Below are 57,671 nucleotides of genomic sequence, written 5' to 3'. Positions count from 1 at the left end.
TGATGATCCCTGCTAGAGGCAAGGCTGCCATCACTAAGCTAACTTTTCTCACTAAGGGTTTCATAATTGCTCTCTCTTCCAGATATTAAGAAATATTGAACAACCAATCGCAGTTCTGCTTTGCCGAAGTCACTACGTTTTTGTTTACACGGGTTGTTCCTTTAACCAATCGCTAACTGTGATGTACTTTCTGGACAGTTATTATACTGCTGTTATAACTTATCTCAACCAGGATTGTCTTCAGGAAATAAAAACAACCAAGTCTAAGAAAAAAGTTTTTTTAGAAGAATTTGATGAGACTTATGGATGAATTTAATTTTATCGGAAAATACTGCTATAAAAGCGTCTATCCCCACCTTGGTATTTTGAAAAGTATTTTTTGCAAAAATAAAATCATAATCGTCAAAAATGATCGTGCCGCCTACTTTGACAAGCGCCCAACTTAAAACTGCATCTTCCAGAACATCGCTGGCTAGGTGGGAGCCATCAATGTAAACTAAATCATAAAAATCCAAGGGTAACGAACGCAATATTCGTTGAGATTTACCTACTATTTTTCGCACCTTTTCCGCTGCACCTGTACGATTTATATTAAAGTTAAAACGCTCTTCTATAGAGCTTAGATAGTCACGCTCATATCTTTGATGTTCCAAGCTACCTCCGAAGGTATCTATACAGGTAATTTGGCTAGAACTCTCTATCAAAATATTTTCTAAAAACCAGCAAGTAGATCGTCCCTCCCAACTGCCTATTTCTAAAATATTTAATCCAGGTATTTTAGATAAGGGTTTAACATGCTCATTCAAAATATCAAGGTTGCGGCTAAACCAGTCTGTAGAAAATTGATAACCTTTCAATATTGTCTCAATTTGATAACGAGCTTTTGAAAATTCAGGCTTGATTGTTAAGAGTTTACGGTAATAGCTCATTGCCTCGGCAACTCTACCCTTTTGCTGGAAAATCATGCCTAAATCGTAGTAGGCTTCAGGAAAGTCAGGTTTAACTTCCAGCGCTTTCTGATAACAAGCGATCGCTTGTTCAATCTGTTCTTGCATCCACAATCTTGCTCCCATTTTAAAATAGGCTTCAGCTAAGAGGTTTTGCGATCCCTGGTAGTTACTTATATCCCCTTGAACAGAGAAAAGTTGAGCAGATGTCTGCAAATCGGCGATCGCTTCTGGATAGTTACCCAATTTAGAATGGGCATTTCCCCGGTTATTGTAGGCGGCGGCAAAGTTAGGATTAAGCTGCAATGCCAGAGTATAATCGTCAATCGCTCCTTGACTATCTCCTAAATCGAAGCGTGCGACACCTCGATTAGTGTAAGCTTCAGGAAAATTAGGATTGATATTCAGCGCCTGAGTGTAATCCTCAATTGCTTCTTGACCATCGCCAAGTCTGGAGCAAGTATTACCCCGATTGTAATAAGCAACAGCATCATGGGGATTGAGATGCAAGATTTTGCTATATTCCTCGAAAGCTTTTTGATGGTAGATTTGCCAAATTCTCTGTACTGTTAAATGCCTTTTCTGGTGGTGATGTCTGTAAGTTTGGGCTTCGTGCTGTCTCCAGATAATCACTTGTTCAGCAACAGAAATCCCGGTTTGACCAGAGAGGAATAAGCTTAAAAATAAAGTGCCAGTTGAGAGATATTCGGTTTGCACTAGGTTGAAGATGCGGGGCAAGTCTTGTACCCAGTCTCCAATCTTGAGGCTGAAGCAGGGAGGGCAGAATTTTAAATTAGCGATCGCTTCTCGAAATAATTCATTTCCCTGCTCTTGATAAATTGGGGAAGGCACATCCTTGAACTGCCCGATAACTGCTGTATAAGGTAATGCTAATGATGCATTGAGAAAGCTTGGTAAACTCTCTAGCGCCTCATCATCCCCATCTAGAATAAATACTTGTTTTACATTTTCTCTTTTTGCATCAGCCAGAGCCTGTATCAGCGTAGAAGCTGGCCCTTTATGCTCTAGTCGTCTAATTTGGCATCTATTTTTAACAGCAGCCAAATCAGGAAAAATATTGCTTCCATCATCGTATACAACAATATCAAAATCTCCCTGAATCGAACGGATAGCCCGTTCTAGATAGGGATAGCTAGGATCGTAATATCGAATAATGATCCGTGTCATCGCCGTCAACTTAAGAATACAGAACAGTGTTCATACCACACCAGTCGCTCAAAATTCCCCTAGTCTGAGTCACGATGCTTTCGTTGCCACACTCCAAGTAATTTTCGTGTATCTGTCATAAGGAGTAGGGAAGCCCTGCCCTTACTGGCATCGGAAGACTCTAGAGATTGTGAAATTTAATTGTCTCCAATGATACTTTGCAACTTTTGGCAGTAATCTGGGATCTTCAGCCCAGAGTCTTTGCAGCACCTAGTGATGTTGTAGGCGATCGCGCATCAAGAGGGCGATCTGCTCACATCTGCGACTCTAATTGTTGTAACTAATTGGAAAATTCAGAAAATTCTATCAATCGCGCCATTTTCCGGCTGATAACCTTAAGCAGTAGGCTCTCTGGGGTTCTCTCTGTCTTAGGTCTTCTTGCTTATTTGTTAATATTTTGTTACAAACAAGAGAGTAAGCACTCTTATGGACGCGAAACATTATGTTAGGCGGCCTTACTGGTTTCACAAACAATACTGGCACTGATTGGGGAGAACGCCTCCTCAATACAGTCGCTAGCAAGACTATTCGCCACATGTTTACCCAGAGTGAGTCTGTGGAAGTTGCTGTTCGCTGCTATCCCTCCAGCAAGCTTTTGCAGGGCAGTATTGACAGCTTCAAAATGAGCGGTAGTGGTCTTGTGATTCGCCGCGAGTTTCGCACCGAGGAGATGTCGTTTGAGACAGACGCCGTCTCGATTGACTTCAGTTGTGTAATGCAAGGTCAGATTCGCCTTAAGCAACCCACCCAGGCAGTTGTACAGGTGACGCTAACCCAGGCAGATATTAACCAATCCTTTCAGGCAGAACTGGTGCAGAAGCGCCTGCAAGATATTTCCACACCAGCTTTGACAGATTTATCTGGCGGTCAGTCCGTTTCCTTTACCGAAGTCCAAGTACAGCTGCTGCCCGAAAACCAAGTGCAAATTTTTGCAAAGGCAGATTTGGGCGAAAAAGGATTGGTGCCACTCAGCATGAAATCAACCTTAAGCGTGGAACGGCGGCGTCGCATTCGGTTTAAAGATCCCCAATTTCAACCAGAGGCGGTTCCAGAAGAATCACGGGAAATTTCTCAGACCTTGACATCGGCGTTTGCGGAAATTTTAGATAACATGGTCGATTTGGATCGCTTTAATCTCGACGGCGTAACCATGCGAATTAACCGCTTGGAAACCCAAGGAGATAAGCTAATTTTCAGTGGCTATGCCCAAATCGAGCGCGTTCCCAATAACCCTTGATTTTAGTCAATCGTCATCGGTTAGTAGGCAATCGCAGGGTCAGAACCGCGTTAAAAGGAACAGGGATAAGGAGCGGTGGTTGAACACCCCTTTTCTATCCTTAATTCGTAAAGGTCAGCGATCGCACAACTGTGCCTTAACCTCTCAGCCTTAGGATAACAGTAGTGTTATCTGGGAGATGTCTTGTGACTGCTGGAACCTCACCCCCGCAGCTTCAGAGAGAGTTAGGGGTTTTGGGTGCCACGATGATGGGTCTGGGTTCGATCGTAGGCACGGGCGTGTTTGTCAGCATCGGCATTGCCGCCGGAATCGCAGGACCGGCGGTAATTTTGGCGAGCGCGATTGGAGCCGTCGTGGCAACCTGCAACGGTCTCAATAGTGCCCAGTTAGCAGCGAATCACGCCGTCAGCGGTGGCAGCTACGAATATGGCTACAAGTATCTCAATCCGAGTCTGGGTTTTACCGCAGGCTGGATGTTTCTTTTGGCAAAAACTGCTTCAGCAGCAACGGCAGCTTTAGGTTTTGCTGGCTACTTGCTGAATGCGACGGGTTTGTATGGGCGGGGATTTCTGATTCCCACGGCGCTAGCTGCGGCGATTTTAATGACTTTAATTGTTTTGAGCGGGATTCGCCGCTCTAATCGCGTCAATATTGCCATCGTGTCGGTGTCGCTGCTCTCTTTAATTTTCTTTGTCCTTATCTGTCTACCCCGCGCCACAGAGGTTGGTACAGAAAATCTCACGCCATTTTTCAAAGGTTCTCCGGCGACGGTACTTCAAGCCAGTGCGCTGATGTTTGTGGCTTACACGGGTTATGGAAGGATTGCCACGTTGGGCGAGGAAGCACGGGAACCCCGGAAGACAATTCCAATCGCGATGATTGTCAGCCTGGGGGTGACAATGCTACTTTACATGGCAGTGGCAACGGTTGGCATTGGGGCGGTCGGGACAGAAATTTTGGGCAAAGCAACCCAGGCACAGGCAGCACCCCTGGAGGTGGCAGTTCGCAGCGTTGCCGGTTCAAGAGGTGCGGCGATTTTATCAATTGGTGCGATCGCGGCGATGCTGGGGGTACTATTAAACTTGATTTTGGGTTTGTCCCGCGTGCTGCTGGCGATGGGAAGACGCGGGGATATGCCCAGAATTTTGGCACGGCTAAATCGGCAAGGAACGACACCCGATTTAGCGGTGGTCGTGGTAGGAATTGCGATCGCTCTTTTAGTTCTGCTTGGCAATGTCAAAACGACTTGGTCGTTCAGTGCCTTTAACGTCTTGATTTACTATGCAATTACCAATCTGGCAGCATTAAAAATGCCAGATTCAGAACGGCTCTATCCCAAATGGATAGCCTGGGCAGGTCTAGGATCTTGCCTGTTCCTGGCTTTCTGGGTAGAGCCGCAAATCTGGCAAATGGGTCTGGGATTAATTGTCGCTGGTCTAATCTGGCACCAAGTCAGGCAAAGAGTTAGGGAGTTATGAGTTAATAACTCATAACTCCCTAACTCAAAACTTTTCCTAGCGACCAACACCGATGTATTGGAAACCGGCGCTTTCTATTTCCTTCCGGTTGAGGAAGTTACGACCATCAATCATCACCGCGTTGTTCATCAGCTTAGACATTTTGCTGTAGTCTAGGGTCTGGAACTGCTGCCAGTCTGTCACCAACACAAGGGCGTCACAGCCATCAGCCAGCCGTTCGGGATCGGTTTCCACCATCACGCCGGTTAACCCATGACGCATCCCAGTTGAAGAAACAATTGGATCGTAGGCTTTCACTTTCGCTCCCAGCCGGTTTAGTTGCTCGATGAGATTGAGCGCTGGAGCATCGCGCATATCATCGGTATCGGGTTTGAAAGTCAGACCTAGCAATCCCACCGTTTTGCCTTTGAGGATTTTTAGCGCCTGTTGCAGTTTTTCGATCGCAATCACGCGCTGGCGCTGGTTGACACTCACAGCAGATTTGAGCAGTTGAGCTTCATAGCCGTAGTCGTCCGCGGTATGAATCAAAGCCGAGACATCTTTCGGGAAGCAGGAACCACCCCAGCCAATCCCAGCTTGCAAGAACTTGTTACCAATCCGAGAATCCAAACCGATGCCCTTAGCGACTTGGGTAACATCAGCACCAACGCGATCGCAAATATTAGCAACTTCGTTGATAAAGCTGATTTTGGTTGCGAGGAAGGCATTGGCGGCGTACTTAATCATCTCAGCAGAGTTGATGTCTGTCACCACGACGGGCACTTGCGGTAAGGATTTGTCTTCTGCCACCTGGCGCTCGACAATGGGAGCATAGAGTTCCTGCATCATGGCGATCGCTTTCGGATTGGTGCTACCCAGCACAATCCGATCCGGGTTAAAGGTGTCGTAAACCGCCGAACCTTCGCGCAAAAATTCTGGATTGCTAACAACATCAAACTGAGGAGTTGTTTCTAGTGTCAACTCCTCGGTAACAACGCCACCAGCTCCCACTAGGGACTTTTGGCGTTCCAGAACGCCATCAAGTACAATCATCCGCACCCAGTCCCCAGAACCAATTGGCACTGTGGATTTATTCACAATGACTTTGTAACCACCGTCAAGATGAGCGCCAATTCCACGGGCAACGGCTTCAACATATCTGGTATCGCTTTCACCATTTGCCAAAGCGGGCGTCCCTACTGCGATGAACAAAATTTCTCCATGAGCCACTCCAGCACCCAAATCGGTAGTGAACTCAAGATGCCCCGACTGGGAAGCCGATTGCATAATTTCTGACAGTCCTGGCTCATAAATCGGGGACTGTCCCGCCTTCATCAACTTGACTTTTTCTTCGTTATTGTCAACGCAGATGACATGATGTCCAATATGAGCAAGACTGGCACCCGTGACCAAGCCAACATATCCAGTGCCAATTACGCAAACACGCATAGGAGTAAACCTCAAAAAAATTGGAATGACAGTTCTGGGGGTACGATTCTGTTGGGTAGTCCTTTGTTAAAAGTCATTGATAATTAACTTTTGACAAAGGACTCTAATTCACGAATCGCTGTGGATGCGATTCTCCGGCAGAGAAGCTAAGCGATCGCGAAAATCTTCTATAGTCAGTTGTAACCCTTCTTGCAAGGGTATTGTTGGCTCCCAATCCAGCCAAGTCTTTGCCCGCGTGATATCCGGACGCCGTCGGCGAGGATCGTCTTCTGGCAGTGGCTCAAGCTTAATCTTCGAGTCTGGGTTCACCATCTTTTGGACAGCCTCAGCCAGCTCTAAAATCGTATATTCATCGGGATTCCCTAAATTAATCGGTCCCGTATGCTCGCCATTCATCAGCCGCATCAGCCCTTCCACTAGGTCTGAAACGTAGCAGAAACTTCGGGTTTGCGAACCATCACCATAAACCGTTAGGGCGGTACCCCGCAGAGCTTGCACTACAAAGTTGCTAACCACTCGACCGTCATTTTCTAACATTCGAGGGCCGTAGGTGTTGAAGATTCGCGCGACTCGAATTTCTACATGATTCTGGCGATAATAGTCAAACGCCAGTGTTTCTGCAATTCGCTTGCCTTCGTCATAGCAGGAGCGAATTCCTATCGTATTGACATTACCGCGATATTCTTCAGTCTGGGGGTGGATTTCAGGATCGCCGTACACTTCTGACGTGGAAGCCAAGAGTAATCTCGCCTTCACCCGCTTTGCCAGTCCTAACATATTCAGTGTACCCAGGACATTCGTTTTCACGGTCTTTACTGGGTTGAACTGGTAGTGTACTGGAGAGGCGGGGCAAGCTAGGTGATAAATTTGCTCCACTTCCAAGCGTATCGGTTCGGTGATGTCGTGACGGATTAGTTCAAAATATGGATTATCCAGCCACTTCAGGATGTTGCGTTTGTGTCCGGTATAGAAGTTATCGAGGCAAATGACTTCATGCCCTTGCGTCATTAGCCGGTCGATCAGATGGGAACCGATAAAACCAGCACCACCTGTGACTAAAATTCTCATCTGGCAATTGAGTCTTTTAAGAGTTGGAATCCATCTTAGACTAACCTTGCCATGCGATGGTGTCCAGATGTACCTGCATTTTCAATAAATCTTTGAAGATATCGATGAAGATAATGTAAAGATTAGCGATCGCTTCTCGGCATTCATTTCTTCGCCTCAAGTTCCTTCCTTTCCTACTCTCAGCCTGAAATAGTACCCTATGTAAGAAGCCAAGCTACGAAAATACGCTGGATTCCTAAGCTTAGCTTAAAAATCCAGCGTAAGTCTCAATTCAGTAGTTTCAATCCAAGCGCTACTCTTGATCCAGGCGCAACACTGCCATGAAAGCTGATTGCGGTACATCAACCGTCCCAATCGACTTCATGCGCTTCTTCCCTTTAGCCTGCTTCTGCAACAACTTTTTCTTTCGAGAAATATCACCGCCGTAGCACTTGGCAAGCACATCTTTTCTCAAAGCGGGGATATGTTCGCTGGCGACAATCTTACTGCCAATCGCGGCTTGAATCGGAATCTTGAACTGATGCCTGGGAATCAGTTCCTTCAACTTTTCTGTCAAACCACGTCCTACGTTGTAAGCCTTATCCCGATGCACAATCATCGCCAAGGCATCAACGGGGTCGTTGTTGATTAAAATATCTAGCTTAACCAGGGGATTTTCCTGATAGCCAATCAAATGATATTCCATACTGGCATAGCCGCGAGTTCTGGACTTCATTTGGTCAAAAAAGTCCGTCACCACTTCCGCCAGGGGTAACTCATAAGTCAGCGTGGTTCGCCCCTGCGTTAAATACTTCATATCTTTGAAGACACCACGCCGGTTTTGACATAACTCCATCAAAGTCCCCACATAGACTTCTGGGGTAATCATGTCTACCTTGACATAAGGCTCCTCAATTTTTTCCCGCTCGTTCGGCGGCGGTAGGTGGCTGGGATTATCAATGTAAACTTCCTCTCCCTTATTGGTAATCACACGATAGACCACCGAAGGAGCGGTGATAATCAAATCTAAATCGTATTCCCGCTCTAGACGCTCTTGGACGATCTCCATGTGCAGCAAGCCCAAGAAGCCGCAGCGGAAGCCAAACCCCATCGCGCTGGACGTTTCCGGTTCGTAGTTCAACGCTGCATCATTTAATTTCAGTTTTTCCAGGGCTTCCCTTAAGTCTGGGTATTGGTCAGCATCGGTGGGGAACAAGCCGCAAAAAACCATCGGCTTCGCTTCGGTGTAACCGGGCAATGCCTCGCTAGCAGGGGTATTCGCTAGGGTAATGGTGTCGCCCACGCGAGCATCTTCCACCGCTTTAATTGCCGCTCCTAGGTAGCCCACTTCTCCGGCGTGCAGTTCGTTCACCGGCTTCTGAGTCGGGGAAAGGATACCCAATTCGTCAATTTCATATTCTTTGCCGGTCGCCATCAAACGAACGCGATCGCCTTTTTTGACCGTACCATCCATCACCCGGAAGTATACAATTACACCCCGATAGCTGTCATAGTAACTATCAAAAATTAAAGCTCTCAGCGGTTGGGACACCGTATCTATCGGCGGCGGGACTAAGTGAACGATCGACTCCAGGATCTCGTCAATCCCAAGCCCTTCTTTTGCAGAAGCGAGAATTGCACCGCTACAATCCAGTCCGATAATTTCTTCAATTTCTCCCTTTACCCGATCTGGCTCAGCTCCAGGGAGATCGATTTTATTTAATACTGGAATAATTTCCAGATTATTCTCAAGGGCAAGATAAACATTGGCAAGCGTTTGCGCTTCCACCCCTTGAGAGGCATCCACTACCAAGAGTGCGCCTTCGCAAGCGGCGAGGGAACGCGACACCTCGTAGGAAAAGTCTACGTGACCAGGTGTATCAATTAGATTTAGAACGTACTGTTGACCATCCTTGGCGGTATAGTTCATTCGGGCAGCTTGCAGCTTAATCGTAATGCCGCGCTCCCGTTCTAAATCCATATTGTCCAGGAACTGTTCCTTCATCTGCCGATCTTGCACCGTGCCCGTAAACTGCAAGAGGCGATCCGCCAGAGTGGATTTTCCGTGGTCAATGTGGGCAATGATCGAGAAATTACGAATGCGAGAAACAGGTACGTCAGTCATAGCCAAACAAAAAGGCACGAACGGCAATTGAAAAGTTCAGCGGACTTCAAATATTGTAATGTTTCCGATGCCCAGGCAGTTAGGACAGCCGCAGATATGTCCTAACTGTCAACGTGAAACAATTCTTTAACTTTGAGTAGGACAGTTACCGCCTTCGATGACTATACAGTAGAAAATCTGCGCGGTTTACCTAAATCAGAGACAGCGATAAAAATAGATGCAGGACTGAGGACTGAGGGTTGAGTAGGGAGGACAGAGGACTGAGAGTTGAGGAAGGAGGACTGAGTAACTGTCAAACAGTCAGTCAAGCGAAGCGATAACCATTTAATTTGGCATGGGAGGGTGATGAGAACACAGCAAAAGGTATTGTGAATCTAAAGACTTAAAAAGAAATCTTGTGTATTCAAGTAGATTAGGGCACATTGGAATTAAATCCATGCAAAAACTGCTCTGATGAAAAACCTTTAAAAAAAGGGTAATTTTCTGATGAGAGAACGACTTCTCTACCGAAAAGTGGCAATGCTTCAGGAGCAGCCGTCCTCACCAGAAAATAGAGCGCTATTGCCAACTAGCAGTTAGCGCCCAGAGAATGTCAGAATGCATACTAGGGATCGGAATTGCAAAATTTTGTTGCCCATTAGGATAGGAGCTGCATTCTACTGACTGCGTTGCTTGCATCAGCAGTTAGCATGGAAAGACGGCGCATCCTCTTCCGCGTTGGTTTTGCTTGGAAATGTCATCACTGCACTGATATGAACGATCGGGCCAGATATTCTCAGGGTTCAGCCGAAAAGGTGGAAATTTCTATCCACCTTGATTCTGAACTGTTAGCACAAATTAAGCACCTGACCAACGATCCGAGTAAGGTCATTGAGACGGCAATTCGGCAGTGGCTTAGAGGTGAACGAGATCGAGATGATGAACTGACTCGGAACCTAGAGAGGAATCCGCCCGTGCCTCCAAGAGGGGAATGGAACGATTAATGCAAAATAAAGAACACTCTAGATGTAGACTTTAGCCGCAGGGCAAGTCTTTTGAGGTTGTATCTATCACAGAAAACGGCTGGTAATCATTAGCTTCTTCTCCTTTTGCAGTTTACAGGTATACTCTGATGGCGGCTCCTGTTAATGTCTCACTGCCAACTTTCGAGTCAACTGTGTCAAGTCCAGATCAGTACCAAAAACTGCTGAGTCAGATTGCTAGGAATATCCGTCGCACGCTCGATCTAGATACCATTTGGCAGCAAACGGTTAGAGGGCTAGGAGAAGCGCTTAACGTTAGTCGCTGCATCATCTGCAACTACGAAAGTTCTAAGCCCAAAGTGCAGGTGGTGGCGGAGTATTGCCAGGAGACGTTTCGGTCGATGCTGGGACAACAGTTACAGCTTGCCGAGCAACCCTACCTAAGGCAAGCACTGGAGACACAAGGCGAGCCAGTTGTGGTAGAACAGGCTGGGGTGAATGCGTTTGGGCAACAATCGGTATTAGTCGTTTCTACCTGCTATCAAAACCAGCCAAATGGCGTCATCGCTTTGCAACAGTGCGATCGCACTCGGCGATGGAACGATGCCGAAGTTGAGTTAGTTAGAGAACTGGCAGATCAGGTGGGAACCGCGATCGCTCACGCCACCCTGTATAAAGAATTAGAAGAAGCCCGCGAACAAGCAGAAGAAGCTTCTCGCCTTAAATCAGAGTTTCTGGCAAATACTTCCCACGAACTTCGGACACCGCTAAACGGCATGATTGGCTCCCTGAAGCTGATCCTAGATGGGACGGTAGACGAGCCAGAAGAGCAACTGGATTTTATCCAAGATGCTTACCGTTCAGCTTTACATCTCCTCAACCTGATCAATGACATTCTCGATGTCGCCAAAATTGAAGCAGGCAAAATGGAGCTGGAACTGGGACAGGTGAAGCTGGAAGAACTATTCGGGGATGTTGAGGAATTTACCCAGAATCAGGCGCAGCAGAAAAACCTGAGCTTATGCATTCAAATGCCATCTACCTACGATGAAATTATCCTGTATGGCAACTACCAGCGGCTGCTCCAGGTGATGTTAAACCTGATAGGGAATGCAATCAAATTTACCCATGAAGGCGGCGTCACGGTCAGTGCCGAGGTCAGTAAAAAGAAACTTAAGTTTGGAGGACAGGAATGTCCAGGCGTCGTGAAAGTCCAAGTCGCCGATACGGGGATTGGCGTCTCCCTTGACAAGCAAGACAAACTATTTCAATCATTTAGCCAGGTGGATGGCTCTCGCACTAGACAGTACGGTGGTACCGGATTGGGATTGGCAATATCTCAAAGGCTGGTAGAAGCAATGGGTGGGGTCGTAAACTTCTACAGTATGGGCGAAGGTCTGGGTTCAACAGTTACGTTCACCGTGCCTCTGTATCAAGAGCCGGTAATGATTTCAACGCAACAGACAGGTTCGATGGATTGTTAATGTAGGTGCTACTTTCGGGGATTGATGAAATTGGATTGAGTTGGCTCTACCAGTTGAAAGCACAAACAAGCTGCTTGCTGGTAGTTTCAGGCTCTACGATGAAATTTCGAGAAAGCAAGCACGCCAACATAGCCTGCGAGGTCAACAGGATTCTATGACTGAGCCAATTTCCGAACCGTACCAAAACTTTGAACCAAATTGCTAACAGGAGCGATCGCACACTCGATCTAAAAGCGATTTTCCAGCAAACGGTTGAAAGTTTGGGAAAAGCATTGGACATAAGCCGGTGCCTTAGTTTCAATTGTTCGGTAAAATGAATGGCTCTCACACAACTCCCGGTGCGGGTACGGGACTCGGACTCACAATCTCTCAAAAGCTGCTCGAAGCAATGGCTGGCAATATTCATGTTCATCGTACGGGGAAGGACTCAGCTCAACAGTCATGGTCACTGTACCCCTGTATCAAGCTCCAGTAATGATTACTACGCCACAGACGGGTTTAATAGAGCTATTAATCTAGGTGGGTACAGCGACGCTATCGGGTTTTTCTGCTAACCCCAGTTTTCAGAGAATTGTGTCGCCAAAGCGTGTCACTACTCTGCAAAGATTTTTACACTAGGAAAGAAGTTGATTAAAGTAAGAGTCTATGACTGAGCAAGCAAATGCTCGTGACTTGTTTCGGGCTGCCTACGAAAACCGCTACACCTGGGATACTAATTTCCCCGGATATAGTGCTGATGTAGAACTCAAGCAAGGTGATGAAGTCTACAAAGGCAAAATTCGCATCAACAGCGACATGACTGTTGAAGTTACCGGCATCGAAGACGAAACGGTGCAAGAGAGCATCTATACTCAGCTCAGGGATATTGTCACCCACCGCAAGCGGGGGTCTTTTGACAAAGCTCACGGCAAGAACGAATTTAACCTGGGGGAAACGGACGCCAGCGGCGCTACGGAAATTCTGGTTAAAGGCGATGCGATGGGATCTAACTACAAAATCCGAGGCACTGAAATTTGCCAGGTGAGTCGGGTAATGGGTCGAATGGCATTTGTCATCGATACCGCTGAAAGTTTAGACACCGGAGAAGGCTACGCCGCCAGTCGCTACGATGTTGTCTTCCGAAATCCTCAGACAGGTGAATTGCTCAGAGAAATGCAATTTGAGGATACCTTCGAGAAAGTCGGCGATTACTACGTGATGACCAAGCAGGTAATTCACGCGAATGAGCAAGGTCAAAAAACGACCACCGAGTTCAACTACGCGAACGTCAAGTTACTGGAACCAGCAGCGGTATAGGCGGTCCGCGTTACGATACCCTCTCGGCTGTCCCCAGTGTTCTCCATTTTCGCGATGAGTTTTTATCTCTGCGTGAACTAGGATCAACATAGCTGCAATAGAAAGAAAGATTCGATAAGGTAAACTAACCATGTCACAAACACTGGCCCTGACTTCAGAAAACGTCGAACAAGTTTTGGATGAACTGCGCCCTTACTTAATGTCCGATGGTGGTAACGTTGAGCTGGTAGACATCGACGGTCCAGTCGTGAAGCTACGCCTCCAAGGAGCCTGCGGATCTTGCCCTAGTTCAGCAATGACGCTGAGAATGGGAATTGAGCGCCGCTTGCGTGAATTTATCCCCGAAATTGCCGAAGTTGAGCAAGTCCTTTAAAGGCAAAAGGTAAAAGGCAAAAGGCAAAAGATTTTTTCTGATTTCTTTTGCCTTTTTAGTTTAATTGAACCAGTCTTTTCAAAGCCAAAGGCAAAAGAAATAAAACAGATATTTCTTTTGCCTTTTTAGTTTCTACTATTTACTTTTCCTATGCCCCATCCTCTCTATATCTCTTTCATCTGGCATCAACATCAACCTCTGTACAAAAGCCGCGCAGTCAATCAGTATCGTTTACCGTGGGTGCGGCTGCATGGGACGAAAGATTACCTAGATTTAGTGCTGCTGCTGGCTCGTTATCCGAAGCTGCATCAAACGGTTAATCTCGTGCCATCTTTGATTTTGCAGTTAGAGGATTATGTTGCTGGCACGGCGATGGACCCGTACTTAGCAGCAGCTTTGACGCCGGAACAGCAACTGAGTGATGAACAAAAAAGATTTATTATTGAGCATTTTTTTGATGCCAATCACCATACTTTAATTGACCCTCATCCTCGCTACGGAGAACTGTACGGGCAACGTCAAGAAAAGGGGGAAGAATGGTGTTGGACAAATTGGAATCCGCAAGATTACAGCGATTTGCTCGCTTGGCATAATCTGGCGTGGATCGATCCTTTGTTTTGGGACGATCCAGAGATTGAGGGCTGGTTGAAGCAGGGAAGAAACTTTACTTTAAGCGATCGCCAGCGAATTTTCTCTAAACAACGAGAAATCTTGAGTCGCATCATTCCGCAGCACCGGCAGATGCAAGAAGCGGGGCAACTGGAAGTATCGACAACGCCCTACACGCACCCAATTTTGCCCTTACTGAACGATACCAACTCCGGTCGGGTGGCGGTGCCCAACATGACCTTGCCGAAGCAGCGCTTCCAGTGGGCTGAAGATATCCCCAGACATCTCCAAAAAGCTTGGGATATGTATAAAGATCGATTTGGGCAAGAACCGCGTGGTTTGTGGCCTTCAGAACAATCGGTTAGCCCCGAAATTTTGCCTTATATCGCCAAGCAAGGATATAAGTGGATCTGCTCGGATGAAGCCGTCTTAGGTTGGTCTAAGAAGCAATTTTTCCATCGAGACGGCGCGGGGAATGTCTACGAACCCGAATTACTATATCAACCTTATCGGCTGCAAACCGAGTTCGGCGACTTAGCGATCGTGTTTCGGGATCACCGATTATCAGATTTAATTGGCTTTACTTATGGAGCGATGGAACCGCGCCGCGCCGCCGCCGACTTAGTCGGGCATTTGGAAGCGATCGCTCGCACCCTGAAACACCGCCAGCAAGGAGGCGGTACAGCCCTAGAACAACCGTGGCTGGTCAACATTGCCCTTGATGGCGAAAACTGTTGGGAACACTACCATCTGGATGGTAAGCCCTTCTTAGAAGCTCTTTATCAAACGCTGAGCGACCACTCAGAGCTGAAATTGGTCACGGTTTCGGAATTTCTAGACCAGTTCCCTCCCAAGGCAACCATCCCCGCCGAGCAGCTGCACAGCGGCTCTTGGGTCGATGGCAGCTTTACAACTTGGATTGGCGATCCTGCCAAAAATCGCGCCTGGGATCTCTTAGAAGATGCGCGGAAAGTCTTGGCTAGCCATCCAGAAGCAACCGAGGAAAACAATCCAGAAGTTTGGGAAGCTTTGTACGCCGCAGAAGGTTCCGATTGGTTCTGGTGGTTTGGCGAAGGTCATTCCTCAAACCAAGATGCCATGTTCGACCAGCTGTTCCGGGAACACCTGTGTGCGATTTACCAAGCTTTAAATGAGCCGATCCCGTCGAACTTGCGCCAACCCGTAGAAGCTCACGAAGCGCGGGGAGACCATCGACCCCAAGGCTTTATTCATCCCACCATCGATGGACTGGGTGACGAACAGGATTGGGATCGCGCTGGTCGGATTGATGTGGGCGGATCGCGGGGTACGATGCACAAGAGCAGTGCCATTCAGCGTCTTTGGTACGGCGTGGATCACCTTAACTTCTATCTACGGCTGGACTTCCAGACCGGCATTCAACCGGGTAAAGGCTGTCCGCCAGAGTTGCATTTGCTGTGGTTCTATCCCAACCAAACAATGCACAATAGCCCCATTCCGCTGGAAAATTTACCTGACGAAGCGCCACTGAACTATCTGTTCCACCACCATTTAGGGATTAACTTACTGACTCACACGATTGAGTTTGAGGAGGCTGGGGAACATCTCAAGTGGCATCCTCGGTTTAGCCGCGCTCAAGTGGGTTTAAATAAGTGTTTGGAAGTGGCAGTTCCTTGGGCAGATTTGCAAATCGGTCCAGATTTTCCGCTGCGGATGGTAGCTATCTTAGCGGATGGCGAACGGTTTAGTAGCTATGTGCCTGAAAATGCCTTGATTCCGATTGATGTTCCTTAAGAATTCAATCGCAAAAATCAGGGATTTTACAAAAATCCCTGATTTTTCTAACTTTGATACCGCATAACTGTCCAAACATTTCCACTAATTAGGGTATCTAGTTGGAAAATGTGAAAACTTGATTTGAGAGGCTGTGAGATTTCTTGCCAAGGAACAATCGTAAAGCCAAGTTGCGAATAAAATCGTACTAATTTAGGCTTACAGACTAAATAGAGGGGATGGGTCGCTTCTTGAACAAGACGCTTCACTAGATAGGAACCCAGGTGCTGGCTGCGCCAAACAGGTTTCACAAATAAGTAATACAGCATAGAGTGCGTACTGTAGCCGTTTATTTCACCGCAAGCTACTAAGCTTCCATTACATTCAATGACCCAGAACCGCGACCAATTGACAAAAGCATAGGTAAAAATTGAGAAGAAAAATAGAATAAAGGAAGCTGCTAAACAAAGAGTAACAATAAAAAGAAGTGAAAGGATAAGAAACAAAAGAATTCCGAGCATGAAATTAGAAGCAAGAATTTTGATAATTTGTATGATTGCCAGCATGAAAAAAGTCAAGGCAATCAAAATTAGGAAATTGAAAGATAAAACTCTCAAATCAAATTTTAAAGCCTCAGATTTTGTGAATTCTAATAATAATTGCTGAATTAACCATTTTTCTTCCGCACGGGCTGGTCGGAGAACACACCCTGGTGGCAATGAAGGAGGTAGGTCAGCCATTAGTCCATTTTGTTGCAGCAGTGAACATCAAAGTCTGCGGCGATGAGGGCAATATTAGCAGTATGGGAGCCGTTGTCGTGTTTAAATTAACTGGAAATTTAGAAGCGATCGCTAACTATCCCTACTCATCTATCAGGGTTGGGTGTTACCGTCACCCGACGATCGACTTCATCAATCGTTATCGATGCCAAGCCAAACTGCTCAATCACCCACGCATTGGTCGTTAGGTGGGTGCTAATCTCCGCCACTCGGTATTGACTCGTCGAGTCAGCTAAAGCCGCTGGCAATAGCAACTGATCCCCCAGGTGTACATCGACGGGTGCGCCAGTGTTATGAAAATCCAGCAACTCCTGACAAGCCATATCGGCAACTTTATCAGCTGGCAGTCCCAGACGTCCCAAAGCACCAAAGAAAGCCTTGCTATTCTCGTACTCAGCGGTGAGGAAAATCCCCGCCCCCGGTGCGATACCCCTTTCCCGTAAGGGTTGGACAGTGGCTTTGAGATCTGCCTGATGCAACACATTCTCGGCGCGGCTAGCCATCCGTTGGGGAATGTGGGAAGGAAGTTGTGTCACCACAGCAATCCCCCGCACCTGCTGAAATTCTCCAGGTTCCAGAAGGCTAATCCCTCGCAATGGTTGGATTTCCCTGTTCTTACCCCTAACGCCCCTACCGCTAACGCGAAGTTCCACTTCTCCTTGGCCTTGGGGATACCACCCCCAACTGCGTATCCTCACCTCAGCTTCCACTCCCATCTGACGTAACAGAGGCAAGTAGACTTGCTCGATGTAGGTATAAGCGGGACTATAGGCGACATGGGTGCCGCCGCGCAGCGTCACCTGCGATTCTCCCTGCGCGATCGCTAAGGGCAGCAAAATTGTCTGCAAAACCAAAGTGACAGCACCCGCCGAACCGCCTTCTTGTGCTTCGGTAACATCAAACGTGTATTTTCCCGGTTGGATTGAATCACCCGGAATAAACTCTAAAGCCGTTGAACCCAACGTATCCCCTTGCACTTTCGCTCCACAGATGGCAGCAGTGGCACGCACAGCCGTTAAGTGTTGGGCAGCGAGTCCGGGCTTTTTGCGTCCCGCCCGAACCCGCCCGATTCGGATCGGATGACCTGCGATCGCCGCCAGGCTGAGGGAAGTCCGTAAAACCTGTCCGCCGCCTTCTCCGTAGGAACCGTCGATGTAAATCATGAGTAAAAGGATGCTTCAAACGTATTATGAAGGAAGTGACCAGATTTTAACGGCGCGGCATGGGAACAGTTTGGGAATTAGATTTTTATTCGCGTCCAATTTTGGACGAACAACAGAAAAAGATTTGGGAATTATTGGTGTGCGAAAGTCCATTGGATATCCGCACCAAACCTGAGTCCCTGTTTCGTTACGCCGAGTTTTGCCCCAATAGCACGGTAAATTCGATCTGGCTGCGAACGACGTTGGAAGAAGCGATCGCTAGGGCAGCTGAACCTCCTCAAAAAATCCGCTTCTTCCGCCGCCCGATGACCAAAATGATTGTGAAAGCCTGCGATGAGTTGGGCATTTCCGCTCAGCTGAGCCGTCGAACTTTTACACTGTATCGGTGGCTGCAAGAGCGGATGCAGGACGTTTATCCCCAGCAACCAGGCTACCAAGGAGTTGCCCCGAATCCCTCTGTCCAATACCAACCCCAGCCGCCCCAACCTTTACCGGATGCGCTGGTTGGGCAAAAGTGGGCATTTGTAACCTTGTCAGCGGAAGCCTTTGAGGAAATGCACGAGTGGGACATCGGCTTTCGAGAAGCTTTTCCACTTATTGGATTAGGAGATTTCGCGCCTTTGCTACCGGAGACGCAGATTCCAGGGGTGGTGATTTTCTCTCCCAGAGCAGTACCGATGGCTGGCTGGATGTCGGGAATTGAACCGGCGTTCCTGAAATTTAATCGGAACACACCGCCTAGATTGCTTTTAGAGACGGGTGAGAGTAATAGCTGGATTTTGGCAAGTATCAAAGATTCAAAAACTTTGACGGAAGCCGAAAACTTTGAGGACGCCAAGCGAAAAGCTGGGATGTTGCATTTTTTAGCGATTCAGTCCGATCCGCAATCAGAATCCTTTGCGGGTTTTTGGCTAATGCAAGAATTGCCTCTGAGTTAAATTGATTCCAAAGTAAATCTTTCGGTTTCGCAACCAGACTGGGAGAATAGAAGACAAAGACATCAAAAAAGGCTCTCAGACAAGCATAAAAGTCGGAGTAAAAGCGCGGATGTTGAGACTGAGCGACAGAATTTCGCACTTTCTACTTTGACTTTATGAGGGCGTCTTGGCGGTTCCATCAATAAATTCCACGGTCAGAATATGGGTTTTAACGATTTACCACAAGAGACGCTAGCAGAGCAGTTATTGGAGTTAGCCACTCGTTCTGGAGCCGAGGCAGCGGAGGTTTATCAAGCGCGATCGCTTTCTCGTCCAGTTTTTTTTGAAGCCAACCGGCTCAAACAACTGGAAAGTGCCCAATCAGAAGGGACGGCGTTGCGGCTGTGGCGAGAAGGGCGTCCGGGTTTAGCCGTTGCTTATGGCCCTGTGGAACCGCAAGCACTGGTAGATCGAGCGATCGCTTTGTCGGCACTCAACGGAGTGGAAACCGTGGAATTGACTGAGGGGCGGGCATCTAAGTATCCCGACTTGGGCGAGTTTATGCCCGTCGAGGAGCTGATATTAATGGGCAAAGAAGCGATCGCCCTCGTCCGAGATGCCTACCCAGAAGTCCTCTGCACCGCTCAATGGGAATGCGAAGCAGAAACGACGCGCCTTGTCAACACCAAAGGATTGGATTGTCGCTATACCGATACGACCCTCAGCTGTTATCTGGCAGCCGAATGGGTACGGGGGGATGATTTCTTGAGCGTTGGCGATGGACAAACCCAGCGGGATAGCCTCGATCCGGTCGCCTTGGCAAACCAAATTTTGCAGCGGTTAGCGTGGGCGAAAGAAAACATTTCACCCCCCATCGGTCGCGTGCCCGTGTTATTTACCGCCAAAGCAGCGGATATGCTTTGGGGAACCCTCTCAGCTGCACTGAATGGGAAACGAACCCTTGAGGGGGCTTCGCCGTGGAGCGATCGCTTGGGCGAACCCGTGACTTCAAAAGCCCTCACCATTACCCAAAACCCAGAATCTGGGCCGTTTAGCTGTCCTTTTGATGATGAAGGCACGGTCACGCGGAATCTGGAATTTATCAAAGACGGCATTTTGCAGCTGTTTTATACCGACCGCACGACCGGACGCCAGCTGGGTAGCGGGACTACTGGAAACGGGTTTCGTCCCGGTTTAGGTAGTTACCCGACACCGGGGCTATTTAATTTGCTGATTCATCCGGGAACTGGGGATCTGCTGAGCTTAATGCAGCAGATGGGTGATGGGCTGGTAGTAGATCAGATGCTGGGAGGCGGTTCTGGGATTTCGGGGGACTTCTCGATTAACGTTGACCTGGGCTACCGGATCAAGAACGGTCAGGTGGTCGGCAGGGTAAAAGATACGATGGTGGCAGGTAACGTATACGCAGCCCTCAAGCAGCTAGTGGCATTGGGAGGCGACGCCGAGTGGAATGGTTCGGTCTATACCCCATCTCTGATTGTGGAAGGGCTGTCTGTCACCGGCAAAATGCTGAGTTAATCCGAATCGAAGACTGGCTAATTGCCCGTTAGCCGTTAGCCATTAGCCATTAGCCATGAAATGAGTTGAGGGCAAAATGTTGAATGACTTATGAATTATTTGAGAGTGTTAAGTTCTCAAGTTTTGTCTTTACACTCAAGACTCAAATTTCCCAAATCCAAGGTCAAAGCTTTCTTACAACCCAGACGGCGTTTAGCGATCGCTGAAGCTTGTCTAATTGGGTTAGTATCGGGACTCGCCGCAGTTCTGTTCAAAGTCGGCGTCGGGACCTTGGGTGCATGGCGAGTTCATGCTTCCCACTTTCTCCCTGCATGGTTCGCATTACCCGCCATTGGTTTATCCTTTGGACTCCTCTCCGGCTTCCTAGTCGAACGTCTGGCACCAGAAGCAGCGGGGAGCGGCATTCCTTTTGTTAAAGCTGCCCTTTCTCAATTCCCCATCGCCCTGAATTTACGAGTTGCCCTCGTGAAGTTAGCCAGCAGCATTATTGCTCTGGGTTCCGGACTCACCTTGGGGCGTCAAGGGCCAACCGTGCATATCGGTGCAGCCGTTGCTGCTCAATTCAGCCACTGGGTTCCTACTTCGCCCGACCATCGCCGCCAGATGATTGCCGCTGGTGCGGGTGCTGGGTTAGCGGCTGGTTTCAATGCACCGATTGCCGGTGTGCTGTTTATTGTCGAAGAACTCCTCCAAGATTTATCCGACCTCACCTTGGGCACAGCCATTCTCGCATCCTTTATCGGTGCGGTTGTGTCGCGGCTGCTGGGCGGTCGTAGCCTTGACCTCAACCTCGATATTAGCCAATCTCAGACTAGCTTTTTTGCCCAAGAGATTCCTTTTTACCTGTTGTTAGGAGCCTTGGCTGGGGTGCTGGGGGCAATGTTTGGGAAAGGAATTTTTACTTCCCTCGCCTTCTATCGCCGCCTCAAACTTTCTCTACCGCTGCGAATTGGGCTGGCTGGATTAATTTCTGGTATCGTAACCGCCCTTCTCCCCTCAACATTTCGAGACAACACCGGGCTGCGAGAGTCCCTGCTGGCAGGTGGAGTGAGCTGGGAAATGGCAGCGATCGCTTTTGTGGCTCAGTATATACTCACGCTCGTCGCCTGTGGTTCTGGTGCCCCTGGCGGGTTATTCGCGCCTTCCCTGATTCTGGGGTCTGGGCTTGGCTATCTGGTCGGGTTCGTGCAGGAGGTAACCTTGGCAGTGGGTTCACCGACTACTTACGCCCTCGCTGGCATGGGGGCATTTTTTAGTGCCGTCTCCAAAGCGCCCATCACCGCTATTGTCATCGTTTTTGAAATGACAATGGACTTCAATCTTGTTCTGCCGCTGATGATTGGGTCTGTTGTTGCTTACCTGGTGTCAGAAAAGATAGTTAGGGGGTCACTCTACGATCGCCTGCTGAAGTGGAATGGGATTGAACTAGAGAAAAAGCCAACTACCGATGGACTCTTATCGATGCTGAAGGCGGCAGACGTGATGCAGCGCCGAGTCGAAACCTTAACCAGCAATATGACCCTTGATGAAGCCGTGCAAGCCTTCTCTCGCTCCCATCATCGCGGCTTTCCGGTTGTGTATAAGGAGAAACTGGTTGGGATTATTACCCAAACTGACCTTGCTGGAATTGCCCAACGGGGATTACCAGGGAACGCCCCTTTGAGCAAAATCATGACCCCGAAGCCGATGGCGGTAAACCCTACCGACTCCTTGGGTGATGTTCTCTATTTACTCAATCGCTATCAACTCAGTCGGTTGCCAGTGACGGAAGGGCGCAAGCTGATTGGGATTATTACCCGTGCTGATATTATTCGGGCGCAAGCAGATAAGCTGAACGGTCAATCGGTGAATATTGGCCCGCGTCCGGAGCCTTCTTACTGTGTTTATCAAACTCGTTCTCCGGCAGTGGGAAGCGGACGAATGCTCGTTACCATCGCCAACCCGCAAACCGCACCCGCATTGTTGCAAATGGCAGCTGCAATTGCGCGCGATCGCAACTACGAAATCGAATGTCTTCAGGTTATCTCGGTTCCCCGCAACAGTGCCCCTGCTCAAACGCCCGTCAGCACTACCAAAAGTCGTCGGCTGCTCCGTCATGCCGAAAAACTGGGGCAAGATTGGCAAATTCCCGTCCACACTCAGATCCGCGTGTCTCATGATGTTGCTCCAGCGATTCTGGAAACCATTAACGAGCGTCACATTAATTTGCTGCTGATGGGCTGGAAAGGCACCAGCATCACGCCCGGTCGAGTTTTTGGCGATGTGGTAGACACGATCATCCGGCAGGCTCCCTGCGAGGTGGTGCTGGTGAAAATGGGCGAAGAGACTCCAGGTGTAGAAGAGCCGAGAAGCAGAGGCATCAGGGCGCATATCGCTGCCAATTCTCCCCGGCCGCCCCGCATCCTGGCACCCCGGCATCGCATCGGCACCCACTCACCCACCGTGTCCCTCTGCTTCAATCGCTGGCTGGTTCCGATTGCTGGTGGTCCCAACGCCCAGCAAGCTTTGCAACTCCTACCCGCTTTGATGTGTCTGAGTAAGACACCCGCAATTGAGCTAGCCCAAGTTTTCCATCCTTCCACCCTCTTGCCGGACACCGCCATGTTAGAAAAATCAGCCTTGTTCCTCAGCCGCCAACTGAGTGCAAGCGTGACGGCGATTCCCCTTCGTTCCAGTTCTGTCTCGGATGCCGTGATCGATCTAGCGCAAGCTGACGCCTGCGATGTGGTGATATTGGGTGCTAGTCGGGAAGGGCTATTGCAGCAGGTGATGAAGGGAAATATCCCCGAAGCGATCGCGCGTGGCGTGAAAAGCACCGTGATTTTGGTAAGAAGCGCCCAGTAAAAAATTAAACAGAAGAATTATTCATTTCTGGTTAATTTCTGATTTTGACTTGCCCCTCACGGATTTGCACCACAGGTCGATTCGCCATCCGCAATAAGCGTTCGTCGTGCGTTGTCACCATCACAGTCGCACCGAAGGCGTTGAGTTTCTGGAGAATTCTCAGCACCGATGCCGAGTTATCCGCATCGAGATTTCCAGTGGGTTCATCTGCCAGTAACAGCGGCGGCGTTCCGACAATGGCGCGAGCAAGACTGACGCGCTGTTGCTCTCCACCAGAGAGTTCTTCAGGAAAACAATCCGCTTTATGCTGCAACCCGACTAATTTCAGCGTTGGAGGAAGGCGGCGCTCAATTTCCTTGCGCGTGAAGCCTTGCGCCCACAGTACAAAAGCAATATTTTCCGTTACTGTCCGGCGGGGGATGAGTTTGTAGTCTTGAAAAACAACGCCGATGCGCCGCCGCAGCAAAGACAGGCGATGACCCCGCAACTGCGCCACGTTGCAGTTATCGACCATGACCTCGCCATCCGTGGGGCGTTCTTCCCCATACAACAGCTTTAAGAGTGTTGATTTACCAGAACCAGAAGGCCCGGTAACAAACAAGAAATCCCCTCGCTTAACTTCCAAATTCACATCCAATAACCCACGGCTGCCATTGGAATAAATTTTTGTCACTTCCCGCAATTTCACCATGACTGCTGAGGAGGCTGAGTAATTGGCGTCCCGTGCGTCACTCCGGCGATCTTTGCCAATGCTGGGATGAGCAGAAGCTGTGGTCATATAAAAGTTATCAGTGCGTAATGCTAAGGGCTAATAGCTAATCGCTCATCGTTCATGGCAACTTCAATGAACAATTAACAATTCAAAACTCATAACTTTTTACCACAGCTCGCAAGGCAAATTGCGGTAAAGCCATCATTCTTCGCCAGCGCCAGGGTTCTTGATACAAGCGATAAAGCCATTCCAGATGATTATCCCGCAACCAAGCGGGTGCCCTGGATTTAATTCCAGCCCAAATATCAAAGCTACCGCCGACACCAATCCAAATCGATTCGGGACACAGGTGTCGGTTTTGGGCAATCCATAATTCCTGACGGGGAACGCCTAAACCCACGAATATCAGACGGGGTTGGAGAGTTTGCAGGGTTGTCTTAAATTCTGGTTCTGCTTCGGGTAAGAGGTAGCCGTGTTGACTCCCAGCGATCGCAATTCCCGGCACTCGTTCCTCCCAAACCGCAGCTGCTGCTTGCGCAACTCCCGGTGCCCCACCATAGAAAAAAATCGGGCAAAGCTTCCCCATTTGCCCAGCTTCCTGTAAAAGTGACTCTGCCAACTCAATTCCCGGACAGCGTCTCAGGCGTCTACCCTTTAGCCGCAAATAAAGGACAACCCCAGCTCCATCCGGAATCACCAGTTCAGCCTGCTGGATGATCCCCGCAAGGCTGGGGTTGTCTTCTGCCTGAATCGCCATTTCCGCATTTAGCGTAACGACATGACCGCCTACCTTCTCATGTAGGCGCGAGATTAGCCACTTAGAATAGTCTTCTAACAGATGAACGGGCACTCCCAGGACGGGAAAATGTTCGGGTTTCTCCAATAGCATCGAATTTTGGTAAGGCTTTACACCAGCCATAGCAGCTCTGTCGTTTCAAGACTATGAACGCTAACTTATTCGCTGTATTGTAGAGTATTCCCGAACTTTGGTACAGAATCGGGAAACAGAATTTTTTTATATTTGCAGATCGTATTTTCTCTTCAGATAGCTCTCTTAAGAGAGCCATCTGCGTATAACTCCAGCGGCACCAGTTCAGTTTTTCCGTTTACATTAACCTTTGAGTAGACGATTCTCACAAAGGGAGCTTTATTTTGGTTGTAGCGATAAGACATATTAAACCTCCGCGTGAACCTTGATTTTCAGAATTTTTTAGTTAATTTTATTCCAATGTCTTCTCTTTAGACTTACTTTTTTGCTACACTAAGTCGCTGAAAGCTCCAGAAGAGAATAGTAAGCTTTCTAATGATTATTTTGTAAAAACTTGGACTGTGTAGAACTATATTTGTATCGTCTAAAGCCATCTAAATTAAGGTTAAATCCACAGGAATTGCCTGTCATTAACCCTTGGGCTTAAGTCTGTAGATACACATAAACTGAATTACTTTAAGTGAATACTTCTTGAGATAGAGATCGGTGAAAAGGGAAGTAATCTCTGTTCTCCCATGCTCATGTCAATAACTTCTGCCCAGTCGTCGCGTACCAAGCGTTGAGAAAGCCGCCGAATCATCGTAGCATCGGCGACGCCATCAATCTCTAGTAAATCCAAATGCTCAGGATGTAACCAACTCCAAAAAACGATTCCCAGGCTCTACTTTAACGATGCTAGCCAGTAAAAGAACCAAATTCCGATTAGGTTGGCAGCGAGATCAGACAAGGTGGAGGAACGAAGCGGTGAGAGGGCTTGTAGACTCTCATCAAATAAAGCAAAGATACTAATCAGAATTGGTGATAGTGGTAGGCTTATGGAACGAGACCAAATATTAATTACCCGGTTCCCTAAAGCTTTCTGACCTAAGTAACTGGCAAATCCTAATAAAATGAAATGTCCAATTGTGTCATAAAAAGGAATGGCAGAAATTTTGACTGGCACAATTCCTAAATAAGCAGAAACAAAAATTGTCAGTAAAATTCCGAAATAAAGAATAAAACCTAGAACCCAACGCTGATTTGATTTCATACCCATTGCTCCCTGAGGCGCGTGTCACCCCTCAGCGTAAGTTTAGAAAATCTGTTTGCTTTCAATTAAAATAATTTCAATAAATTTAACTGGTTATATTTAATAACAAATTACACAACAACTATACTGCGATTTGTTTATGAAATTAAAGGGGATTCTTCTTAAAATACGTACATTGAAACAGATTTTTTAGGGTGGTAGGCGGTCAAGCAGAGACACGATTAATCGTGTCTCTACAACCCATCTATTTTGGCTGAAAAATTTGGTTGACAAGTTAGTGCATTAAACAGCGTTAAGCGTGGCGGTTGACTTCTTGTTGGAGCCACGGATCGACCGGCTGTCCATCTTTGCGGCGCAACTCAATCTGAATAGCGATCGCTTCTTTGGCTCCCGGCGGCGCGGGTTGCTGATGGAAGAGAATATCATATTCGGCTGGATCGTGATTGCGCTCTCGCAGCCAATCCTGCACCTTCACTGGGGCGAAGATAGATTGCCCGTCTTGGAACATCCGGGTAATCTGCATCTGTAGCGTGTAAGGATTTAACCGACCCATAAAGTTTTGCCTTTCTAAACAGCGATATCTATAAACTTCTAGCTCACACTAGCAGTTTTTCTGTTTTTCTGCCGATGAGTAGATAAGTCATCATTTCTCCCTTTCCTTTCACCTGGATTGCACCCCGCTCTTCCCATTGATATTTGTCCTGTAAAAGCTGGTAAGTGGCGGCGGTAACTTGAATAGAACCTGTGACTCCGTGGGATTCCATGCGACTGGCGGTATTAACTGTATCTCCCCATAAATCATAGATAAACTTTTTCAAACCAATGACTCCAGCAACAACCGGGCCAGTGTTAATGCCAATTCGGATGTTGAACTCTTCGCCATTCACTGCATTGAATCGGTCAATTGCCTTTTGCATATCTAACGCCATTTCGGCAATAGCTTCTGCATGATCCGTGCGAAGGATAGGTAAACCGCCAACCACCATATAGGCATCCCCAATGGTCTTGATCTTTTCCAAACCATGTTGTTCAGCGAGTTGGTCAAACGCAGAAAATATTTGGTTGAGCAAGTTGACTAGTTCTACTGGTGATGTATGAGCAGCCAGTTGAGTAAAACCAACGATATCTGCAAATAGAACCGTTACTTCGGCAAAGTTATCGGCAATGATAGTATCCTGTTCTTTTTTTAATCGGTCGGCGATCGCTTGGGGCAAAATATTGTGTAGCAGCCTCTCCGCCTTCTTTTGCTCCGCTTTTAGTTCTTTTAAAGATGACTCTAAAGCTTCTAACATCCAGTTAATTGTACGAGCCAGGATCGACAATTCATCTCTGCCAGCGATTAAGACGCGCATTGACAGATCGCCTTTAGTACCAATGCTCCGAACCTCCGTACTGAGATAAGCTAGCCGAGACAGAAGCAATTTTTCTAACAGAAATAAAGTTGCTCCGGTGAACGCGATCCCCACGACCAAAGTAGATATACCCAGCGACACTACCAGATCAGTCAGAAGAAGTTGGCTTTGTTGATAAAATTCTTTGGGCATATCAACTCGCAACAGCATTACGGGTTTTCCGTCAATGTCCCGCAGTAGGGTATATCCCACCATCCCGCCATTGCTGAGCGATCGCACCAGAATCGAAGAAGACTTATCGGGCATTTTGGACAAAGCCGGACGCACCAATTTGAAGTCGGGAGGTAGTTGCGGATCGCTTGCCAAGTACATAGTGATGGGCAAATGGGTCAACTCACTCAAAGCCTTGACTTTTTCAGTATTCAGGTAACGCCCTAAGATCAGCGTTCCCCGGCTAGGCCCTTCACCCTGGCTATTGAGAATTGGCCCTGCGGTGATCGCCATTGGCCCTTGGGGCAACAGAACGATGCCAACATAGTGGTCAAGTCGTTCAGAGTTCTTTAGCAGGCTTGTGTTAGCCGCTAAGTATGCCTGGATTTCCTTCGGAGTGGGGATTGCTTTGCGCTGCTTCAGGTTGAAGCTTTGACTAAAAACCAGCTGACCAGAGGAATTGATAAATAGGATTAAGTCGGATCTGAGCGATCGCAAGGAAATATCATTCAGATTGCGATCGATGTAGCGGGGGTTGCCATCCTTGATGAAGTCATAGGTGTCATCCCACATCGCCCATTGGTCGTTTAGAACGCTGAACTCACTCAGGTAGTTCGAGAAAGCATCCCGAACTCGTTGAACGTTTCGGTAAGCCTCCCGTTCGTGCAATTTGGCGAAGCCTTTCAGCAGAATGGTTGACGAGGTGACATACAAAACCCCAATCAAACTTACGACGGTAACGCCAATCGTCAGCAGTGTTTTCTCGCGTAGTTTCATGCCCCTGAATGAGCGGTCAGCGATGCTGTTACTGACACGCTACACCTAAAAGTAACTTAAACCAGAGGAAATTTGTAAGCTAAGACTGGCTCAAGGCTGAGTGCAACTGAGTTTGACCCCCACATTCTGCCCTCAAAGTGTTTCTGTGCTACCGCCTCGATGCAACGCAAAGGTGACTGGATGACTAAATAGACACAAAAGCCCTATAGCGCCAAGTACGACAGCAGTCCTAGAACGCCTATAGATAGGGTTGTGTCCAGAATCCGATTGTGGGCTTTAGCTGTGAGTAGAGGGGTATGGTGCGTAGCTGTCCGTTCTTGTCCTGGTAGTCGAGACTGAAGCCACCTAAGTGGATTTTGCAATCAGGTAAATTGTTGATTTGTCGGGTGGTAGTGGTAAGACTGAGGTCTAATCAAAGGAAGCGATCGCATCCCTTTCAATTAAAGACGCGATCGCTTCCTTCTATTCGCCCAAACCCGACTTTAACTGAGTTCTAGCGCTTTCTAAGGCTTCTTTCAGCTTGCTGGGATCGCGTCCGCCAGCTTGCGCCAGGTTGGGGCGTCCGCCGCCGCCGCCGCCGCAGATTTTAGCAATCGCGCCGATGAATTTTCCAGCTTGCAATCCTTTCTTATTGACTTCTGGGCTAAAATGTGCGACTAAACTTACTTTATCTGCTTCGGGAATTGATGCCAAGAATACGGCACCATTCCCCAATTTTTGCAGTAATCTTTCAGCGGCATTTTTTAGAGATTCTGCGTCAACATCGCCCAATTCGGCAACTAAAATTTTGAAATCGCCCACTGTTTCAGCAGTGCTGAGTAACTGGTCAGATTTCGCGAAGGCGAGTTCTGCCTTTAATGCTTCTAGCTGCTTTTGAGATGCCTTTAATTCGTTCTGGATGTTAGTAATTCTGTCGGGGAGTTCTTCGGGTTTGACTTTAAAGCGATCGCTCAAATCTTTAACTACTTTCTCCCGGACATTCAAGTATTCCAGAACCGCTGGTCCTGCCACTGCTTCGATCCGCCGCACCCCGGAAGCAACACCCGCCTCGGAGACTATCTTAAATAGCCCGATTTCAGCAGTATTGTGAACGTGAGTACCGCCGCACAATTCCATCGAAACTCCTGGGACATCTAGTACCCGCACTTCATCGCCGTATTTTTCGCCAAACATCGCGATCGCGCCTTTCGCTTTGGCTTCCGCGATTGGCAGGATTTCGGTTTCGGCGGGATGCGCTTCCGCGATCCAAGTATTGATTTGCTCTTCGATTTGTTGTACTTGTTCGGATGTCACGGGACGAGGACAGTTGAAATCAAATCGCAGCCGATCGAAGGCTACCAAAGAACCCGCCTGAGTAATCGACTCATCGACAAACTTCTTCAACGCCGCTTGCAGCAGGTGCGTTGCGGTATGATGCGCTTGCACGCGACGGCGACAAGACAAGTCAATTTGGGCAGTTACAGCATCTTCTACCCGCAGCGTACCGCGTTCAATGCGACCGAAATGGACGAAGAAATCGGATTCTTTCTTAACGTCTTCAACTCGTACCAAAACGGAATCGCCGGAGATATAACCGCGATCGCCAATTTGTCCGCCCGATTCTGCGTAGAATGGCGTCTTATTCAGGACAATCTGCACTTGTGTTCCCGCTTCCGCCGCTTCGACAGATTTGCCTTCTACAAGAATCACTTCTACTTGCGATTGGCTGGAAGGTTGGGTATAACCCAGAAACTCGGTGCTATGAATGTGTTCGGCTAGCTTATCTAGGGAACCTTGTAGGGTGAGATCGATGGTTTCGTGGGCGGATTGCGATCGCGTTTGCTGTTCCTCCATTGCCGCATTGAAGCCTGACTCGTCTACCGTTAGTCCTTCTTCCTCTGCAACTTCCTGAGTGAGTTCTACAGGGAAGCCGTAGGTGTCATAGAGAGTAAAGGCGTCTCGCCCGTCAATCTGAGTTTTACCTTCCTGCTTCACCCGCTGAATCATTTCTGACAACAGTTTCTCGCCTCGTTCCAGTGTCTTGAGGAAGCGAGATTCTTCTCGTTGCAGTTCCGCTTTGATTTGTGCTTCTCGCACACGGACAATCGGATAAGCGGACTCGGAAAGCGCGATCGCAGTCTCCGCCACTTGCGGCGTAAATTCTCCTTGGATGCCAATCAGTCGTCCGTGACGCACCACGCGCCGAATCAAGCGCCGCAGCACATACCCCCGTCCAATATTGGATGCGCGAATTTCATCGGCAATCATGTGGACAACGGAACGGACGTGATCCCCAATTACCTTCAGGGAAACTTTCGTCTTCTCGTCGCTGTTGGCGTAATCAATTCCGGCGATTTCAGATGCAGTTTTGACGATCGGGAAAATCAGGTCAGTTTCGTAATTGTTAGGTACCTGTTGGAGGATTTGCGCCATCCGTTCCAGTCCCATCCCCGTGTCGATGTTCTTATTTTGCAGCGGCGTTAGGTTGCCTTCTGCATCCCGGTTGTATTGCATGAACACCAGGTTGTAGAACTCGATGAACCGGGTGTCATCTTCTAAATCAATCTTGTCATCACCGCGTTCTGGGTGGAAATCATAGTAAATTTCCGAACAAGGACCGCAAGGACCAGTGGGACCAGATACCCAGAAGTTATCTGCTTCTCCCATGCGTTGGATTCTGGCTTCGGGAACGCCAATTTTATCCCGCCAAATCGTATAAGCTTCCTCATCTTCCCGGAAGACACTGACGACAAGGCGTTCTGGGGGTAAACCAAAAACTTGTGTTGACAGTTCCCAACCCCACGCGATCGCTTGTTCTTTGAAATAATCCCCAAAACTGAAATTACCCAACATCTCAAAAAAGGTGTGGTGTCGGGCAGTCCGTCCTACATTCTCAATATCATTGGTGCGGATGCACTTTTGCGAAGTGGTGGCGCGGGGAAATTCAGGCGATCGCTGTCCTAGAAATATCGGCTTAAAAGGCAGCATCCCGGCGATCGTTAGCAGTACGGTGGGATCTTCTGGCACTAAGGAAGCACTCGGCAAAATTTGATGTCCTCGCTGGGCATAGAAGTCGAGGAATTTTTGCCGAATTTCGCTACCGCTAAGGAACTGGGAGGAAGAAGACATGGGAATTTACAAGGGCTTGGTATCGGTCAACTTTATCTATTTTTACATTTGTTTATGCCTTGTTGTAGCCCTTCTCGTTCAGGCATTGCAAGGCAGGGAAATTGTTTCTCTTTACTAACGCTTATTTGCTGTATTTAAAGACTTGTCAAGTTTGGTAAAATTGGAGACTTTGCTCCAAAATGGGGTGCTAACTTTAATAGTGGACACCAGGAAGTTAGAAAAACAAGGAGGCAGATGAAAAACGGAATGGGAAACATAGACGCGGTGTCCCCGGTCTGTTACCCAAGAGCAGCAAGAACCAACCAAGCATAGACTGTAGTGGTAAAAAGCACTGAAGGGGCAAAAAGCCAAGCTGGTGCAAAGCCAAACCAAAGTCTGGGAAGACTGGACTATGCTGGAACACTAAAGGTAAAGGTGAAGCTGCCAAACTTGTCCACCCTAGTTGTTGAAGTTCATTTTTTGAGAAAACCAATCCTTTCGATCTAACGGGCTTAGTCGCACTCGACTAAGCCCAAAAATGTTTTTAGGGGAATTTTTATCGAGGATGCGAATTGACAAGTCAGCGCTAGACTAACGCGATCGCGCCAGAATGCCGAATCTGCATTATCGCTCAGCAGGCTGATTTATCCGACACTGTGTCAACGGTAAAATAAAGGCTTCTCGAGTCGCACACTTGCAAACTTAATTGACTTGAATTGAATTTATGGCACTTCAACTAAAAGTTCCCACTATCGCCTGTAATGGCTGTGCAGAAACGATTACCGACACGATCCATACGATGGAACCCGACGCCAAGGTGGACGTGGATGTAAAAGCCAAGACGGTGACAGTGGAAGCTCAAGCTTCGGAAGAAACAATCAAACAAGCAATCGTGGCGGCAGGTCACACGATTGAAGGTTATCAATAACCATACTCTGCATTACTAGGGTTAATTTTGAGCCAGTTAGGTAATAATCTAACTGGCTTTTGTCTGGTTACTGACTTCGTAGTGAATCAAGAAATCACAGATGAATCGGCTGCAAAAAGGCGCGATCGCGTAGCGTCTCCAAAGGAGAATCCCTCTGTTCTTGACAAATGGGGATGCGATCGCTCGCTTTACGCTTCCTTTCTCAAGAGTGGTAACATATACCGATTATCTGCCAGCATAAAGAAGAATCTGCTCGCAGGTTGTTCAAGCATTTGGGTAGTGTGGCAGTTTTATGAAGATTTTGTAAAATTCTCTACCGCCAACGGAATACCCATCTCTAATACTTGTAGCAAACTGAGAATGTAACAGAGTGTGTCGGTGCCAACGATCGGGTTAGAGTTTGGTAGTGCTACCCGGTTCAATGGCATAGCAGCCAGAAGCCTCGTATAGCGGCATCCGCTAGAGCGATCGCTTCTTCGCCCCACAATCTACACGCTCATCCAGTCTAGGGTCATCTATCCATTCGTCTCCTTCGTTGCTCCATAAAAACTCTAGTGGTAGAAATTCTCACGTTTCGTCAACAGGGAAAGAGTCTTGATTCTTCCGGAATACCTACGCTAATGGATGCTTTTGTTCTAGTTGTTGGAACTGATGCATTTCTGGCAACATTTCTGACGCGAATTGCTGCTTTAGTAGGTGGCGCAGTTGAAGCTGCCTCCCAGCTAGATGAAGTCATCCCACTGCTGGAAAAGCGACTGCCCTATATCTTAATTTTGCAGGCAAGTCTGGAGGGCAGTTTGGAATTCTGTTATCAGCTCAAACAACATAACCAATTAGCGGGGATTTACTGCATCTTGATAGAAGACCGACCGGAACTTGCCCACGAGCAAACACTTTCCGATCGACACCGAAAGTTGGCACTCATGGCAGAAGCTTTAGAAAAAGGAGCAGATGCTTACTTGCAAATTGCCCCAGTCAGAAGAAGGAGTGCTGCCCTTGCACAAGAGGAGATTGGGTTGCAAGATCGCTTACTGGCAGCACAAATTCAGATGGGATTACGCAAGGTGCAAAACTATCGTCAATTGATGCGAACCAATGATTTATTGTCAACAATGGCGCTATCTGACCCGCTGACGGAACTGAATAATCGTCGCGCCTTGGAATGGGAATTGCCCCGACAGATTCAAAATGCTCGGAGTCGCTTAATTCCGCTGAGTTTGGTAATGCTAGATGTAGACTATTTCAAGTCTATTAATGACACCTACGGGCATCTGATCGGCGATCGCGTCCTGCAACTACTCTCCGCTCGTCTGCAACACAACCTGCGATTTCAAGACACTCTCTTCCGCTACGGGGGCGAGGAATTTGTTGTAATTCTCAGCCACACAGATGTTCAAGAGGCTCCAGTGGTAGCCCACCGTCTGTGTCGCCTGATCTGCGAACAACCCTTCAGAATTAATCCCACCCTGTCACTCACAATTACGATCAGTTTGGGGACAGGCACCCTGAATGCGACGGACGATATTAAAGGAGTAAACTTGCTACAACGTGCTGACCAAAACCTTCTGCAAGCCAAATCTGATGGTCGCAATCGAGTTGTTAGCGAATAATTCCGAATTGCGGAAAAGGTAGAAACTCTCCGGCTCAATTTTTCTCTGTTAAAACAACGAGAAGTGTATTGGAAATTACTACTTGTTTGAGCTAAAAAGGGTATATTTAGATAATATAAATCTGTTTCATAAAATTATTACCGCCTATTTCTTCCTTATCAATCTTATTATACCAGAAAAAACCAGGTAAAATCTAAGAGGCAAAGACAAAAACTTCCCATTAATTCTATAAATTTATAATTGATTAATGACTACTATTAGGAACGGCTAACTTCTAACAGTATATTGCCCAAGCACCTGATAGCACTCCTCAACTGAAGCACGTTGTTCCATCGTCGCTACCAGGGCTTCGTAGGCGGGATAGTTTTCCTCAATCAGGGTACGTGCTTGCAGCGCACTGGCACGCTCTTTCTGTTGAGCGCCGCTTTCCTGCCGTCCTAACTGTGTCAGCGCCTCTCTAATTTTTTGCCGGTCTTCTGCGCCTCCCTCGGCGCTACCGTATGCCAAAATCTCGGCGGCGATGCCTGCCATCCAGACGGTGCAGAATCGATCCAGGATGACTTGCATCTCCCAAGGGGTTGTCATTTCTTGCTGCAATTTTTGGGTATCAAATATCACCCCACCTTGCCCAGGATTTCCTTGTCTAACGGTTTCCCAGGCGCTGAGCGTGTAGCCAGTGATGGGAATTTCGAGTAAGTAGGCGACGAGGAAATGACCGGCTTCATGCCGCAATACGCGATCGCGGTATTTGGAGTCAGCACCTGCAAACAACTCCAAAAGGATTGTGCTCCCTTTGCCTTGGAAGCTGAAGGTATCTAGGGTTGCCAGTCCCAGAATGCTAATCGTTGCGATCGCGGGGATTGTCGGTGATATGTTCAACATTGGCCCCAACAAGCTAGAAAGCGTCATTGCAAAGACGCCAATGGCAATTAGATTTAGGGCAGTTTGTTGCATGATATTGAAGTCTAAGGTAGATGAATTAAAAATTAAAACTGGTGCTTTAAATTTTGCATTTTTAATTTTTAATTACTGGCTAGGGTAAAGTATTGGGGTTGGGATTGGTCGGGGACACGACAGAGCGATCGCCCGATGGCTGTGCCCCACCTCCGAATTGTTTGGCTTTATAAAATGTTTCCAGACTATCGCGATCGCCTACATAGCGCCAGTGCCAGGGTTCATAACTAACGCCTTGGGGATTGTTGCGGGGAAACGATATCTCAAAGCTATAGTAAGGAGCGTTCTTCTGAAGCCACTTAAAAGCCGCAGTCTTCTCAAAGTTAGGACTGAGATTCGTTGCGGGGACTCTTCCATCACCCACGTCTATCGCGTACCCAGTATGATGTTCGCTGTGACCAGGAGGCGCACTCACTTTTGCCCGTTCGGCGGCTGACTGTCCGCGCTGCGCCTTGGTGTCAAAATATAAATGCTGCTGCTCGGTAATCGAGCGAAATCCTGAAATTGGCACGATGATAACGCCGGAAGCTCGCGCCGCTGCTACCATCGCTATATATTGTCTGGCGGCAGTTTTACGCATTTTCAAGCGACCATCCGCTGTAATCGGCTCAAGTTCGGACTGGGGTGCCTCTTGGTAGGGAAAGTGTCCAAAGAGGGTATTGACTGCTGGTGTAGCGGAAGGCGTTTGAATGCCTGGAATCTGATTTTGGACAGGCGTTGATGCATCCGATTCGGATACAGGACGGGGGAGTAAGATACCGATAATCAGCGCGATCGCTCCCAATCCCAACAAACCGCCAAACAGGAGAATCGGCTGCCACTGTCGCTGGCGTCGTCCGAGGTACGGCGTATCCCGCAACGCCTCCGGAATATCGTCTATCGGCAGTGCCGACTTGGGTGGTTTTTCAGGCATACCCGCGTTTTCCAAAAGAGCCACTCCTGTTGTTTTTGTGGTTAGTTATCAATTCTTAGATATCCAACAACGGCACTGAGACTCAACACCTAACTTTACAAGTATTTTAGACTGAGCGAATATCAACAGCCGCCGTGTATTCCCAGATGCCTCGTCATCAACCCTGATGCTTAACATGAATAGAGGCTGACATATCGTACAGGTGTCAGTCTAAACCTTCTGCTGACAACCCATGAGACGATGCCTAATATAGGAATTCAACTGCTGGAACTCTATTTCCGGCTAGGTGGTGGCATTTTGCTGGGATGGGTTTTGGGTCGCCAACTGCCCAAAGTAGTTCCCACCTATTTAGGGAAGTTTCTCTTTTGGATTGGAGTCCCGCTCGGCATTGTGGCGTTTCTGCGTCACGCCGACTTATCTGGGCCAATTTGGATTGCACCCGTCGCCGCTTGGGTGGCAATTTTGGTGGGAGCCGGATTAGCCTGGTTTTGGATGGGAAGACAAGCCTCGCAATTCCCTAAAAAAGCTTGGAGTAAATCCACTCAAGGAAGTTTTCTATTAGCCTCAATGGTCGGGAACACCGGCTACTTGGGTTATCCCGTCACCCTCGCTCTCGTCGGGCAGCAGTACTTTGGGTGGGCGCTATTTTATGACCTGATGGGCACCACGCTGGGAGCCTACGGCTTGGGCGTTGTCTTGGCGGCTCGTTTTGGGGTTGGGGCAGAGAAGGGCGTCTTCCCGTCCCTACAGGCAGTGCTGATTAATCCAGCGCTGTGGAGTTTTGGCTTTGGGCTGGGTTTTCGCAACTTCCCCCTACCCGAACCCGCCGAACAATTGCTGCAAATGATTGCTTGGAGTGGAGTGGCGCTGGCTTTGGTGCTAATCGGTATGCGCCTCAGCCAGCTTTCTTCCTGGGGTAGCCTCCCTTCGGCATCTGTGAGCTTAGGGATTAAAATGCTGCTAGTTCCGCTGGTACTGGGCGTTGGGGTTGGGCTGCTGGGTGTGAGTGGGGCACCCCATCTGGTCATTGTTTTACAGATGGCAATGCCTCCAGCGTTTGCCACCCTCATCTTGGCAGAAACCTACAATCTCGACCGAGATTTAACCGTGACGGCACTGGTTGTCGGGACGATAGGACTCCTATTGACTCTGCCGGTTTGGTTGGTGTTATTTGGTCGCTGAAACAGCAGCATAGCGTTGGGCTAACTCTGAGGGATCGACCTGTTCGTATTTTTCAAAGGGTTGGTGAATCCAGGGGTTTTCCGGGAGATAGTCCACATAGTAATCAGGCGCGATGACGGAGCAAGCTTTGTACCAAATGACGGCGGATCGAATCTGCTCGACATCAGCCGCATAATGATGTTTCAGCCAAGGGATGGCTTCCCGGAGGGTGATGCCAGAATCCACTAAGTCATCCACCAGGAGAATGCGGCTACCCAGATGTGGGGAAGTCATGGTGAGGTCGCGGGCGAAGGCAAGCGAACCCCGGAAGCGATCGCCTGTGCCACCGTAAGAAGTGGCAGCTAAAATTGCCAACGGTTTGTGGTAAATTCGCGATAAAATATCACCCACCCGTAGACCGCCCCTGGCAAGGCAGACAATCTGGTTAAACTCCCAGCCGGATTGATAGATGATTGCCGCCAACTGTTCGATTTTTTGGTGGTACTCTGACCATGACACGTAAAGCTCTGGCATAACAGGCACAATTGAACAGGTTTAGAGAACAGTACAAATGCTATAGAACAAATGCTATAAAATTCCCGCTCTTGGGAGACAGATGCGATACTTTTTTGAAATTTTCAATCCCCCTGCCATCAGCCAACTGCCATGAGTGATTCCTCTTCTGAGCATTCCCCCGCGACACCCGACAGCGAAAAGCTAAAGTTAAGTACGAAACTGGCTTATGGTGCCGGTGATGTAGGTGCTGCGATCACCGCAAATATTGGGGTGTTTTATACCGCCTATTTTCTGACCGATGTCGCCGGAATCGCCGCTGGACTAGCGACTTGGATTCTCCTGATTGGCAAGGTTTGGGATGCGGTGAACGATCCGGTTGTCGGGGTGCTTAGCGACAGAACAAACTCGCCACGCTGGGGGCGTCGGCTTCCCTGGATGTTATATGGGGCGATTCCGTTTGGAATCACGTTCTTTTTGCAGTGGCTAGTGCCTCGATTTAGCGCCAATGACTCTGCGAATCAATGGGGATTGTTCTGGTATTACATTGTCATCTCGATTTTGTTTAATTCGTTTTACACCGCCGTTAATTTACCCTACACTGCCCTAACTCCAGAACTGACTCAGGACTACAACGAACGCACGAATCTCAACAGCTATCGGTTTGCTTTCTCGATTGGGGGAAGTATCGTCTCTGTGATTGTGTTCGGAATCATCGCCGCTTTGATTCCTAATGACCGCATCCAGCAATATTTGGTGATGGGCATCGTTTGTGCAATCTTGTCGGTCTTACCGATTTATTGGTGTATTTGGGGGACACGCGATCGCATTTTGGCAAGGGCGGCACAAAATCCCACCTTTGAACAACCTGTCTCCCTCCCAATTTTGCAACAAGTGCGGATTGTTTTGAGCAATCGCCCTTTTTTATATGTTGTTGGAATTTATCTATGTTCCTGGTTAGCTGTCCAGGTCACAGCAGCTATCATTCCTTATTTTGTTCTCAGTTGGATGCGCTTAAGCGATGCAGTCGTTGCCCAAGTCATTCTAGCGGTGCAGGGAACAGCATTGTTGATGCTCTTTATCTGGAGTAAGCTTAGCCAGCGATACGGTAAAAAAGCCGTATATTTTATGGGAATGAGCGTGTGGATTATTGCCCAGGCGGGATTGTTTTTCTTACAGCCCGGTCAAATTGCTTTCATGTACGTGTTAGGAGTGATGGCAGGTTTTGGCGTTTCTACAGCTTATTTGATCCCGTGGTCGATGCTGCCAGATGTGATTGAATTAGATGAACTAAAAACCGGACAGCGGCGGGAAGGGATTTTTTACAGCTTCATGGTGTTCTTGCAAAAAGTCAGTTTAGCTGTTGCCGTGGCTTTAGTCTTGAAAAGCCTGGAGTGGAATCAATACATTCGGTCTACCCCAGAGAACTTAGCCCCGATTCAACCGGATTCTGCACTTTTAGCGATTCGCATCGCCATCGGACCTCTACCAACAATTGCCCTAATTTGTGGATTAATCCTGGCATACTTTTATCCTCTGACTCGTGAGGTTCATGCCGATATCTTACTGAAACTGAAAGAACGGAAATTAAAGGCTCAATAGCTCTTATCAATGAACTTTTCGGTTTGAATGGGTGTGTTAGAAATTCACCCATTCAAAAAAGTTTTTTTCTGAATATTATGGACTTTGTTGATTTTCTTTGATAAACTGAAATCAATAATTAAGAACTACCCATTAATATTTTTTTGAGACGGATTTGCATTATCTAAGAATACCTTTTCAATGCATAGCTAGTAGTTACTTGCGATACATTTTTCAGAAAAATTGTTTTTCTTTAAAGTTTTGAATCATTGTATAGAATACCAGCATCATTCATTTAGCTAATCGCTAATTCAAGCATAATAATCGCTACAACACGTCCAAAATCAAGCCAATAAATCTTTTAAGAGAAAACCAAATCGGGAAAAGGTAAAATTTTATTTACCCTTTCCCCAAAGGATTTCTTACCGACAGGAACTTATTTAAGCAGTTGTAAAGTAGAAATTAACCCATCCGGGTATTTCTCAAGCGCCTTTTGTTTGGCAACCTTGTGATCTACATCCAGAAAATACTCACCGCTATCTGCCTCAATCGCGATAAACCAGTCAGGATAATCCTTCATCAATTGGGGGCTAACTTGTTCAAAAATTGCGCGACAACGCTTAATAAAAGTGGGAATACCGGCGGGTGCTTTTCCAGTCATTGGTTGCCCGGTTCCGAAGAAAACGCGGGATTCCTTCTTAACCAAAGACTCAATTACATCGGCATCGGTTGGCAATGCTGCTGTAAGAACTTCGCTGCCTGATTGGGTGACTAGAACATCATCTTCTATGCGAATCCCGCGCACATCTTCAAAGTGAGAGAGGCGATCCCAATTCACCACATCCTGATATTTTGCTCGGAAATTGGGGTCATTTAAAATTGCCGGAACTCGATAGAATCCTGGTTCAATGGTGACTAACATTCCAGCGCGTAAGGGGCGATCGAGCCGCAGGTAAGCTAAACCAAAGCGATCGCTTCGAGTTCTCCCCTCTTCATACCCCGCCAAATCCCCCAAATCTTCCATATCGTGGACATCCAAACCCACTAAATGACCGATTCCGTGAGGGAAAAACAAGGCATGAGCATCCATTTCTACCAAATCTTCCGCACTGCCCCGCAGAATGCCTAAATCCACCAACCCTTGGGCGATCGCAGTCGCTGCCAATAGATGAATCTCCCGATACTCCACATCCGGGCGGATTTTGGCAATGCAAGCATCGTGAGCCGCCAAAACCAAATTATAGATTTCTCTTTGGGTAGAAGAGAACCTACCCGATACAGGCCAAGTGCGCGTGACATCTGCTGCCCAGCCCATTGATGTTTCAGCGCCCACATCCGCCAGCAGCAAGTCTCCCGATTGCAGGGGGTGCCAATACTGCTGATTGTGGAGAACCTCCCCGTGAACCGTGACGATACTGGGGTAAGCGCAGCTCATATTCTGTGAGATGATGACACTCTCCATTGCCGCACGCACACCTGCCTCCAACTTGGCGCTGGATGTGGCAGCCATTCCCGCTAAGTGAGCTTCCACGGTGACAGATGCAGCTTGTCGTAATTCTGCCAAAGCACCTGCATCGTGGCTGAGTCGCAAAAATATAATGGCTCGTGCTAACTCCCCATCAATTCCCTGAGATGCATTTGCGGATGCGATCGCGCGATGCATTATCTGAGCTTGTTGCTGCCTAGTTGCGGCATCCTGCACCGAGATAGTCGCAGCATCCGCTGAGCGTGACTCCAATTCTGCCATCGAAAATACCGCATCCGCTCCAATCGCCTGGGCAATTTCCTCACGTTTCGGCATTTCTCCATGCCAGAGGGCACTGGCAGGAGACGCATCATCCATAAACAGTTCTAGTTTCCCAGCTTCGAGGCGGATCGCCGTATTTTCCAGAGGTACCCCCGCAAAATAGAGGAAATGACTGCTGGCGCGAAATGGGAAAGTATTGGCTGGATAATTTCGGGAACTACTACGCCCAGACCAGAGAATAACTGGAAAATCAATTAACTCGGCAAGTCGTTGCCGCCGGTGAAGCAGAGTAGCGGCAAACGTGCGATTTCTCTGAAGTTGCATCATAGCGAGTAGCGGCAGTTTATGGCTTTTCCCTTTTGTATTTAAGTTTAACCTGAGCTAAAAAGCCATTACCCATTGGCTATAAACCGCCTCAAGACAATCGAGGACGTATCCCGTAATGCCGATAACGCCAATAATCGTGCAAAATTTTGTCGTGATCGAAGCATAAATCCGTGGGAATTCGCCAAGATTCAAAAATTCCAACCGCCTTGGCATCATCAGCAGCTTGAGGTTCGCCCGTCGCCGTTGCGATAAACACAACGCTCATCGTATGACTTCGCGGATCGCGGCTGGGATCGGAATACACCTGGAATTGTTCAATTAACTCCACCTGTAAGCTAATTTCTTCCTGCGCTTCGCGCCGCGCCGCCGCTTCTGCTTTCTCCCCGTAATCAATAAATCCACCCGGAATTGCCCAACCATAAGGTGGGTTTTGGCGTTCAATTAATACAATCGGTCGATGCGGTCGATCGATCAGTTCAATAATGATATCGACAGTCGGAGCAGGGTTTCGGTAAGTCATTCTGAATATATTGCCCCCCAATGAGCGGGATCGAGGGAAAAAAGGCTGAATTTATTCTGCCGCGATCGCTGTCATTTATGACGGTTGAATTACCGAATGCAACCCGCCCTAGGAGTGAGTGTCAAACTTCTGCGTACCGTGATAATGTCAAATCGTTTGCATCCTCTCCATCAGGTTATTTATGCCGTTTCCTAGATCTAGTGGCATTTTGCTACACCCCACTTGTTTTCCTAGCCGGTTTGGCATCGGCGATCTCGGGTTAGAAGCTTATCGCTTTATTGATTTTTTGGTGGAGAGTTCCCAGCAATTTTGGCAGGTTTTGCCATTAGGACCAACCGGCTATGGCAATTCTCCCTATATGTGCTATTCAGCATTGGCGGGAAATCCCTTACTGATTAGTCCTGAGAAGCTGCGCGACGAGGGGTTACTTACCGAGGATGATTTTTCTGGATTGCCAGAATTTTCCCTAGACAGGGTGGATTTTGAGCGGGCGATCCAGACCAAAATGCCTTTGCTCGCTAAAGCCTGCGAAAACTTTAAAAACCAGGCATCAACCTTACAGCAAAAGGAATTTGCAAGTTTTTGCAAGGCGGCTCATTGGCTTGATGACTATGCCTTATTTATGGCGATCCGGGAAGCTCAGGGACACGCTAGTTGGTATAACTGGGAACCGGAAATTGCTAAACGCCAACCGGAAGCCTTAGAACAGTGGCGGCAGCGGCTGAATGATGAGATTTATTACCACAAATACTTACAGTTTGAGTTTTTCCGGCAATGGACTCAACTGAAAAGCTATGCCAACTTGGGCAGTATTGAGATTATTGGCGATATTCCAATTTATGTGGCTCACGATAGTGCCGATGTCTGGTCGCATCCAGATATCTTTTGCTTGGACGAACAGACGGGGGAACCAGCGCTGATGGCTGGAGTTCCACCGGACTACTTCAGCGCCACAGGCCAGTTGTGGGGCAATCCAGTCTATAACTGGGAAAAGTTGCAGCAGCAAAACTTTAAGTGGTGGATACAGCGCTTTGAATCTTTGTTAGATTACATTGACATTATTCGGATTGACCACTTCCGAGGTTTCCAAGCCTACTGGGCAGTTAAGCAGGGCGAAACGACTGCTATGAATGGGGAGTGGATTGAGGCTCCTGGAGAAGGTTTCTTTAAGCTACTGAACGATAAATTAGGCAAGCTTCCTATCCTGGCAGAGGATTTGGGCGTGATTACCCCAGAGGTAGAGGCGCTGCGAGATAAGTTTGAATTTCCGGGGATGAAGATTTTACAGTTTGCCTTTGGTTCGGATTCTGGCAACGGCTTTTTGCCTTTTAACTATCCGCGCAACTGTGTGGTTTACACCGGCACCCATGATAATGACACCACGGTAGGCTGGTTCTATCAACTTTCAGACTATGAAAGGGAGAATCTCCTGCGTTATGTGGGTTGCATCAGTTCCGACGGCATCCACTGGGATGCGATCCGGCTGGCGATGGCTTCGGTGGCAAATCAGGCAATTATTCCTTTTCAGGATCTTTTGGGATTGGGGGGCGATGCCCGAATGAATTTTCCCGGTAAAGCAGAGGGAAATTGGGAGTGGCGGTATCGACCTGAAGCCGTGAACCAAGAGATCGGCTATCGTCTCAAAACTCTAACTGAAACTTTCGGTCGCGCCCCAATTAAGAATCAGGACTGAGGGGTGAGGGCTGAGGACTGAGGACTGAGGACTGAGGACTGAGGGATCGGGGTCGAGAGGTGAGGACTGAGGGGTGAGGGCTTGGGCGATCGCTTGCGTCACTGGTGTATATCGCGTGTCTTTGAAGAAAAACGCGATCGCGTCTCGACCCTCACAGTTCTCAGCACTCATTAAGATCCAGGAGGATTAGCGGCAAAGGTTACTTCTCGAACTTTACCGGGGGCACCCAGTTTCTTTGCCTTTTCATCATTAAAAGCGACTAGGATACCACCCGCATTACCAGCTTTTACAATCAGTGTCTCCTCTGCAACCCAGATGCGCTGAGTGCCTTGGGGGAGCGTTCCCTCAAACTGCGTCTTGCCATCCACCACTACCCGAATCCATGATGGGGTTTTGACGGTTACGCCAACCCGTACCGGCTTACCCGTTTGACTGGTATTGCTGCTGAATACTGCTGGGGTAAACGGCCCTAGTTTTTCTTGCAAGTCTGTATTGGCTGCATTAGCTTTGGCGAGAGACTCTCTAGGCGATCGCTCTTGAGTCCCGCCCTTTCCTACTTCTAAAGCCGGACGATTCACCACGTAAGACAGACCGTTCACTGCACCAATCACCAGAAACACATAGATCAAGTAAAGGTGAATCGGTCGCAGCTGAGCTGATGGCAAATAATACCGCCAGGTCGGCTTAATAAGCTGGAAAATCGGCCCACTGGGAAAAGTGTCAGAATACTCTACCCCATCTAATCCCAGTGCATCAGCATACCGCTTGATAAAGCCTTGAATATAGACGGGTTCAGGCAAGATTTCGCGCCTACCTTCCTCAATTGCCTTGAGCAGACGAACTTGAATCCTGGTTTTGTCGCCAACTTCCTCTAGGGACAGAGATTGTTCCTCACGCACCTGGCGGAGGCGAGACCCCAGTTCTTTTAGCTTCTCAATTTGTTGCTGTTGAAGATGAAGTGGATTCTCCTTCATACACGGCGCTCCTTGATGTCTGCTGGCACTTCTATTGATGTTAGATTGACTTGGTTTTGTAGAAAACTGATTTCAAAATCTTCAAGAAAACGATAAGTACCAGGGAACATAGGCTCCCCTGTTCGTTTTAAACAAATGGGACCAATCGCGGCACGGTGTAGATGAATGACGGGATAGCCCAGTTGCTCGGCAATGCGTCGAATTTGTCGGTTTCTCCCTTCTGTAAGAATCACTTCCAAGCAGGTTTGAGAACCCCGCACATCCAAAACGCGAACTTGAGCAGGCAATGTCTTTTTCCCTGACAGTAGAATACCCTGACGCCAGGATTTTAGTACCTCTTCTGGGGGATGACCCTGAATCCAAACTTGGTAAGTTTTAGGAAGATGATATCGCGGATGGGTCAAGCGTAGCGTCATTTCACCGTCATTTGTGACCAATAACGCGCCGGTGGATTCGGCATCTAGACGTCCAACTGGATGCAATCCCTGACCTTCTCGGAGTGCAGGAGGCAGTAAATCAAGAATCGTGCGGCGCTTTTGAGGATCGCGGCACGTAGAAACTACCCCAGCAGGTTTGTAAAGCAAGATATAGAGCATTTGAGGACGATGAGCTGGGAGTACAAGTTTGCCATCAACTTCAATCCGGTCTTGTTCTGGATTTGCTGTTTGCCCCAGATGCACAACAGTACCATTGACCCGCACGCGCCCTGCTTCAATCATTTTTTCAGCTTGGCGGCGGGAGGCAATACCCCATTGGGAAAGAATTTTTTGTAGCCTTTCGGCCATAGGCGAAATCGAGCGACGAATGAATAAAGGTTAGGGCTTAGCTTGTTGAGGCAGTGCCTCGGCTAGACTATTAGGGATTTTTGATCTTAGATTTAGGATTTTGAAGGAATCGCCAGTCTAAAACCCAAAATTGACCTCTAATTAGACTATGTACAAATATTACAGGAAGAAAGCCATTGACATCTAAGCAAGGGAGCAGGATTATCAGCACAACATTATCACCAGCGTTGCGGCTGTGGTTGCGATCGCAAGTTTCGCAAGTTGAAAACCTCCAGTTTAAAATTTCCGGAGGCGATCGCCAAATCCTTACAGGTTATATCCCTCAAGTTTTTATTGCCGCCAACCATGCAGTGTATCAAGGACTGCATCTGTCACGCATTCAGTTAACCGGAGAAAACATTCGCATCAACCTGGGTCAAGTTCTTAGAGGTAAACCTTTACGCCTTCTCGAACCCATCCCCGTTTCCGGTGAGCTAATACTAGAGGAGACAGACCTTAAGGCATCTCTCCAGGCACCCTTATTCGCCACTGCTTTAACTGATTTACTGGGGACACTACTCCAAGCAGTTCCAACGCACCCAGCTGACATCTTAAAAGACCAGCAAATCAGTTGGCAACAGATTACCATCGATCCGGAAAGTTTGAAACTCAGCGGCACTTTAACAGACCCATCGGGTAACGCTACACCTCTAGTGCTGCGGACAGGTCTAAAGTTAGCTAGCCCTCACGAACTGCTTCTAGAGTCCCCCTGTATCGAGACGCAACAGGAACTGCTCCGAGGCAATTTGGATGAATTCAAGATAGATTTAGGCCCAGAATTAGATATTCAGGAATTAACTGTGATTCCGGGTCAGTTAGTTTGTCGCGGGCGGATTAATGTCATTCCAGCCGAATAAAAATAGGACTTAGGAGTTAGGACTGAGGGCTGAGGACTTAGGAGTTAGGACTGAGGGTTGGCTAGGACTGAGGTACACAAAAGAGGCAGATAAAAGAGATTTTCACTACTAAACTTTGCTTACCAATTGCCTCTATCGTGTGCCCCAATCGTGTAGAAAGACTTTTCTAGCGGGGTAATAAAGGTAACAAGAGTGTGACGAAATAATACACCAGGGGAGCGGTAAACACGTAACTATCAGCCCGATCTAAAATGCCGCCGTGACCCGGAATCAGTTGCCCTGAGTCCTTTACCCCAGCATCTCGCTTCATCATCGACTCCGTTAAGTCTCCCAGCAAGCTCGCAATCCCAACCAGCAGCCCTAAAGCCAAGCCACTGAACTGCCAACTGGGCCAATTCAGATACCAAGCTCCAGCAATTGCCACTACCACACTGCCAAGAACCCCAAATACAGCTCCTTCGACAGTCTTTTTGGGGCTAATCTCAGAAAGGCGCGTGCGACCAAAGAATTTACCAAAGATGTAAGCACCGATATCAGCAGCCCAAATACAGAGGAAGGCCAAAAGCGTTGCCGTCAAACCTTGGGGCAAAGTGCTAAGTTCGTGCCAGGAAGCGGGCAAATAGCCATTCAATGGCTCTGCAATCGCGATCGCGGGAGCGAGTCCGACGCGCAGGCGCACCCAGTAGCTGGGCAGATAGCCGCCGTAGAACAACCCCAATATAGAGGCGGAAATATCGGCAATTGTGGCAAGCTTGGGCTGAAACAGAAGATAGAAACAAATCAACGTTCCTGCCAGGGGAAACATGGCATCTGTCAAGGCTGGTGCCAGAGACGCTGTGATTAACAGAACTTGGCTCACTACCAGAGTAGTTTTGCCAGCGGGTGCCATGCCCTTGGCTCGTGCCATCTGAAAATACTCTAACTGACCGAGATAGACGATGATGCACAGACCAACTGTAAAGAACCATCCTCCAAAAAAGAGCATCAGGAGGGCGACAGCGATCGCGACGATTCCACTAAAAATACGAGACCAAGGCATAAGATGCGCTCTTGAGACCGCAACAACGAAGTTAATCTAGTCTTAATAAGATTAAGAATTACTTTTGCACACTTTAACCGATCTAAAACAGATTTAGGCAATTGCTGCCGTTAATTTAGAATAAAGCCAACGCTTTTTTTCAGCATCCTGCTCATTTCTCCTGACACCGTTCGTCAATCCCGACAAAAAATAAATTTCTTGATGGTACGCATCTTAACGGGAATTTTTGTGTTCTCAATCGTCAAGAATGCTGCTCTAGCCTTTAGGATTAAGATTTTCAATCCAGTTTCTCGCCACTCAAGATAAAAATTGGATTGACTGCGGCAAAGATCTGATGGGTGCCTCGCGTTTCCAAACGATTGACGGCAGATTGAACCACCTCGATATTTCGAGCTTGTAATTCGGCGAAGCCTTCGGAAACGGCATAGAGACTTTCTAGATTAGCCGCCGTTGCAACCACCCTACCTTGCGGTTCTAAGTATTGCCAAACGACCTTGAGAATATCCTTGATGGGTTGTCCGCCTTCGATGCAAACCCGATGGGGGGGAACGGGTAAGTCTTTTAGGCACTCTGGGGCGCTTCCTTCAACGACTTCGACATTACGAACCCCAAAGCGATCGCAGTTACGACGAATCAAACTTGCCACTTCCTCATCGCGTTCTACGGCAATAATTCGACCTTTCGGACATAATAAGCCGGTTTCTACGGGGATCGTGCCGGTTCCCGCGCCAATATCCCACAACACAGAATCGGGTTTGAGTCTGAGTAAGGAAATCAACAGCAACCGCACCTCGCGCTTGCTGAGGGGAATACCGGGCAACCGCTCGAAGAGGTCATCTGGGATACCAGGAGTTACGTAGGGCCACATAGAAAGTTTTAAGTTTTGAGTAGTAGAGACGCGATCGCTCACGTCTGAAGTTTTGAGTACTAGAGAGGCGATCGCTCGCGTCTAAGTTTTGAGTTTAAGCCTGTCTCCAATTAGCGAACAACCTTTAACGTTTTGAGGGTCGGATCGCTACAACCCGTAATACTTCCACCCAAGGCGAGAATCTGTTGCAGGTAATCCAAGGCGGAGGGAGCGATCGCTTCCCCTGGCATCAACACGGGAATTCCGGGTGGATAGGGACAAATAAGTTCGGCACTGATGCGTTCTACAGTCTTTTCCACCGGCAACGTTTGGGTTTGGGAAAAAAATGCTTGACGGGGAGAGATGGAAGGATGAAGCACGAAGGATGAAGGATGAATCTGGAGAAATTCAGCTTTCCACCGGGTGAAGACATCCAGGTATGGGGCTATTGATGTGGTGGGCGATCGCTCCTGCACTAAAATTCGGAGTGCCGATACCATCTGCACAATATCAGATGGAGTGTTTCCCAAACTGATGATAAAAGTCAAACTGTGCAGCGATGGTAACTCAGCAGTCACGCCTAGCTGTTGATGGAGAATTTCATCCGCTTCAAATCCCGTCCAACCTAAGTCAGAAACCTTAACACTCAGCCGGGTTTTGTCAAGGGCAACAAAACCCGGTGTTTTGGCAGTTTTTAACACGGATAACCCAGAAATTTGGCTAATTTGGGTAATCGCTTCCTCAGCTAACTGTAAGGTTTTCGCCATTAGCGCTTCCCCGTGCAATGCCATTTGCTGACGCGCTGCATCCAGCGAAGCCAGCAACAAATAGCTCGGGCTGGTAGATTGTACCAGTTGTAAAGCTTTGCTCAAGCGATCGCAATTAACTCGATTGCCTTGGACGTGCAGCATGGATGCCTGGGTGAGTGCCCCCAGTACCTTGTGGGTGGATTGTACCGTTAAGTCGGCTCCAGCGGCGAGGGCAGAAGTGGGCAAATCTGGATGAAAGGCAAAATGGGCACCGTGGGCTTCGTCTACGAGCAAAGGGATACCGTGCTGATGAGCAATTTGCGCGATCGCTCTGATATCCCCGCAAACGCCATAGTAAGTCGGGTAAACCATCATCACCGCCTTGGTGTCCGGATGCTGTTGCAGGGCGTCTGCTACCGCCGATGGGGTGATACTGTGGGCAATATTTAGCTCTAGGTCGTATTCTGGATTCACAAAAATCGGAATCGCACCCGAAAGGATTAAGCCGTGGATTGCCGAGGAATGGATATTCCGAGGCAGAATAATTTTGTCCCCCTCACCACAGGTAGCTAAAATTGCCGCCATTAATCCACAAGTCGAACCATTGACCAAAAACCAAGTGCGTTCTGCCCCAAACGCTGCCGCTGCCAGTTCCTGGGCTTCTTGGATCACGCCCTCTGGGGCAAACAAGTTATCTAACTCCGGTAATTCTGGTAAATCTGCTGGAAACACGGCGGTTCCGAGCAAATCCGCTAACCGTTGGGAAATTCCTTGCCCCCGCTTGTGTCCGGGCGTGTAAAAGGGTGCATGATGCTTCTTGGCGCACGCTTGAAGGGCGTCCACTAATGGGGTAGTTGTTTGAGACCCTGGGATAAAATCCATGCTGGAAATTTTTCTAAAATCGGTGATATCCGGAAGGTAAGCGGGGGAGAAAATCCGAGCGCTTTTTGCCTTTGCCGGTTTAGGATAGATCGTTTCTGCCCAACAATTTCGTAGGGGCAGTTCAACTTGCATCGAAAAGCGATCGCAGACGAGTTAATGCGTTCTCAATACCTGCTACAGTAATGAGTTTGGATGCGGTTGGATGAATCTTCAAGTGTAAGTGTTGCGGAATGTCGTTATTCCGGGGGATGTCATTGTTATGCGTTCTTACCTATTTTGATAGGGTTAAATTGTTCAATGCGATCGCCATGATTAATCCCAGTCCTAATCCTATCCCCCAACCAACCATCCCCAGCCCGATCCCCGGCTCGGAGCCTAATCCGATTCCTGGATCGCCGCCAGAAGTACCAGAACCCGTACCGGGACCTGTACCAGAACCCATTCCCTCACCTGTGCCAGAGCCAGTGCCAGCCCCCGTTCCCCAGCCGATTCCCTCACCTGTGCCAGAGCCAGTGCCAGCGCCCATTCCCCAGCCGGTTCCAGGTCCGATTCCTCAACCGATTCCTGAACCTATCTAATTGATTCTACCCAGTTTTACCTCTTGAACTAAGATGCTTAGAGCCGGAATTGTCGGACTTCCCAACGTCGGAAAATCTACCTTATTTAACGCCTTGGTTGCCAATGCCAAGGCTGAAGCTGCCAATTTCCCTTTTTGCACCATCGAACCCAATGTTGGTGTCGTGTCGGTGCCAGATGAACGGTTAAACGCCCTGGCTAATATTTCCAGTTCGGCGCAAATTATCCCGACACGGGTTGAGTTTGTGGATATTGCTGGTTTAGTGAAAGGTGCTAGTCAGGGGGAAGGACTGGGTAATCAATTTTTGTCCCACATTCGAGAAGTTGATGCCATTGTTCATGTAGTGCGATGTTTCGAGAATGATGACATTATCCACGTTGCCGGATCTGTTGATCCAGCGCGAGATATTGACATTATTAATTTAGAGCTGGCTTTATCAGATTTATCCCAAGTGGAGCGACGAATTGAGCGCACTCGCAAAGCTGCCCGTACTAGCAAAGAAGGACAGATTGAACTCGCTGCGCTAGAAAAATTGAGCGCTTTATTAAATGAGGGCAAACCAGCGCGGCGGGCCAACTTAAATGAAGAAGAAGCTGAAGCGCTCAAGGGATTAGGATTGCTCACAGGTAAACCAATTATTTATGCTGCCAACGTCTCTGAGGATGATTTGGCAACCGGCAATAAATATGTAGAACAAGTGCGGGAAATTGCGACTCAAGAAAACGCCCAAGTCGTCATTGTTTCGGCCCAAGTGGAAGCAGAATTAGTTGAATTGCCAGAAGAAGATAAAGCTGAATTTCTGGGTTCTCTTGGAGTGGAAGAAGGCGGATTAAAATCTCTGATTCGCGCCACTTACGAACTTTTAGGCTTGCGTACCTACTTTACAACTGGTCCTAAAGAAACTCGCGCTTGGACAATTCACGCCGGAATGACAGCACCCCAAGCAGCAGGCGTCATTCACTCTGATTTTGAGCGCGGTTTTATTCGGGCGGAGACAGTTGCCTATCAAGATTTAGTGATAACTGGCTCTATGAATGCTGCGAAGGAAAAAGGCTTAGTCCGCAGTGAAGGGAAAGAATATATTGTCAAGGAAGGTGATGTAATGCTGTTCCGGTTTAATGTGTAGGTTAGCATTATCAGCCCAATTATTGATAAGTGGCTTGACGCATTTTAGCCCCCTCTCTGATTTCGGGTAGGAATGTCGTTTTATCGCGTTTCTAAAAACCCGGTTTCTTATAGAAATCGGGTTTTTCAGTATTTGTACTGAAACCGCAAAAGCAGCTAGTGAGATAGACTTTGATGAAGTTTGCTGCCAGCTTAGCGATGCAAGGATGGTAAGAAATGCTGGGAGGGATATTTGGAGGTTTTATTAAAAAATTAGAACGTGCTTCTAAAGACGTTTCGCAGAATTTCGTAAAATCGGCAGGGAAAGAAATAGGTGAATTGTTTGATGAAAAACTATATCCTTTAGCTGACAAGCTTGATTACATAACTCAAAACCGAATCAAACAAGCAAAAAATGAAATAGAGGAATTAGAAACTAAGACGATAGGTGACATCGAATCTCTACTCAATCAGAGTGATGAAAAAGTAAAGGATGCGTTAGAAAACATTAATCAAGTGCGGGAAGCAGCGCTTAGAGATGTAAGAGAAACTATCGGAATAACTGACACCTATTTAGAAAATCGAATCAACCAAGTTTCTTTGGTGGTGATGGAAGCCTTGAGTGTAGGAACTGTAGGAATTTTTACCGAGATTAATTTTTTAGAAGAAAAGTTGTTTAAAGATGCTAATCAGCTTGTAGATAAGATAGACGAAGCGATAGATGGAAAGCTTGAACAGATTCGGAATGAGTTAAAAAAGCATTTAGCTCATGCTTTGCCGAATCCTTTTGATAAATGCAGACAAAGGCTAAAAATAGGATTGAAGCCCGGTGCTAGACTTTCAGATATTGAGCTTTATGAACTAAGTGAATGCTATGAATTGAGCAAGTTAAATGAAAAAATCTCTGTTGACGAGGTACTGAAAATTTATGGACAACTTCAACACAATGCAGCGATGATGGCTGCTTTAGTGAAGAAAGCTCCAGAGTTGAAAAGGATAGCGATTCAAGATTGGCTCAAATATGGCGTACTTTGTGAGTTTTGGCGTGAAACAATAAAGACTTATGATTCTACCGATCCTCTTTTGCTAAAACCTGAGAAGTCGCAGCAATTTCTAACCAGTAAAGAAGATGAATAAAATCTATAAAGGTTTGTTATGAGTAAAGCTGATGCTGATGACTGGAAAACACCCATAGGATACTACGAAAGAGCGATCGCAGAACTAAGACGCGCACACGGAGAGATTCAGGCGGAGCTACAAAACCTAAAGCAGAATCAGACTTCTCAAGTTAAACTACAAAACCTAAAAGCAGAGCTTCAGACGACAAAAGAGCGTCTTGCGACAACCCAAAAAACCTCAGATCATGCTCACACAGAACTACAAGCTCTTAAAGAGCAACTTCAGAATCTAAAGGAACCTATGCCAAGTTCACAGAGTGAAGATAATGCTCAGAGTCTTGAAGAGTTCTCCCAAATAAAAGAGCAATTGTTTAAGTTGCAATCTCAAGTGCAGCAGATTGAACAGCAGCAAATATTTTTAAAAGACGATTTTAAAACATCCATTCATCAGCCTTTATCAGAGATAAACTCACAGGTTTCTAAATTGTTAGATGAGCTGACACTTATTTCTTCTGCTTCAGGCACAGACTATATCAAACTACGAAACCTATTGAGAGAAGGAAACTGGAAAGAAGCAGATCAAGAAACTCTTGCCATTATGTGGCGGATATCGAATCGAGGTAATCCCGGCTGGTGTTTTCTAGATGACGGAGACATTCAGCGGTTTCCCTGGCAAGACCTGCGAATTATCAACCGGCTCTGGATAGAATACAGTAACGGACGCTTTGGCTTTAGCATTCAAAAGCAGATATGGAATAGCATACAGGTTCCCAAAAACAACGATTTTGAAATCGAGAAAACTTTAGGGGATCGCGTTGGATGGCGTGTAAATAATAACTGGGTTAAGTACGATGAACTCACTTTTGCCATTAGTGCATCTGAAGGACATCTCCTAGCGACTCTTCATCTACTAGGCGTGGAGGCTGGAAGAGTGGAGCATAGGGTAAAATTGCTTTTCTCTCATCGAAAAGATTTGTAGGATTAGCACGTAAGCGATCGCAAGTAAAACCCTCTTTTTTGCCTTTCAGAGACATTTGTTATGACTAAAGCTGGTGCTGGAGACTGGAAAACGCCGCTTGGGTGTTATGAAAGAGCGATCGCAGAACTAGAACGAACACGCGAACAGTTTCAAGCAGAACTACAGATATTAAAAGAGCTGCAAGCTTCTCACGCAAATCTGAAAGAAGAACTTCAGGCTGCTCAAACAGAAATAAAAGTTTGTAAGACAGAAATTAAAACTCTGAAAGATGAGATTCAATCTATTAAAGCAGAGCCTCTGGCGACAAAAGCAGAACTTCAGGCTACCAATAAACGCTTAGAGGATTCAGTAAAAATAGCTGAATATGCTCACAAGGAATATAAGACTGCTCAAGACACCGCTAATGCGGCTTATACGGAAATAAAATCTGTTAAAGCAGATATTGAAAATGGTTCAATTGTTGCTCAGAAAGCCTTAATGTTACAAGGTAAAGATGACAACCATTGGATGAGATTTTGCAAACTTGATAGCATCAATCATCATTGTTTCCAGGTATGGAAAGTTGATGATAATACATGGCATAATGATATTCGAGTCAAGGCTGCAACATTTTTACGAGCCAGAGATGACAATCATTGGATGGGATGTCATCGAGTTGATAGTCGAAACAATGATGTTTTTGATATCTGGAGAGACCAAAGATGGCACTCCACTAGCCGAGTCCAGGTAGCGACTAGGTTGAGGTAGAGGCTGAGTCAACAGAGCGATCGCAATTAAATCCTCTTCTGAGCATCCTTAGCATTTTGGCAGTTCAAAATTTAATCTTGCTGATGAGCAAATTGGTAAGCACCGACGAAGGAAAGGGTGTCGCTTGCTCTTGCGAGTTTGCTTTGCCAGGGGTTAACATCGAAGCATTCATCCATAATCTACTGAGTTACTAGCTCTATGAAGCGCAGAAAGTTGCTTCAGTATTCGGCGTTAGGTAGTGCATCCTTTTTAGGAAACCTGATTTTACTCAGTCAAAATCAGCCAGATATTATTGCTACAAGCATGAGCAATAAGCGACTCTACGAATGGATTTTTTTATATTGGATGCCTTATGATAACGACCTCTCAAAGTTTGGCCGTTCTATTATGGATATGCTTGCCAAAAGTGTGAATAGCGATAATATTCTTGTAGCGATACAATCTGATTTTAGCGGGGCTAAAAAAATTTCAAGAAACATCCTTACTAAAGGAAATATTTCTACTCAAAGCTTAAATACAGCAAACAGCGCCAGTGAGGAAGCTTTTTCTGAATACCTTAATTGGGCTAAGTCGCAATTTCAAGCTAAAAAATGGGCAATTGTATTCTTAGGACATGGGGGTCGTTTAGATGAAATTAGCCCAGATGAACACCCTGAACCAGGCTTGAATTTAAAAACTCAGTGGATGAATATCCAAAAATTAAGCGGTCTGATCGCAAATTTTAATCAGCAAGTAGGCAAGCGGGTGGAGTTAGTTTTCTTTCAAAATTGCAATAAAGGAACTATTGAAGCAAACTATACTTTTCGAGATACAGCGAAATATACTCTTTCTTCCCAATTACTGCTAGGTGTTCCCAATTATTATTACGAGCAATTATTTAATTTTTTGGGGCGTCAACCAGAAATTAGTGGAGGACAGCTAGCGGAAAAGATTATGGAGTTTGAATCTAGCGATATGTACCATAGCTATACCGCTATCAATAATCGTGCTATCACGCAACTATCTGCAAACATTAATCCGCTTATTGATGCAGTCCTGGCAGCTAATATAAAAAATATAAATTTGAGCAACCTGACAACTTATAAGTATATGGGCGAACGGTTTGTCGATGTTGTCTCATTTTTTCAAACTATCACCAATCAGTCAGGCGCAAATCAAAATAGATACCATGAATTCGTTGATTTTTTAAATAATTCAATCATTTATAAAGTAAAACGAAATGGTACATTATTTCGCCCTATTCCAGAATATGAAAATTTTTCGGGGCTTGGTATCTTTTTCCCGGAAAGCAAGCAGGAGCTGGAAAAATACCGCGATTTCCAGGCTTTTGAGAACTTGAAACTTCTGAAACTTTTCGACGCAATTATCGTTAGCTGATTAGTTCAGGAAGGTGGACAGTGCCCACCCTTCCTGAACCAATTAATCTTGTTGATGAGCAAATTGATAAGCACCAACGAAGGAAAGCGCGATCGCCATCACCGCTAAAATCGGCACCGAGTACCAGGGAAACTGCGACATTGGTAAGTAAGCTGCGGCGCGTAAGCCAATACTGGTATAAGTCAGGGGCAACAGATAGACAACTATCTTGAGGGCAGCCGGGAGAGTGGCGGGATCGAAGAAAGTTGCGCCCAAAAACGACATGGGGATGATAACGAAATTATTGTAAAGCCCAACAGCTTCGAGCGATCGCACGCTTAAACCGACAATCACACCCAACCCAGCAAACACCGCGCAATTCAGCACGACCAGCAGCAGAAACAAAGGGTTCAAAAAAGTCCAAACCTTGCCAGTAAAGAGTACCGCCACTAAAATCACCGAACCCGCCGTCATTAATCCCCGCACCACACCAGCTAGCATTTTTCCTAAGTGCAAAGCGAGAGGATGCACTGGTACCAGCAGCATTTCTTCAAAAGTTTTTGAGAACAAGCGATCGCCACAGATGGAAAATGTCGTGCCGGTGAAACTAATCACCATCGACGATAGCGCCACCATCCCCGGCAAAATGAATTCCAGATAGTTATTGTAATTACCGCTAATCCCCACACCAGGCTTGATAGAGCTACCCAACCCCAATCCAAACGCCAGAATGTAAATCAGAGGCGATATTAGCCCAGACGCCGCCACCTGCACAATTCGGACACGTAAATCTAACCAATCCCCCCAAAAAACGGTGAGACTATCGGCAATCAGAGTTTGAAACTGGGAGCTTTTTAAGGTTTTGCCCAGATGTAGCGACGTTTGTGATTTCACAGATGCGAGCCAACAACAGAGAACTGCTTAATTTTTACTTTACATTTAATCCAGTCCCCACCTAGCTTGGGACAGAAGCCAAGCAGAGGCGAGGAGGCAATGAGATTTCGCTCCCCTGCACCTCTGTACCGCCGCACCCCTGCCCCTCCTACACTCGTCAGTCGAAGGCAAAATCAGTCACAATAAATCAACGACTACCTTCCCGTGCAACAGATGGAGGCTGGAGGCGAGCGCTGTGCTGCAAAGATTTCTAATCATTCTTGTAATACTTGTACCTTTGGTCATTGCCTATCTGGTTAATGAAAAACGGAAAGCCAAAATTAAACAAATTAAAAATAATAGTGTTGTTTTGGTGAAAGGTGCAGAACAGAAGTACCCCAGCTTACCTCTGAAAAACTATGGAATTCCGCTGATGGTTAGGCGTCAGAATAGAGTCCAAGTTGTCTTTCCCAGGCTGACGCCTGAAGGGGATGTTGAATATATTTATTCCTGGCATCCCCTCAATGATGTGGAGGTGATCGAGCAGAACTCTAAAACGAACGATCCAAAGCTGACTACCATCAAAGAACTAGCTCCCATCATTCACGAACACTGGCAATTAGAGCCAGAAATGTCCGTACTTGAGGAGCAATATCGTAAAATTAATGACTTAGCTGATTTAGTCTCTACCTCTGATGTGTATTCTGTCCAAGTAGCTACCTATGAGAAAGCTTTACTTGAGGTTGAAAAGCTGTTAAGGAAAGCCGAACAGTTACAAAAAATATATGTTCGTTTAATTAGAGAGGCTTTAATTGGAGTTAAGGTAGCTGAGTACAATCCCGATCGGCTTATCGTCTCACATCTGGCTTTTGAGTTGCAGTATCAACGAATGAAAGAAGAATATCAACATCTCAAAGATGTCGCCCATGCCTACTCCCAATTGTTGAATGAAAGTAGAAACTTAGCGAGCGAGGAGTAAGCACTGGGGAGGCAAAGCAGCTACAGTTGCAAGAAATCTTGTAGAGACGCGATGCATCGCTTCTGGTAGCTGGGGAAACTGTAGTTTCAAACTCTTCGATGCCTCTTTGCCCCTTTCCCTTCCTCTTTCCCCTTCTCTTCCCTTCCGCCTAGCGGCACAATCTATAGCCATACTGGGAGAAAGGAGAGCAGTTTGATTACTCCCTGTCCAGTAGGAGTGAAATTACCTAAGCGACGATGAAACGTAAATCTAGATACCCTGCCGATACTCCCTATAGTGCCCCTAAATCCGCTAAATCATCCCCTTTCAATTACACTTCCATCGCTTTGATCGGCGGCGTCTTCGTTCTGGGAATCGGGGTAGGGATTGGCTTTAGCTCTACAGCGACGTTTAGCCCAGAAAACGTCGCATCGCGTGATTTCATTGACCGTGCTGCGCCGAATCCTGAGCTTTGCG

At 47.4% G+C, this 57,671-nt stretch carries 48 protein-coding genes and 1 pseudogene (2 of these 49 cut by a window edge); 24 read left to right on the top strand and 25 right to left on the bottom strand.

The genetic code is table 11. The annotated features are described in order from the left end of the window. Both NC996_RS13265 and NC996_RS13260 read right to left on the bottom strand, forming a co-directional pair. Positions 1-64, bottom strand: partial view of a CHAT domain-containing protein gene (locus NC996_RS13265; RefSeq protein ID WP_190682503.1) — the beginning only. Its footprint begins 4,604 nt before the window's first position; 64 of the gene's 4,668 nt are visible here — the first part of the coding sequence; it begins with the start codon at positions 62-64; its stop codon lies beyond the left edge, outside the window. A gap of 199 nt (positions 65-263) precedes the next feature. Next, the gene (locus NC996_RS13260) at positions 264-2,135 is read right to left on the bottom strand and encodes a tetratricopeptide repeat protein (RefSeq protein WP_190682500.1); all 1,872 of its coding nucleotides are present in this window, start codon (positions 2,133-2,135) and stop codon (positions 264-266) included. 481 nt (positions 2,136-2,616) lie between these two features. Between NC996_RS13260 and NC996_RS13255 the strand changes: the two genes are divergently transcribed. Both NC996_RS13255 and NC996_RS13250 read left to right on the top strand, forming a co-directional pair. Then, the gene (locus tag NC996_RS13255) at positions 2,617-3,411 is read left to right on the top strand and encodes a DUF2993 domain-containing protein (RefSeq protein WP_190411320.1); all 795 of its coding nucleotides are present in this window, start codon (positions 2,617-2,619) and stop codon (positions 3,409-3,411) included. Positions 3,412-3,596: 185 nt separating this feature from the next. Next, positions 3,597-4,889, top strand: coding sequence for an amino acid permease (locus NC996_RS13250; protein WP_190682497.1), 1,293 nt, complete (start codon positions 3,597-3,599; stop codon positions 4,887-4,889). A gap of 36 nt (positions 4,890-4,925) precedes the next feature. Here the strand turns inward: NC996_RS13250 and NC996_RS13245 are convergent, their stop codons facing one another. The 3 genes from NC996_RS13245 to lepA form a co-directional block, all read right to left on the bottom strand. After that, a complete protein-coding gene (locus NC996_RS13245) occupies positions 4,926-6,317 on the bottom strand; it encodes a UDP-glucose/GDP-mannose dehydrogenase family protein (RefSeq protein ID WP_190411322.1) in 1,392 nt (463 codons plus the stop codon). A gap of 108 nt (positions 6,318-6,425) precedes the next feature. Continuing rightward, entirely contained in the window at positions 6,426-7,385 is a 960-nt protein-coding gene (locus NC996_RS13240) for a UDP-glucuronic acid decarboxylase family protein (RefSeq protein ID WP_190411323.1), read from the bottom strand. Between the two features lie 292 nt (positions 7,386-7,677). Further along, on the bottom strand, positions 7,678-9,489 hold the full coding sequence (gene lepA, locus NC996_RS13235; RefSeq protein WP_190682494.1) for a translation elongation factor 4: 1,812 nt from the start codon (positions 9,487-9,489) through the stop codon (positions 7,678-7,680). Positions 9,490-10,241: 752 nt separating this feature from the next. Between lepA and NC996_RS13230 the strand changes: the two genes are divergently transcribed. The 5 genes from NC996_RS13230 (at position 10,242) to NC996_RS13210 (ending at position 15,986) form a co-directional block, all read left to right on the top strand. Continuing rightward, positions 10,242-10,472 (top strand): type II toxin-antitoxin system CcdA family antitoxin, encoded by a 231-nt coding sequence (locus NC996_RS13230; RefSeq protein ID WP_190411356.1) that lies wholly within the window; start codon positions 10,242-10,244, stop codon positions 10,470-10,472. 128 nt (positions 10,473-10,600) lie between these two features. After that, on the top strand, positions 10,601-11,935 hold the full coding sequence (locus NC996_RS13225; protein WP_190411325.1) for a GAF domain-containing protein: 1,335 nt from the start codon (positions 10,601-10,603) through the stop codon (positions 11,933-11,935). 645 nt (positions 11,936-12,580) lie between these two features. Continuing rightward, positions 12,581-13,231 carry a DUF3386 domain-containing protein gene (locus NC996_RS13220; protein WP_190411327.1) on the top strand — a complete coding sequence of 217 codons (651 nt, stop codon included), beginning with the start codon at positions 12,581-12,583 and terminating at the stop codon, positions 13,229-13,231. Between the two features lie 130 nt (positions 13,232-13,361). Then, positions 13,362-13,604, top strand: a complete 243-nt coding sequence (locus NC996_RS13215; RefSeq protein WP_190411328.1) for a NifU family protein — start codon at positions 13,362-13,364, stop codon at positions 13,602-13,604. Positions 13,605-13,754: 150 nt separating this feature from the next. Then, positions 13,755-15,986 (top strand): glycoside hydrolase, encoded by a 2,232-nt coding sequence (locus tag NC996_RS13210; protein WP_190682491.1) that lies wholly within the window; start codon positions 13,755-13,757, stop codon positions 15,984-15,986. 47 nt (positions 15,987-16,033) lie between these two features. On the opposite strand, the gene NC996_RS13205 is transcribed toward NC996_RS13210, so the two are convergent. Both NC996_RS13205 and rtcA read right to left on the bottom strand, forming a co-directional pair. After that, complete coding sequence (locus tag NC996_RS13205; RefSeq protein WP_190682488.1) at positions 16,034-16,705, bottom strand: GNAT family N-acetyltransferase; 672 nt, start codon at positions 16,703-16,705, stop codon at positions 16,034-16,036. 125 nt (positions 16,706-16,830) lie between these two features. Further along, a complete protein-coding gene (gene rtcA, locus NC996_RS13200) occupies positions 16,831-17,907 on the bottom strand; it encodes an RNA 3'-terminal phosphate cyclase (RefSeq protein WP_190682484.1) in 1,077 nt (358 codons plus the stop codon). 59 nt (positions 17,908-17,966) lie between these two features. Between rtcA and NC996_RS13195 the strand changes: the two genes are divergently transcribed. The 3 genes from NC996_RS13195 (at position 17,967) to NC996_RS13185 (ending at position 23,207) form a co-directional block, all read left to right on the top strand. Continuing rightward, on the top strand, positions 17,967-18,845 hold the full coding sequence (locus tag NC996_RS13195; protein ID WP_190682482.1) for a Tab2/Atab2 family RNA-binding protein: 879 nt from the start codon (positions 17,967-17,969) through the stop codon (positions 18,843-18,845). 201 nt (positions 18,846-19,046) lie between these two features. Then, the gene (locus NC996_RS13190; protein WP_190411333.1) at positions 19,047-20,363 is read left to right on the top strand and encodes a TldD/PmbA family protein; all 1,317 of its coding nucleotides are present in this window, start codon (positions 19,047-19,049) and stop codon (positions 20,361-20,363) included. A gap of 90 nt (positions 20,364-20,453) precedes the next feature. Next, positions 20,454-23,207, top strand: a complete 2,754-nt coding sequence (locus NC996_RS13185) for a chloride channel protein (RefSeq protein WP_190411334.1) — start codon at positions 20,454-20,456, stop codon at positions 23,205-23,207. 31 nt (positions 23,208-23,238) lie between these two features. On the opposite strand, the gene ftsE is transcribed toward NC996_RS13185, so the two are convergent. The 6 genes from ftsE to alaS all read right to left on the bottom strand — a co-directional run bounded on the left by ftsE (position 23,239) and on the right by alaS (position 31,384). Then, positions 23,239-23,898, bottom strand: a complete 660-nt coding sequence (ftsE, locus tag NC996_RS13180; protein ID WP_190411357.1) for a cell division ATP-binding protein FtsE — start codon at positions 23,896-23,898, stop codon at positions 23,239-23,241. A gap of 169 nt (positions 23,899-24,067) precedes the next feature. Then, positions 24,068-24,808 carry a WecB/TagA/CpsF family glycosyltransferase gene (locus NC996_RS13175; RefSeq protein ID WP_190411358.1) on the bottom strand — a complete coding sequence of 247 codons (741 nt, stop codon included), beginning with the start codon at positions 24,806-24,808 and terminating at the stop codon, positions 24,068-24,070. Positions 24,809-25,568: 760 nt separating this feature from the next. Then, positions 25,569-25,937 (bottom strand): VanZ family protein, encoded by a 369-nt coding sequence (locus tag NC996_RS13170; RefSeq protein ID WP_190682479.1) that lies wholly within the window; start codon positions 25,935-25,937, stop codon positions 25,569-25,571. Positions 25,938-26,229: 292 nt separating this feature from the next. Further along, positions 26,230-26,490, bottom strand: a complete 261-nt coding sequence (locus NC996_RS13165; protein ID WP_190428755.1) for a hypothetical protein — start codon at positions 26,488-26,490, stop codon at positions 26,230-26,232. A 43-nt stretch (positions 26,491-26,533) separates the two neighbouring features. Next, positions 26,534-28,276: an adenylate/guanylate cyclase domain-containing protein gene (locus tag NC996_RS13160; protein WP_190682476.1), complete on the bottom strand. Its 1,743-nt coding sequence runs from the start codon at positions 28,274-28,276 to the stop codon at positions 26,534-26,536. Positions 28,277-28,738: 462 nt separating this feature from the next. Beyond that, positions 28,739-31,384 carry an alanine--tRNA ligase gene (alaS, locus tag NC996_RS13155; RefSeq protein WP_190682474.1) on the bottom strand — a complete coding sequence of 882 codons (2,646 nt, stop codon included), beginning with the start codon at positions 31,382-31,384 and terminating at the stop codon, positions 28,739-28,741. Positions 31,385-32,087: 703 nt separating this feature from the next. On the opposite strand from alaS, the gene NC996_RS13150 reads away from it, so the two are divergent. Then, complete coding sequence (locus NC996_RS13150; RefSeq protein WP_190411340.1) at positions 32,088-32,291, top strand: heavy-metal-associated domain-containing protein; 204 nt, start codon at positions 32,088-32,090, stop codon at positions 32,289-32,291. Between the two features lie 620 nt (positions 32,292-32,911). Next, positions 32,912-33,901: a diguanylate cyclase gene (locus NC996_RS13145; RefSeq protein WP_190682468.1), complete on the top strand. Its 990-nt coding sequence runs from the start codon at positions 32,912-32,914 to the stop codon at positions 33,899-33,901. 267 nt (positions 33,902-34,168) lie between these two features. Here NC996_RS13145 and NC996_RS13140 read toward each other — a convergent pair whose 3' ends face one another. Further along, complete coding sequence (locus NC996_RS13140) at positions 34,169-34,855, bottom strand: ATP-dependent Zn protease (RefSeq protein WP_190682465.1); 687 nt, start codon at positions 34,853-34,855, stop codon at positions 34,169-34,171. 79 nt (positions 34,856-34,934) lie between these two features. After that, on the bottom strand, positions 34,935-35,768 hold the full coding sequence (locus NC996_RS13135; RefSeq protein WP_190682461.1) for a M15 family metallopeptidase: 834 nt from the start codon (positions 35,766-35,768) through the stop codon (positions 34,935-34,937). 240 nt (positions 35,769-36,008) lie between these two features. Between NC996_RS13135 and NC996_RS13130 the strand changes: the two genes are divergently transcribed. Further along, positions 36,009-36,950, top strand: coding sequence for an AEC family transporter (locus NC996_RS13130; protein ID WP_190682457.1), 942 nt, complete (start codon positions 36,009-36,011; stop codon positions 36,948-36,950). Here NC996_RS13130 and NC996_RS13125 read toward each other — a convergent pair. Then, positions 36,936-37,463 carry a phosphoribosyltransferase gene (locus NC996_RS13125; RefSeq protein WP_190427180.1) on the bottom strand — a complete coding sequence of 176 codons (528 nt, stop codon included), beginning with the start codon at positions 37,461-37,463 and terminating at the stop codon, positions 36,936-36,938. The genes NC996_RS13130 and NC996_RS13125 overlap by 15 nt on opposite strands. A gap of 132 nt (positions 37,464-37,595) precedes the next feature. Here NC996_RS13125 and NC996_RS13120 point away from each other — a divergent pair, with 132 nt between their 5' ends. After that, the gene (locus NC996_RS13120) at positions 37,596-39,044 is read left to right on the top strand and encodes an MFS transporter (protein ID WP_190682454.1); all 1,449 of its coding nucleotides are present in this window, start codon (positions 37,596-37,598) and stop codon (positions 39,042-39,044) included. Between the two features lie 679 nt (positions 39,045-39,723). Here the strand turns inward: NC996_RS13120 and NC996_RS13115 are convergent. Continuing rightward, positions 39,724-41,097, bottom strand: a pseudogene (locus tag NC996_RS13115) (aminopeptidase P family protein); the annotation flags it as partial. Positions 41,098-41,185: 88 nt separating this feature from the next. Further along, positions 41,186-41,617 carry an NUDIX hydrolase gene (locus NC996_RS13110; RefSeq protein WP_190427185.1) on the bottom strand — a complete coding sequence of 144 codons (432 nt, stop codon included), beginning with the start codon at positions 41,615-41,617 and terminating at the stop codon, positions 41,186-41,188. Positions 41,618-41,798: 181 nt separating this feature from the next. Here NC996_RS13110 and malQ point away from each other — a divergent pair, with 181 nt between their 5' ends. Then, positions 41,799-43,310 (top strand): 4-alpha-glucanotransferase, encoded by a 1,512-nt coding sequence (gene malQ, locus NC996_RS13105; RefSeq protein WP_190682449.1) that lies wholly within the window; start codon positions 41,799-41,801, stop codon positions 43,308-43,310. Here malQ and NC996_RS13100 read toward each other — a convergent pair. From NC996_RS13100 to NC996_RS13090, 3 genes are read right to left on the bottom strand one after another with little or no spacing between them, the layout of a single operon-like run. Next, complete coding sequence (locus NC996_RS13100) at positions 43,266-43,481, bottom strand: hypothetical protein (protein WP_190411759.1); 216 nt, start codon at positions 43,479-43,481, stop codon at positions 43,266-43,268. The genes malQ and NC996_RS13100 overlap by 45 nt on opposite strands. Beyond that, the gene (locus tag NC996_RS13095; protein ID WP_190411760.1) at positions 43,481-44,284 is read right to left on the bottom strand and encodes a RodZ domain-containing protein; all 804 of its coding nucleotides are present in this window, start codon (positions 44,282-44,284) and stop codon (positions 43,481-43,483) included. The genes NC996_RS13100 and NC996_RS13095 overlap by 1 nt, the downstream gene beginning before the upstream one ends. After that, a complete protein-coding gene (locus tag NC996_RS13090; RefSeq protein ID WP_190411761.1) occupies positions 44,281-45,069 on the bottom strand; it encodes a pseudouridine synthase in 789 nt (262 codons plus the stop codon). Before NC996_RS13090 ends, NC996_RS13095 begins: the two co-directional genes overlap by 4 nt. A 176-nt stretch (positions 45,070-45,245) precedes the next feature. Between NC996_RS13090 and NC996_RS13085 the strand changes: the two genes are divergently transcribed. Then, positions 45,246-45,965, top strand: coding sequence for a DUF2993 domain-containing protein (locus tag NC996_RS13085; protein ID WP_190432286.1), 720 nt, complete (start codon positions 45,246-45,248; stop codon positions 45,963-45,965). Between the two features lie 166 nt (positions 45,966-46,131). Here NC996_RS13085 and NC996_RS13080 read toward each other — a convergent pair whose 3' ends face one another. From NC996_RS13080 to NC996_RS13070, 3 genes are all read right to left on the bottom strand, one after another. Continuing rightward, the gene (locus tag NC996_RS13080; RefSeq protein WP_190411763.1) at positions 46,132-47,004 is read right to left on the bottom strand and encodes a phosphatidate cytidylyltransferase; all 873 of its coding nucleotides are present in this window, start codon (positions 47,002-47,004) and stop codon (positions 46,132-46,134) included. A 277-nt stretch (positions 47,005-47,281) separates the two neighbouring features. Then, positions 47,282-47,872, bottom strand: a complete 591-nt coding sequence (gene cbiT / locus NC996_RS13075) for a precorrin-6Y C5,15-methyltransferase subunit CbiT (protein ID WP_190411764.1) — start codon at positions 47,870-47,872, stop codon at positions 47,282-47,284. 110 nt (positions 47,873-47,982) lie between these two features. Next, complete coding sequence (locus NC996_RS13070) at positions 47,983-49,482, bottom strand: aminotransferase class I/II-fold pyridoxal phosphate-dependent enzyme (RefSeq protein WP_190682515.1); 1,500 nt, start codon at positions 49,480-49,482, stop codon at positions 47,983-47,985. A 230-nt stretch (positions 49,483-49,712) separates the two neighbouring features. Between NC996_RS13070 and NC996_RS13065 the strand changes: the two genes are divergently transcribed. The 6 genes from NC996_RS13065 (at position 49,713) to NC996_RS13040 (ending at position 55,384) form a co-directional block, all read left to right on the top strand. After that, a complete protein-coding gene (locus tag NC996_RS13065; protein WP_242037016.1) occupies positions 49,713-50,060 on the top strand; it encodes a hypothetical protein in 348 nt (115 codons plus the stop codon). Positions 50,061-50,093: 33 nt separating this feature from the next. Next, positions 50,094-51,185: a redox-regulated ATPase YchF gene (gene ychF / locus NC996_RS13060; protein ID WP_190682446.1), complete on the top strand. Its 1,092-nt coding sequence runs from the start codon at positions 50,094-50,096 to the stop codon at positions 51,183-51,185. Between the two features lie 215 nt (positions 51,186-51,400). Continuing rightward, a complete protein-coding gene (locus NC996_RS13055) occupies positions 51,401-52,300 on the top strand; it encodes a hypothetical protein (RefSeq protein ID WP_190682444.1) in 900 nt (299 codons plus the stop codon). Between the two features lie 18 nt (positions 52,301-52,318). Next, positions 52,319-53,260 (top strand): GUN4 domain-containing protein, encoded by a 942-nt coding sequence (locus tag NC996_RS13050; protein ID WP_190682441.1) that lies wholly within the window; start codon positions 52,319-52,321, stop codon positions 53,258-53,260. Between the two features lie 60 nt (positions 53,261-53,320). After that, entirely contained in the window at positions 53,321-54,007 is a 687-nt protein-coding gene (locus NC996_RS13045) for a hypothetical protein (RefSeq protein WP_190682438.1), read from the top strand. Between the two features lie 213 nt (positions 54,008-54,220). After that, entirely contained in the window at positions 54,221-55,384 is a 1,164-nt protein-coding gene (locus NC996_RS13040; protein ID WP_348259998.1) for a clostripain-related cysteine peptidase, read from the top strand. A 42-nt stretch (positions 55,385-55,426) separates the two neighbouring features. Here the strand turns inward: NC996_RS13040 and NC996_RS13035 are convergent, their stop codons facing one another. Continuing rightward, a complete protein-coding gene (locus NC996_RS13035) occupies positions 55,427-56,257 on the bottom strand; it encodes an ABC transporter permease (protein ID WP_190682433.1) in 831 nt (276 codons plus the stop codon). A gap of 235 nt (positions 56,258-56,492) precedes the next feature. Between NC996_RS13035 and NC996_RS13030 the strand changes: the two genes are divergently transcribed. Continuing rightward, entirely contained in the window at positions 56,493-57,215 is a 723-nt protein-coding gene (locus NC996_RS13030; protein ID WP_190411770.1) for a hypothetical protein, read from the top strand. Between the two features lie 236 nt (positions 57,216-57,451). Further along, a protein-coding gene (locus NC996_RS13025) for a DUF3172 domain-containing protein (protein ID WP_190434040.1) crosses the window boundary here: on the top strand, positions 57,452-57,671 show its 5' portion. The gene runs 320 nt beyond the window's last position; 220 of the gene's 540 nt are visible here — the first part of the coding sequence; it begins with the start codon at positions 57,452-57,454; the stop codon falls past the right edge of the window.

It is taken from the genome of Trichocoleus sp. ST-U2 (assembly GCF_039961875.1).
In the GTDB taxonomy this organism is placed as follows: domain Bacteria; phylum Cyanobacteriota; class Cyanobacteriia; order Cyanobacteriales; family FACHB-T130; genus FACHB-T130.
Note: the sequence above shows the minus strand (reverse complement) of the source record. Positions and strands in the feature narration are given on the sequence as shown.

Coding starts and splice junctions, on each gene's coding strand:
- NC996_RS13260 (WP_190682500.1), bottom strand. CDS start 2,135: ATGACACGGATCATTATTCGATATTACGATCCTAGCTATCCCTATCTA.
- NC996_RS13255 (WP_190411320.1), top strand. CDS start 2,617: ATGTTAGGCGGCCTTACTGGTTTCACAAACAATACTGGCACTGATTGG.
- NC996_RS13245 (WP_190411322.1), bottom strand. CDS start 6,317: ATGCGTGTTTGCGTAATTGGCACTGGATATGTTGGCTTGGTCACGGGT.
- NC996_RS13240 (WP_190411323.1), bottom strand. CDS start 7,385: ATGAGAATTTTAGTCACAGGTGGTGCTGGTTTTATCGGTTCCCATCTG.
- lepA (WP_190682494.1), bottom strand. CDS start 9,489: ATGACTGACGTACCTGTTTCTCGCATTCGTAATTTCTCGATCATTGCC.
- NC996_RS13230 (WP_190411356.1), top strand. CDS start 10,242: ATGAACGATCGGGCCAGATATTCTCAGGGTTCAGCCGAAAAGGTGGAA.
- NC996_RS13225 (WP_190411325.1), top strand. CDS start 10,601: ATGGCGGCTCCTGTTAATGTCTCACTGCCAACTTTCGAGTCAACTGTG.
- NC996_RS13220 (WP_190411327.1), top strand. CDS start 12,581: ATGACTGAGCAAGCAAATGCTCGTGACTTGTTTCGGGCTGCCTACGAA.
- NC996_RS13215 (WP_190411328.1), top strand. CDS start 13,362: ATGTCACAAACACTGGCCCTGACTTCAGAAAACGTCGAACAAGTTTTG.
- NC996_RS13210 (WP_190682491.1), top strand. CDS start 13,755: ATGCCCCATCCTCTCTATATCTCTTTCATCTGGCATCAACATCAACCT.
- NC996_RS13205 (WP_190682488.1), bottom strand. CDS start 16,705: ATGGCTGACCTACCTCCTTCATTGCCACCAGGGTGTGTTCTCCGACCA.
- rtcA (WP_190682484.1), bottom strand. CDS start 17,907: ATGATTTACATCGACGGTTCCTACGGAGAAGGCGGCGGACAGGTTTTA.
- NC996_RS13195 (WP_190682482.1), top strand. CDS start 17,967: ATGGGAACAGTTTGGGAATTAGATTTTTATTCGCGTCCAATTTTGGAC.
- NC996_RS13190 (WP_190411333.1), top strand. CDS start 19,047: ATGGGTTTTAACGATTTACCACAAGAGACGCTAGCAGAGCAGTTATTG.
- NC996_RS13185 (WP_190411334.1), top strand. CDS start 20,454: ATGAATTATTTGAGAGTGTTAAGTTCTCAAGTTTTGTCTTTACACTCA.
- ftsE (WP_190411357.1), bottom strand. CDS start 23,898: ATGGTGAAATTGCGGGAAGTGACAAAAATTTATTCCAATGGCAGCCGT.
- NC996_RS13175 (WP_190411358.1), bottom strand. CDS start 24,808: ATGCTATTGGAGAAACCCGAACATTTTCCCGTCCTGGGAGTGCCCGTT.
- NC996_RS13170 (WP_190682479.1), bottom strand. CDS start 25,937: ATGAAATCAAATCAGCGTTGGGTTCTAGGTTTTATTCTTTATTTCGGA.
- NC996_RS13165 (WP_190428755.1), bottom strand. CDS start 26,490: ATGGGTCGGTTAAATCCTTACACGCTACAGATGCAGATTACCCGGATG.
- NC996_RS13160 (WP_190682476.1), bottom strand. CDS start 28,276: ATGAAACTACGCGAGAAAACACTGCTGACGATTGGCGTTACCGTCGTA.
- alaS (WP_190682474.1), bottom strand. CDS start 31,384: ATGTCTTCTTCCTCCCAGTTCCTTAGCGGTAGCGAAATTCGGCAAAAA.
- NC996_RS13150 (WP_190411340.1), top strand. CDS start 32,088: ATGGCACTTCAACTAAAAGTTCCCACTATCGCCTGTAATGGCTGTGCA.
- NC996_RS13145 (WP_190682468.1), top strand. CDS start 32,912: ATGGATGCTTTTGTTCTAGTTGTTGGAACTGATGCATTTCTGGCAACA.
- NC996_RS13140 (WP_190682465.1), bottom strand. CDS start 34,855: ATGCAACAAACTGCCCTAAATCTAATTGCCATTGGCGTCTTTGCAATG.
- NC996_RS13135 (WP_190682461.1), bottom strand. CDS start 35,768: ATGCCTGAAAAACCACCCAAGTCGGCACTGCCGATAGACGATATTCCG.
- NC996_RS13130 (WP_190682457.1), top strand. CDS start 36,009: ATGCCTAATATAGGAATTCAACTGCTGGAACTCTATTTCCGGCTAGGT.
- NC996_RS13125 (WP_190427180.1), bottom strand. CDS start 37,463: ATGCCAGAGCTTTACGTGTCATGGTCAGAGTACCACCAAAAAATCGAA.
- NC996_RS13120 (WP_190682454.1), top strand. CDS start 37,596: ATGAGTGATTCCTCTTCTGAGCATTCCCCCGCGACACCCGACAGCGAA.
- NC996_RS13110 (WP_190427185.1), bottom strand. CDS start 41,617: ATGACTTACCGAAACCCTGCTCCGACTGTCGATATCATTATTGAACTG.
- malQ (WP_190682449.1), top strand. CDS start 41,799: ATGCCGTTTCCTAGATCTAGTGGCATTTTGCTACACCCCACTTGTTTT.
- NC996_RS13100 (WP_190411759.1), bottom strand. CDS start 43,481: ATGAGTGCTGAGAACTGTGAGGGTCGAGACGCGATCGCGTTTTTCTTC.
- NC996_RS13095 (WP_190411760.1), bottom strand. CDS start 44,284: ATGAAGGAGAATCCACTTCATCTTCAACAGCAACAAATTGAGAAGCTA.
- NC996_RS13090 (WP_190411761.1), bottom strand. CDS start 45,069: ATGGCCGAAAGGCTACAAAAAATTCTTTCCCAATGGGGTATTGCCTCC.
- NC996_RS13080 (WP_190411763.1), bottom strand. CDS start 47,004: ATGCCTTGGTCTCGTATTTTTAGTGGAATCGTCGCGATCGCTGTCGCC.
- cbiT (WP_190411764.1), bottom strand. CDS start 47,872: ATGTGGCCCTACGTAACTCCTGGTATCCCAGATGACCTCTTCGAGCGG.
- NC996_RS13070 (WP_190682515.1), bottom strand. CDS start 49,482: ATGGATTTTATCCCAGGGTCTCAAACAACTACCCCATTAGTGGACGCC.
- NC996_RS13065 (WP_242037016.1), top strand. CDS start 49,713: ATGTCGTTATTCCGGGGGATGTCATTGTTATGCGTTCTTACCTATTTT.
- ychF (WP_190682446.1), top strand. CDS start 50,094: ATGCTTAGAGCCGGAATTGTCGGACTTCCCAACGTCGGAAAATCTACC.
- NC996_RS13055 (WP_190682444.1), top strand. CDS start 51,401: ATGCTGGGAGGGATATTTGGAGGTTTTATTAAAAAATTAGAACGTGCT.
- NC996_RS13050 (WP_190682441.1), top strand. CDS start 52,319: ATGAGTAAAGCTGATGCTGATGACTGGAAAACACCCATAGGATACTAC.
- NC996_RS13045 (WP_190682438.1), top strand. CDS start 53,321: ATGACTAAAGCTGGTGCTGGAGACTGGAAAACGCCGCTTGGGTGTTAT.